Source organism: Pseudomonas baltica, assembly GCF_014235765.1.
Taxonomy (GTDB): Bacteria; Pseudomonadota; Gammaproteobacteria; order Pseudomonadales; family Pseudomonadaceae; genus Aquipseudomonas; species Aquipseudomonas baltica.
On sequence record NZ_JACMYH010000005.1, the window covers coordinates 168,992 to 223,489 of the forward strand.

Annotated in this window: 51 protein-coding genes and 1 tRNA gene (1 of these 52 running past the window's edge); 24 read left to right on the top strand and 28 right to left on the bottom strand. The window is 63.1% G+C overall.

Annotated elements, in window-relative coordinates; all coding sequences use genetic code 11:
• Together H7993_RS17040 and H7993_RS17045 are read left to right on the top strand one after the other, a co-directional pair.
• A protein-coding gene (locus H7993_RS17040) for a DUF1120 domain-containing protein (RefSeq protein ID WP_185795084.1) crosses the window boundary here: on the top strand, positions 1 to 290 show its end. Its footprint begins 361 nt before the window's first position; only the last 290 of its 651 coding nucleotides appear in the window; the start codon falls outside the window, past its left edge; its stop codon occupies positions 288 to 290.
• A 152-nt stretch (positions 291 to 442) separates the two neighbouring features.
• The gene (locus H7993_RS17045) at positions 443 to 1,099 is read left to right on the top strand and encodes a DUF1120 domain-containing protein (protein WP_185795085.1); all 657 of its coding nucleotides are present in this window, start codon (positions 443 to 445) and stop codon (positions 1,097 to 1,099) included.
• A gap of 39 nt (positions 1,100 to 1,138) precedes the next feature.
• Here H7993_RS17045 and H7993_RS17050 read toward each other — a convergent pair whose 3' ends face one another.
• From H7993_RS17050 to H7993_RS17065, 4 genes are all read right to left on the bottom strand, one after another.
• Entirely contained in the window at positions 1,139 to 2,260 is a 1,122-nt protein-coding gene (locus H7993_RS17050) for a DUF1120 domain-containing protein (RefSeq protein ID WP_185795086.1), read from the bottom strand.
• 10 nt (positions 2,261 to 2,270) lie between these two features.
• Positions 2,271 to 4,631, bottom strand: coding sequence for a fimbria/pilus outer membrane usher protein (locus H7993_RS17055; RefSeq protein ID WP_185795087.1), 2,361 nt, complete (start codon positions 4,629 to 4,631; stop codon positions 2,271 to 2,273).
• The gene (locus H7993_RS17060; RefSeq protein ID WP_185795088.1) at positions 4,631 to 5,359 is read right to left on the bottom strand and encodes a fimbria/pilus chaperone family protein; all 729 of its coding nucleotides are present in this window, start codon (positions 5,357 to 5,359) and stop codon (positions 4,631 to 4,633) included. Before H7993_RS17060 ends, H7993_RS17055 begins: the two co-directional genes overlap by 1 nt.
• A 372-nt stretch (positions 5,360 to 5,731) precedes the next feature.
• Entirely contained in the window at positions 5,732 to 6,412 is a 681-nt protein-coding gene (locus H7993_RS17065; RefSeq protein ID WP_122714304.1) for a spermidine synthase, read from the bottom strand.
• 85 nt (positions 6,413 to 6,497) lie between these two features.
• Between H7993_RS17065 and H7993_RS17070 the strand changes: the two genes are divergently transcribed.
• Positions 6,498 to 6,776 carry a hypothetical protein gene (locus tag H7993_RS17070; RefSeq protein WP_082484675.1) on the top strand — a complete coding sequence of 93 codons (279 nt, stop codon included), beginning with the start codon at positions 6,498 to 6,500 and terminating at the stop codon, positions 6,774 to 6,776.
• A 222-nt stretch (positions 6,777 to 6,998) separates the two neighbouring features.
• Here H7993_RS17070 and H7993_RS17075 read toward each other — a convergent pair whose 3' ends face one another.
• Entirely contained in the window at positions 6,999 to 9,053 is a 2,055-nt protein-coding gene (locus H7993_RS17075) for a S9 family peptidase (RefSeq protein ID WP_185795089.1), read from the bottom strand.
• A 119-nt stretch (positions 9,054 to 9,172) separates the two neighbouring features.
• On the opposite strand from H7993_RS17075, the gene H7993_RS17080 reads away from it, so the two are divergent.
• From H7993_RS17080 to H7993_RS17090, 3 genes are read left to right on the top strand one after another with little or no spacing between them, the layout of a single operon-like run.
• Complete coding sequence (locus H7993_RS17080; RefSeq protein WP_240998649.1) at positions 9,173 to 9,652, top strand: MFS transporter; 480 nt, start codon at positions 9,173 to 9,175, stop codon at positions 9,650 to 9,652.
• 30 nt (positions 9,653 to 9,682) lie between these two features.
• Positions 9,683 to 10,465 carry a class II glutamine amidotransferase gene (locus H7993_RS17085; protein ID WP_122474991.1) on the top strand — a complete coding sequence of 261 codons (783 nt, stop codon included), beginning with the start codon at positions 9,683 to 9,685 and terminating at the stop codon, positions 10,463 to 10,465.
• Positions 10,466 to 10,507: 42 nt separating this feature from the next.
• The gene (locus H7993_RS17090; RefSeq protein WP_185795090.1) at positions 10,508 to 11,047 is read left to right on the top strand and encodes a DUF2937 family protein; all 540 of its coding nucleotides are present in this window, start codon (positions 10,508 to 10,510) and stop codon (positions 11,045 to 11,047) included.
• Positions 11,048 to 11,110: 63 nt separating this feature from the next.
• Here H7993_RS17090 and H7993_RS17095 read toward each other — a convergent pair whose 3' ends face one another.
• From H7993_RS17095 to H7993_RS17105, 3 genes are all read right to left on the bottom strand, one after another.
• Positions 11,111 to 12,289 carry a vWA domain-containing protein gene (locus H7993_RS17095; RefSeq protein WP_185795091.1) on the bottom strand — a complete coding sequence of 393 codons (1,179 nt, stop codon included), beginning with the start codon at positions 12,287 to 12,289 and terminating at the stop codon, positions 11,111 to 11,113.
• 31 nt (positions 12,290 to 12,320) lie between these two features.
• Positions 12,321 to 13,166, bottom strand: a complete 846-nt coding sequence (locus tag H7993_RS17100) for an AAA family ATPase (protein WP_185795092.1) — start codon at positions 13,164 to 13,166, stop codon at positions 12,321 to 12,323.
• A gap of 237 nt (positions 13,167 to 13,403) precedes the next feature.
• Positions 13,404 to 14,480, bottom strand: a complete 1,077-nt coding sequence (locus tag H7993_RS17105) for an AsmA family protein (protein ID WP_185795093.1) — start codon at positions 14,478 to 14,480, stop codon at positions 13,404 to 13,406.
• Positions 14,481 to 14,603: 123 nt separating this feature from the next.
• Here H7993_RS17105 and cysK point away from each other — a divergent pair, with 123 nt between their 5' ends.
• The 3 genes from cysK (at position 14,604) to H7993_RS17120 (ending at position 19,215) form a co-directional block, all read left to right on the top strand.
• Positions 14,604 to 15,578, top strand: coding sequence for a cysteine synthase A (gene cysK / locus H7993_RS17110; protein WP_122474984.1), 975 nt, complete (start codon positions 14,604 to 14,606; stop codon positions 15,576 to 15,578).
• A 634-nt stretch (positions 15,579 to 16,212) separates the two neighbouring features.
• Entirely contained in the window at positions 16,213 to 17,151 is a 939-nt protein-coding gene (locus tag H7993_RS17115; RefSeq protein ID WP_122474982.1) for an aspartyl/asparaginyl beta-hydroxylase domain-containing protein, read from the top strand.
• 111 nt (positions 17,152 to 17,262) lie between these two features.
• Entirely contained in the window at positions 17,263 to 19,215 is a 1,953-nt protein-coding gene (locus H7993_RS17120) for a TonB-dependent receptor domain-containing protein (protein ID WP_185795094.1), read from the top strand.
• Positions 19,216 to 19,228: 13 nt separating this feature from the next.
• Here the strand turns inward: H7993_RS17120 and H7993_RS17125 are convergent, their stop codons facing one another.
• The 7 genes from H7993_RS17125 to glcD all read right to left on the bottom strand — a co-directional run bounded on the left by H7993_RS17125 (position 19,229) and on the right by glcD (position 27,917).
• Positions 19,229 to 20,557 carry an ATP-binding protein gene (locus H7993_RS17125; RefSeq protein ID WP_185795095.1) on the bottom strand — a complete coding sequence of 443 codons (1,329 nt, stop codon included), beginning with the start codon at positions 20,555 to 20,557 and terminating at the stop codon, positions 19,229 to 19,231.
• Between the two features lie 29 nt (positions 20,558 to 20,586).
• A complete protein-coding gene (locus H7993_RS17130) occupies positions 20,587 to 21,333 on the bottom strand; it encodes a response regulator transcription factor (protein WP_185795096.1) in 747 nt (248 codons plus the stop codon).
• Between the two features lie 112 nt (positions 21,334 to 21,445).
• Positions 21,446 to 23,626 (bottom strand): malate synthase G, encoded by a 2,181-nt coding sequence (locus H7993_RS17135; protein WP_185795097.1) that lies wholly within the window; start codon positions 23,624 to 23,626, stop codon positions 21,446 to 21,448.
• 30 nt (positions 23,627 to 23,656) lie between these two features.
• Entirely contained in the window at positions 23,657 to 24,058 is a 402-nt protein-coding gene (locus tag H7993_RS17140) for a heme-binding protein (RefSeq protein ID WP_122714292.1), read from the bottom strand.
• 59 nt (positions 24,059 to 24,117) lie between these two features.
• Positions 24,118 to 25,338, bottom strand: a complete 1,221-nt coding sequence (gene glcF, locus H7993_RS17145) for a glycolate oxidase subunit GlcF (RefSeq protein WP_185795098.1) — start codon at positions 25,336 to 25,338, stop codon at positions 24,118 to 24,120.
• 18 nt (positions 25,339 to 25,356) lie between these two features.
• A complete protein-coding gene (gene glcE / locus H7993_RS17150) occupies positions 25,357 to 26,418 on the bottom strand; it encodes a glycolate oxidase subunit GlcE (protein WP_185795099.1) in 1,062 nt (353 codons plus the stop codon).
• Positions 26,418 to 27,917 (bottom strand): glycolate oxidase subunit GlcD, encoded by a 1,500-nt coding sequence (gene glcD, locus H7993_RS17155; RefSeq protein WP_122474968.1) that lies wholly within the window; start codon positions 27,915 to 27,917, stop codon positions 26,418 to 26,420. Before glcD ends, glcE begins: the two co-directional genes overlap by 1 nt.
• A gap of 198 nt (positions 27,918 to 28,115) precedes the next feature.
• Here glcD and glcC point away from each other — a divergent pair, with 198 nt between their 5' ends.
• A complete protein-coding gene (glcC, locus tag H7993_RS17160; protein WP_122474967.1) occupies positions 28,116 to 28,868 on the top strand; it encodes a transcriptional regulator GlcC in 753 nt (250 codons plus the stop codon).
• A gap of 9 nt (positions 28,869 to 28,877) precedes the next feature.
• Here the strand turns inward: glcC and H7993_RS17165 are convergent, their stop codons facing one another.
• The 3 genes from H7993_RS17165 to H7993_RS17175 all read right to left on the bottom strand — a co-directional run bounded on the left by H7993_RS17165 (position 28,878) and on the right by H7993_RS17175 (position 30,875).
• Positions 28,878 to 29,738, bottom strand: coding sequence for a DUF6279 family lipoprotein (locus H7993_RS17165; protein WP_185795123.1), 861 nt, complete (start codon positions 29,736 to 29,738; stop codon positions 28,878 to 28,880).
• Between the two features lie 67 nt (positions 29,739 to 29,805).
• Entirely contained in the window at positions 29,806 to 30,525 is a 720-nt protein-coding gene (locus tag H7993_RS17170; protein WP_122474965.1) for a TorF family putative porin, read from the bottom strand.
• A gap of 161 nt (positions 30,526 to 30,686) precedes the next feature.
• On the bottom strand, positions 30,687 to 30,875 hold the full coding sequence (locus H7993_RS17175) for a hypothetical protein (protein ID WP_177327984.1): 189 nt from the start codon (positions 30,873 to 30,875) through the stop codon (positions 30,687 to 30,689).
• A gap of 215 nt (positions 30,876 to 31,090) precedes the next feature.
• Between H7993_RS17175 and H7993_RS17180 the strand changes: the two genes are divergently transcribed.
• A complete protein-coding gene (locus tag H7993_RS17180) occupies positions 31,091 to 31,927 on the top strand; it encodes a CvfB family protein (protein WP_185795100.1) in 837 nt (278 codons plus the stop codon).
• 21 nt (positions 31,928 to 31,948) lie between these two features.
• On the opposite strand, the gene H7993_RS17185 is transcribed toward H7993_RS17180, so the two are convergent.
• Positions 31,949 to 32,329: a hypothetical protein gene (locus H7993_RS17185; RefSeq protein WP_122474961.1), complete on the bottom strand. Its 381-nt coding sequence runs from the start codon at positions 32,327 to 32,329 to the stop codon at positions 31,949 to 31,951.
• A 217-nt stretch (positions 32,330 to 32,546) separates the two neighbouring features.
• Here H7993_RS17185 and H7993_RS17190 point away from each other — a divergent pair, with 217 nt between their 5' ends.
• Both H7993_RS17190 and H7993_RS17195 read left to right on the top strand, forming a co-directional pair.
• Entirely contained in the window at positions 32,547 to 32,738 is a 192-nt protein-coding gene (locus tag H7993_RS17190) for a CsbD family protein (RefSeq protein WP_122474959.1), read from the top strand.
• Positions 32,739 to 32,959: 221 nt separating this feature from the next.
• Positions 32,960 to 33,937 carry a YihY/virulence factor BrkB family protein gene (locus tag H7993_RS17195; RefSeq protein WP_185795101.1) on the top strand — a complete coding sequence of 326 codons (978 nt, stop codon included), beginning with the start codon at positions 32,960 to 32,962 and terminating at the stop codon, positions 33,935 to 33,937.
• A gap of 16 nt (positions 33,938 to 33,953) precedes the next feature.
• Here the strand turns inward: H7993_RS17195 and H7993_RS17200 are convergent, their stop codons facing one another.
• On the bottom strand, positions 33,954 to 34,361 hold the full coding sequence (locus H7993_RS17200) for a GNAT family N-acetyltransferase (RefSeq protein WP_342345056.1): 408 nt from the start codon (positions 34,359 to 34,361) through the stop codon (positions 33,954 to 33,956).
• Positions 34,362 to 34,479: 118 nt separating this feature from the next.
• On the opposite strand from H7993_RS17200, the gene H7993_RS17205 reads away from it, so the two are divergent.
• Complete coding sequence (locus tag H7993_RS17205; RefSeq protein ID WP_185795102.1) at positions 34,480 to 35,115, top strand: DUF998 domain-containing protein; 636 nt, start codon at positions 34,480 to 34,482, stop codon at positions 35,113 to 35,115.
• Between the two features lie 4 nt (positions 35,116 to 35,119).
• Here the strand turns inward: H7993_RS17205 and H7993_RS17210 are convergent, their stop codons facing one another.
• The 4 genes from H7993_RS17210 to H7993_RS17225 form a co-directional block, all read right to left on the bottom strand.
• Positions 35,120 to 35,449 (bottom strand): DUF202 domain-containing protein, encoded by a 330-nt coding sequence (locus H7993_RS17210; RefSeq protein WP_185795103.1) that lies wholly within the window; start codon positions 35,447 to 35,449, stop codon positions 35,120 to 35,122.
• Positions 35,446 to 35,847 carry a YidH family protein gene (locus H7993_RS17215; protein WP_122474951.1) on the bottom strand — a complete coding sequence of 134 codons (402 nt, stop codon included), beginning with the start codon at positions 35,845 to 35,847 and terminating at the stop codon, positions 35,446 to 35,448. Before H7993_RS17215 ends, H7993_RS17210 begins: the two co-directional genes overlap by 4 nt.
• Before the next feature lie 87 nt (positions 35,848 to 35,934).
• Positions 35,935 to 37,125, bottom strand: coding sequence for a GAF domain-containing sensor histidine kinase (locus tag H7993_RS17220; RefSeq protein WP_185795124.1), 1,191 nt, complete (start codon positions 37,123 to 37,125; stop codon positions 35,935 to 35,937).
• Positions 37,126 to 37,243: 118 nt separating this feature from the next.
• Complete coding sequence (locus H7993_RS17225) at positions 37,244 to 39,376, bottom strand: putative bifunctional diguanylate cyclase/phosphodiesterase (RefSeq protein WP_185795104.1); 2,133 nt, start codon at positions 39,374 to 39,376, stop codon at positions 37,244 to 37,246.
• Positions 39,377 to 39,562: 186 nt separating this feature from the next.
• Between H7993_RS17225 and H7993_RS17230 the strand changes: the two genes are divergently transcribed.
• Positions 39,563 to 40,642, top strand: coding sequence for an MBL fold metallo-hydrolase (locus tag H7993_RS17230; protein WP_185795105.1), 1,080 nt, complete (start codon positions 39,563 to 39,565; stop codon positions 40,640 to 40,642).
• A gap of 12 nt (positions 40,643 to 40,654) precedes the next feature.
• Here H7993_RS17230 and H7993_RS17235 read toward each other — a convergent pair whose 3' ends face one another.
• Both H7993_RS17235 and H7993_RS17240 read right to left on the bottom strand, forming a co-directional pair.
• The gene (locus H7993_RS17235; protein ID WP_185795106.1) at positions 40,655 to 41,566 is read right to left on the bottom strand and encodes a formate/nitrite transporter family protein; all 912 of its coding nucleotides are present in this window, start codon (positions 41,564 to 41,566) and stop codon (positions 40,655 to 40,657) included.
• 104 nt (positions 41,567 to 41,670) lie between these two features.
• A complete protein-coding gene (locus tag H7993_RS17240) occupies positions 41,671 to 42,552 on the bottom strand; it encodes an alpha/beta hydrolase (RefSeq protein ID WP_185795107.1) in 882 nt (293 codons plus the stop codon).
• A gap of 219 nt (positions 42,553 to 42,771) precedes the next feature.
• Here H7993_RS17240 and H7993_RS17245 point away from each other — a divergent pair, with 219 nt between their 5' ends.
• The 8 genes from H7993_RS17245 (at position 42,772) to H7993_RS17280 (ending at position 51,494) form a co-directional block, all read left to right on the top strand.
• Positions 42,772 to 43,755, top strand: a complete 984-nt coding sequence (locus tag H7993_RS17245; protein WP_185795108.1) for a 2-hydroxyacid dehydrogenase — start codon at positions 42,772 to 42,774, stop codon at positions 43,753 to 43,755.
• A gap of 206 nt (positions 43,756 to 43,961) precedes the next feature.
• Positions 43,962 to 45,899, top strand: coding sequence for a flavin monoamine oxidase family protein (locus H7993_RS17250; protein WP_185795109.1), 1,938 nt, complete (start codon positions 43,962 to 43,964; stop codon positions 45,897 to 45,899).
• A 129-nt stretch (positions 45,900 to 46,028) separates the two neighbouring features.
• Positions 46,029 to 46,922, top strand: a complete 894-nt coding sequence (locus H7993_RS17255; protein ID WP_185795110.1) for a nitrilase family protein — start codon at positions 46,029 to 46,031, stop codon at positions 46,920 to 46,922.
• A gap of 12 nt (positions 46,923 to 46,934) precedes the next feature.
• Positions 46,935 to 48,125: a hypothetical protein gene (locus H7993_RS17260; RefSeq protein ID WP_122474935.1), complete on the top strand. Its 1,191-nt coding sequence runs from the start codon at positions 46,935 to 46,937 to the stop codon at positions 48,123 to 48,125.
• A 13-nt stretch (positions 48,126 to 48,138) separates the two neighbouring features.
• The gene (locus tag H7993_RS17265; protein ID WP_185795111.1) at positions 48,139 to 49,125 is read left to right on the top strand and encodes an asparaginase; all 987 of its coding nucleotides are present in this window, start codon (positions 48,139 to 48,141) and stop codon (positions 49,123 to 49,125) included.
• 80 nt (positions 49,126 to 49,205) lie between these two features.
• Positions 49,206 to 49,874: a UPF0149 family protein gene (locus tag H7993_RS17270; protein WP_185795112.1), complete on the top strand. Its 669-nt coding sequence runs from the start codon at positions 49,206 to 49,208 to the stop codon at positions 49,872 to 49,874.
• 104 nt (positions 49,875 to 49,978) lie between these two features.
• Positions 49,979 to 50,055: transfer RNA gene (locus H7993_RS17275), tRNA-Val, on the top strand.
• Between the two features lie 146 nt (positions 50,056 to 50,201).
• Entirely contained in the window at positions 50,202 to 51,494 is a 1,293-nt protein-coding gene (locus H7993_RS17280) for a sensor histidine kinase (protein WP_185795113.1), read from the top strand.
• Positions 51,495 to 51,744: 250 nt separating this feature from the next.
• On the opposite strand, the gene H7993_RS17285 is transcribed toward H7993_RS17280, so the two are convergent.
• On the bottom strand, positions 51,745 to 52,305 hold the full coding sequence (locus H7993_RS17285; RefSeq protein WP_185795114.1) for a DcrB/PsbP domain-containing protein: 561 nt from the start codon (positions 52,303 to 52,305) through the stop codon (positions 51,745 to 51,747).
• A 73-nt stretch (positions 52,306 to 52,378) separates the two neighbouring features.
• Entirely contained in the window at positions 52,379 to 53,518 is a 1,140-nt protein-coding gene (ampC, locus tag H7993_RS17290) for a class C beta-lactamase (protein ID WP_425312027.1), read from the bottom strand.
• A gap of 133 nt (positions 53,519 to 53,651) precedes the next feature.
• Between ampC and H7993_RS17295 the strand changes: the two genes are divergently transcribed.
• Positions 53,652 to 54,026: a c-type cytochrome gene (locus H7993_RS17295; RefSeq protein ID WP_185795116.1), complete on the top strand. Its 375-nt coding sequence runs from the start codon at positions 53,652 to 53,654 to the stop codon at positions 54,024 to 54,026.
• Positions 54,027 to 54,498: the final 472 nt, after the last annotated feature.

Consider the following 54,498-nt stretch of genomic DNA (forward strand, 5'->3'; position numbering starts at 1 on the left):
ACATCGTGCCCGCGCGATCCACTATCGACGCTCGTCCTGTGTTTCTCACCCTGGGTGATCACAACGGCAGCCGCTGGAGCACATCCACCGCTCAGCCGCATGCCTTGCCTGCCCACGGCGCGTTGCTGGGGCTGGTGGATCGGGCAGGCGTCGACACCGGCGCGGTGGCGGTGAAAGTGGCTCAATTGGGACTTCGCGCTCACGGTATGATCGCGCCGGCGCGAGGCCTGACATTGGTCGATGCCGTGCCGCTGGACGGCCATGTCACCGTGGAAGTCGTGTACCTCTGACCCCCAAGACGGACTCCTGGCGTAATCCTACGTCCGAGGTCATTAATCCTCACGGCATGTGCGTAGAACTGCTCATTTGTTGCTTTGGTTGTCTTGGTCAGAATCCTTCGAACCCACCGGGCGCTCTTGCCCAGTGAAGAAAAGGATTTTGCATGCACTCTTTAAACCGTCTTGCCTTCGGCCTCATCATGATGAGCGTACTCACACCGGTCTTGGCCGCCTCTTCGGTGGATATCACCGTCAAGGGCTCGATCATTCCGGGCGGCTGTACGCCGACGCTGAGCAGTGCCGAGTTCGATCACGGCAAAATCAGCGCCCGCGACCTCAACGCGACCACGCCTACGTCCTTCGCCACACGCGCCAAGGACGCTACGCTGACTATCACCTGTGAAGCGGCCATGCTTTACGGCGTTCGATCCATTGACAATCGTGCAAGCTCGGCGTTGACGGACACTCATCGTACCTATCACGGTTTGGGCCACACTGCAGCGGGTGAAAAAATCGGTGCGCATCTGTTACGCATCGTGCCCGCACGGTCACGAATCGACGAAAAATCCGCTTTTCTGACCGTGGGTACAGGGGACGCGAAGCGCTGGTCGTCGTCTGAAAGCGAGCCGCGCAGCGTACGCGCCGATGGGTTGCTGGTCGGCTTCACCGACACTCAGGGAAGAACCAGCGGGCCGATCCCCATCAAGAACGCTGTGCTGGGGCTGAGCTCCTCGATTGTGATCGCGCCGACTCAGGGTCTGACCCTTACCGAGGAGGTCCCGCTGGACGGCGCCGCTACCCTGGAGCTGGTCTACCTTTGAACCCGCCAAACCCTTTGAACCCGCCCACCTTCGGCTCGGCTAGAGGTAAATGATTTCCAGCGTAGCCGAGCCATCAATGGGGGTTTCCTGACGCAGGTCCAGCAGGCGTGCAGGCGCCAGATGCAGGTCGATGGTCAGCGGTATCGACAGGCCCTGCCAGGCCCCGGGCAATGAGCCGGGGCTGTGCACCCGTTTGAACGCACTGAGTCGGCCATCATGCTGCAGCAGCATATCCGGAGCCTGGTGCCATACCTGTGCAGCGCAGTCCCCCGACAGTGCTGAGGACGTTGTACCGTCGCGCCCGGTTCCCGCGCCCAGGCGCACGGTAAACCCGCCCAGTGGCAAGCCAGTGTGGCCCCGACCGATTCCGAACAGCGCAGGCAACGGCGCAGGCAACCGTGCGGCGACCGTGCCGGCGCGGTTGTCCACCGCGCGCAGGGCAAAACGAGTCGCCGCATCGCAATCCACCTGCAACGCGGTTTGCCGACTGAACGAGGTAATGGTTTCGCGATTCAGTTGTCCCTGGCTGATGCGGCCGAAGTCGACCCGGCCGCCGTCGCTCAGGGCAGGCCTGCAGGCGGCCGGTGCGAATCCGGTTCGCAAGTGCACTTCGCGGTGCTGCCCGGCGATCTCGAAGGCTCCGTGGGCCTGCCACGTGTGTGCGTCTTTCGAGTCACGTACGGATACGTCGAGCGTGGCGCTGATTTCCACCTGTGCCGTGAGCTGCCTGCCGCGTACGACGCTGCCGGCGCGTACCGGCTGCAGGGCTCGATCATCTTTCAATACACCAACCCAAGTGCCGCTGGAAAGGCTCTGCGCAGTGTTTAGCTGCGCCCACTGCACAGGCTGGCCATCGACCGATGCCTGCAGCACGCTCAGTTGGTAGACGCCCAAGCGACCCAGCATGAAGCCCTGCGTGGAGGTCTCGGCGGCCCGGTAAACGAGCGTGAGGTTCTGTTCGGCTTCACACACCAGGTTCAGGTTCAGGTGCCTGATCGGCAATGCCAGCCGACCCGCTGCAGGCTGCAGAGTGGTGCGGTTGTACTGCCCGAAATCGACATCGCCGGGCCCAACTGACAGGTTGCAGCCTTGTGCCCACGTGTAGGTCGGTACGGTCAGGGTCATCATCAACAGAGCGGCGGACCATCGATAGCTGTTCATACTGTGGCCTTCACTGGGCTGGACACTGTGCCGTCGCCGTTTCGAAATACGCCTGGGCATCGGCGCGTGCTGCCAGCTCGAAGTCCAACTCGCATGGTTGATCATCCTCGGTGCGGCTCCATAGCCGGGGGTGGCTGTAGACATTGGGCACGAACACCGCGCCATCTTGCTGAACCAGTGTCACCAGTTGACCCTGATCGTCGGTTACCCCGGCGCCGCGTTTCAGCCGTCGACCTGAGGTATCGCGTACCTGCAAAAGCACGCGTCGTGTCACCGTCACCGGGAAACTGACCCGCGGGACCGCGCCGCGTGCGGCCTGGATCGTCGCTGCGCCCTGCTGCACGTCGACGTTGCGCGGCAGCGATGCCGTGGCCACCTGTACATTGCTGCGACCGAACGGCGCCAATTGCGGCAGGACTGCCTGCCCCTGCCGGTCGGTCCACACCGTGCCGCCGGGGGTGTCGATCTGCACGCCGGCCACATCGCCGAGCTTCAGCAGGCCGAAGGTGTCTTGCAGCGGGTAGGGCGAAAGGGTGACGCCTTGGTCGTGCAGCATGACTGCGCCCCGCGCCGCAGCGCTGTAGCCTTGGTTGCCACGGCCATAGCCGGCGTAGCCGAAGTCCAGCTGGGCCGCCCGCGTCAACGGCGAGACGCCGCCGTTGTAGGTCAGCTCGCCATCGCGACTGGCACGTTCGGCGGCCACCCGGTACTGGACGTGCTCGCTCAGGCGGCCCTGCATGCCGCTGCCCAGACGCATGCCGCGGCTATCCTGGCGCGCCGTGGACCGCCAGTTCAAGCCATCGCGCAAGGGCAGGCTGGCGCTCAGGTACAGCGCGTTGCCCAGCCCGCCGCTGTTGGTGATTTGCCATTGCCCGGTGGCGGTGAGCGACACGTGGCCCACCCGCTTGCCCCAGTCAAGCTGCGCCCGTCCGGATTGCCTGCCGTCGAAAGCGGTGCTGCTGGACCAGGTGCCGCCCAGGTTGCCCAGCCAGGGATGAGTCCATGCCAGGCCCAGGGCATACTGATGGTGTAGCCGGCGGGTCCAGTCGACGGGCTGTTTCCAGCTGCTGTCGATCAGCCCGCGGTAGCCGTCACTCTGGCGGCTGGCGCTGAGCATGGCCGACCAGTTCTGGCTGAGCTGCTGATCCAGGCTCAAGCTACCCAGCCATCCGCTACTGCTCGGCTCACGGGCCCGGGCAAGCTGCACCAGGGCCTGCAGGCGCGAGCCGTCCCAGGGTTGCAGATTCAACCCGGCGCCACCGGCGCTGTAGTCCTGGGCAAGCAGGGTGCCGCTGCTGACACTGGTCGAAGGCGCCAGTGGATAGCTGGCGCTGGCGCTCAACACCCAAGGTTGCTCGACATCGCGGCCACTGTCCCTGAGCTGGCCGATGCCCAGCGCAAACCCACGGGCAGGCAAGTCCAGGCCCAGCGTGGCGGCCAGTACGGTAAAGGTACGGCGCTCGCCGCCGGCCTCGATCACCGTGACGTCCACGTCCCTGCGTCGATCCAGTTGCGCGATGTGGGTCAGTTCGAAAGGTCCGGCGGGCACCACTGTCGAGTAGATCAGCACCCCGCCTTGCCGCACATCGACCCGTGCCTGAGTGGCGGCGATACCCTGAACACGAGCCCCGCCATTGCCTTCGCTCAAGGCCGGTTCGCTCAGCCACTGGACACCTGTGACCTGCGCGCCGGCCATCACGGCGTTGCTCAGGTTGATCTGGCCCAATTGCAGCATGGCCTGTTGGTCGCCGAAGGTACGCTGGGCGTAGGCCTCCAGGTGCTGCCAGCTGGCCGCGCCCTGCACCGAGCTGTAGAACTGGCGACTGCGCAGCACCCAGTCGCCCGCATTGATGCCCGCTTCGGTATTGGCAGACAGAAACCGGCTGCGCTGGCCATCGAATTCGTTATACAGACCTTGCGCATCGTAGTTGAGCAGGCCGGCGATGCCGCCACGGGTGAACGCCGAGAGGTCTGCCGGCGCGATGCGCAAGGCATGTGCAGGCACCAGCAGTTTCACTTCGCCGGTTTGCGGCAGCGCCTCGATCAGGGTTTCGGGAAATTGCCGGACGAAGTCGGAACAGCTTTGCGCCGTGCCGAGCAATTCGCCCGCCGCCCGCACGGGTTGGTCGATGCACAGGACGCCGGCGCCGTCGAATCGGGCGTTGACAATGCCTTTGGATTGACCGTTGACCGACAGGCGAACGGCATGCAGGCCTTCGGTGAAGCGCGCCGTCTGCCCGAGATAGATCGCCAGGCTGGGATCGATGCCGCGCAGGCGCAGGGTCTCGTCGTCGAACGTGCTCGCCACCGCCCACTCCGTGCACAAGGCCAGGCTCAAGGCCGGCCAGGCATGGCTGGGCTGCGTTGCCATCAAGGCAAGGCTCTGTGCAGGGTTGTTCGCTGGGGGGCTACGGCAAACCCGTAGACGGTGGCGGGGCTGAAAACAACCTCACTGTCTGCGGCCGCCGAGGGATGGCTCGCGAGCACCAGCCGGTCACCGGGCAACAGGTAGCTGCGCGGCAATTGCCAGGGCGTCTGGCTGGGCAGGCTGTGCAGCTCCTGGGCCATGCGCACGACATAGGGAGAGGGATTGCTGACCACCATGTGCCCATCGTGCAGGGACCAGCGCAGGCCTTTCCAGGGTTCGGCGTTTCTTGCCAGGCCTTTGGGGTGAAGGATCACCGGCAGGTTCTGCCGTACGTTCACCGACACTCGCGCCTCTCCCGGTTTGCCGGGTTGGCCGGCCTGGGCCAGGCCTTCGAAGATGACCCTTTTCAGGCGCTGGGTGGTCAGCGGCTCTGGATTCGACAGAATGAAGCGCACCAGCTGTGACTCGCCGGCTTCGACCCTCGACAGTGGAGGGGTAACGAACAGCAGCGATGCGCTGTCCTCGGGGATGTGTTCGAGCGTGACGTGCAGCAGGGCCGGACTCGGGTCGCTGTTGGTGACCTTGATGGCGGCTTCGGCTTGCCCTTCGTAGACGATGACTACCGAAGTTTCCGGGATCATGCCGTCGGCGTGAAGGCCGGGGCTGCAGGTCAGTACGGTGGTCACGCCCAGATACAGGGACAGGAGCGGGAAGGGGCGGCGGCGGTTCATTGGGTTCTCCAGGCAGGATGCGCAATGGGAGCTGCAGCCACGCCTTCCCTGGCGTTGTGGCACCGGGAAGATGTTGTGGGAATGTCGGGCTGCGACGGGGCAGCGGTATCGTAAAAGCAATTCGTCCCTTCGCAGCTCGGACCCTTCTGCAAAGGGGAGGTGAAAGGGTTGCAGGCTTCGTAGGACAGATGGGAGTGCATCTGGCGGACCGTGCTGCGCCCTTCGCGGCCACGGACCGCTCCTACGGCGGAGCGAGGGGCGGCGCATGTAATCGTAGGAGCGGTTATCAGCCGCGAAGCAGACGCCGCGGCGCATCTGGCGGACCGCGGTGCGCCCTTCGCGGCCACGGACCGCTCCTGCGGCGCAGTGGGTTCAGATTTTCTGGGCGATCCAGATGGTATGGCGGGTGCCCTTGTTACCGTGGGCGAAAACCTGCACTTCTTCGGCCTTGAAGCCGGCCTTGCGCAGTTTGTCGCTGAACTGGCGGTCGGCGCTTGCCGACCACACGGCGAGAACACCCTTGGACCTCAAGGCTTTCGCGCAGGCCGCCAGGCCACCGCTCGAATACAGCCAGCTATTGGCCTTCTGGGTCAGGCCTTCGGGGCCATTGTCCACATCCAGCATGATCGCGTCGAAACCGGCCGGCTCGGCCTGCAGCACCTTGGCCACGTCTTCCAGGCGGATGACGGTGCGCGGATCGGCCAGGGGGTTGCCGGCTTTTTCGCCCAACGGCCCGCGGTTCCATTCGACCACGCCCGGGACCAGTTCGGCGACCACCACCTCGGCGGTCTTGCCCAGGTGCTTGAGCGCCGAAGCCAGGGTGAAACCCATGCCCAACCCGCCGATCAGCACCCGCGAGTTCGGTCGCCCGGCCACCTTGCGGCAGGGGATCTCGGCCAGGGCGTCTTCGGAACCGTGCATGCGGGTGTTCATCAGTTGCCCGCCGTCACCGCCCTGGATCTTGATGACGAAGTCTTCGCCGTACTCGAACAGGCAGAGCGCACCGCCGTTGTCGGGGATCGGTGTGGTGTCGAGCAGTACGAAGCGTTTCATCGGTCAATCTCGGAAGGAGGACAAGGTAGTGCCATGGTAGTAGCCTGTGTCATCGGAACAGGCAGTCAGGCCTTGGGGGTGTTCAATGAAGTTGCGCAGTGTATCGGTCTTTGCATGTGTTGCCCTGTGTGCCGGTGTCGCATCGGCCTCGTCGCTGCCCCCGGGGTCGCCGGGTACACCCACGCCAACCCCCTATCCACAGGTTACCGTGCCGTCGACCCATGGCGGCGAGGGCATGAGCAATTCGCCGCCGCTGCTGCCGCCCATACCGTTGCCTGCGCCACCCAAGGCCGAGAACGTCCCCGAACCGGAGCGTCAGGACACGCCGCCAACCCCGGTCAAGCCTAAATCCCCCGGCGGTTGATCGCGTTTTCCCTGGCATACCGCATTCTCCGCCGACGCGGCTCGCGCCGCTGCTACAGGGGGATACAGGCCACCTGCAACGCCACGGCCCTTGTAGCAGCGGCGCAAGCCGCGTCCGCGTTCACCGCGTCCCTTCAGGCCCACCGCATCCGATGCGCCGCGAACCCTGTAGCAGCGGCGCAAGCCGCGTCCGGGCTCACCGCGTTCCTTCAGGCACGCCACATCAAGATTGTTTGGGTGTGCCCAGGGCCTTGAGCACGAACGCATATTCCAGGGCCACATCGCGCAGGCCCTGGTAACGGCCGCTCATGCCGCCGTGACCGGCACCCAGTTCGGTCTTCAGCAGCAGCAGGTTGTCGTCGGTCTTGCACGCGCGCAGGCGCGCTACCCACTTGGCGGCTTCCCAATACTGCACACGGCTGTCGTTGTAGCCGGCGACCACCAGCAGGTGCGGATACGCCTGCGCGGTGACGTTCTCGTACGGCGCGTAAGCCTTGATGCGCGCATGCACCTCGGGGTCCTGAGGGTTGCCCCACTCGTCATATTCGGTCACGGTCAGCGGCAGGTCGGGGTCCAGCATGGTGTTGAGCACATCGACGAACGGCACCTCCGCTACCGCCGCCTGGAACAGCTCCGGACGCTGGTTCAACACTGCGCCGATCAACAAACCGCCCGCGCTGCCGCCACTGATGACCAGCTGCTCGGCGCGCGTCAGCCCTTGCTCGATCAAGTATTCGGCACAGGCGATGAAATCGCTGAAGGTATTGCCTTTGTGTTCCTGCTTGCCAGCCCGATACCACGCCTCGCCCAACTCGCCGCCGCCGCGCACATGGGCGATGGCAAAGGCAATGCCGCGGTCCAGCAAACTCAACCGCGCATGGGAAAACCACGGATCCAGGCTCTCGCCGTAAGCGCCGTAGCCGTACAGGTACAGCGGCGTGGCCTGGTCGGCGAAGGCCTTCTTCACCACCCGGCTGATCGGCACCTGGGTACCGTCTGCGGCGGTGGCCCAGAGGCGCTGGCTGACATAGTCGTCGGCGTCGAACCGACCCAGCACCGGGGTCTGCTTGAGCACCACCTGGGCGCCGTCGCTCAGGTTCAGTTGGCGAACCTGGCCAGGCCGGTTCAAGGCTTCGTAGCGCAAGCGAATCTGCTCGCTGGCAAACTCCAGGCTGTCAGAGACATACAGGCTGTATGCGGCATCCGGCAGTTGCACCGGGTAGGGCGCCAGGCCCTGGGCATGGACTTCGATGATCGGCAGGCCGCGCGCGCGCAGGCTCAAGGTGAAGGCAGCGGCATTGAGGGTCACCCCTTCGAGCATCACATCGTCACGGTGTGGGATCAGCGTTCGCCACTGCTCGCGAGTCGGCGCCGCGCCCGTGTCGGCGGCCTGGTACAAGGCGAAGTTGATGCCCGACTGGTTGCTGCGGATGAACCAGGTCCAGGCACCGTCGAGTTGGCCGTGATCCGGATAGTACTCATGGTCCTCGACCCTTGGCGCCAAGCAGGTGAAATCCCCTGCAGGCTGGTCGGCATCCAGCACCCAGGCTTCGCTGGTGGTCTTGCTGTTGAGCAGCAGGATCAGCTGGCGCTCCGAACTGGAACGGTAGCAGTGCAGGAAGAAGCGCCCGTCGTTCTCCTCGAATACCTGCTCGGCGCCGTCGCTGCCCAAGGTGTGGCGGTGCAGCCGGTGAGGGCGGTGGGTTTCGTCCAGTTCACCGAAGAACAGGGTCTGGCTGTCATTGGCCCAGGTCATGCTGCCGTCGCAATCCTCGAAAGGCAGCTCGACCACCGCATCGTTGCCCAGCTCCTTGACGAACAGGCGGTAGATCTCGTCGCCACTGGTGTCCAGGCTGTAGGCCAGGCGCTGGTGGTCAGGGCTGATGTTGAACGCGCCCATCGACAGGAAGCCACCGTTGGCCAGCACGTTAGGGTCCAGCAGCAACTGCTCTGAGTGCTCCTCGACCTGGGTCGAGCCGTCGTCCGGGCGTGCGCAGCGATAGTGCCGCGGGTACTCGTCGCCGGCCGTGGTGCGGGTGTAGTACAACCACGGCCCCCACGGCGAGGCGAGGGACAGGTCGGTTTCGCGGATGCGCCCCTTTATTTCCTCGAACAATTGCTCGCGCAGCTCGGCCTGGTCGGCCAGTTGTGCATCCTGCCAGGCGTTCTCGGCCTTGAGGTAGTCGAGCACGTCGGCGCGGTCGCGCACCTGCAGCCAGGCGTAGGGGTCGTCACCGGGGGCGACATGTGCGATGGGGGCGACGATAGGCTGGGACATGAGCGGCTCTCTTGGTGCGGGTGCTGGCGGTGCATGCCCCGGGGCACGACAACAGCAGCGCCGGGCAGGCGAAAAGCCGTTATCATAAGCGCCTATTTGCCTGCCATGCCACGGACACCATGACCGAGAACGACTATTTCCTCGCCTGGGGTATCTACGCCTTCGCCGCCCTGGGCTGCATTCTGGTGTGGTTTCGTATCACCCGCTGGATGTGGCGCTACCTGCGCGAGCCCTTGCGCCTGCTCGGCGTGGTGCTGCTGCTGACGCCCACCGTGGTCGACCCGGCCCGCGACCTGCTGGCCCCGGCCGTGGCGATCAGCGCCCTGGAGCTGTTGTTCAAGATGGGCGGCAGTGCCTGGGGCGCGATTTCCGACCTGACCATGGCCGCAGTGATTGCCTTGGGCGTTTACGTGATTTTCGCTCTGGTGCGCCTGCCGTTCCTGCGCAAGGCCCAGGCCCGGCGCCTGGCGCAGGCTGAAGCAGACGCCGCACGGCACGATGGCGATGCCGCCGCGGCTGCGCGGCCCATCGAGCCGCGCGAAGAACGTCCGGTGCCCACGCCGCCACGGGACAACCTGCGGGTCGAACCGCGCATCTGAATCCACGTTCCATCGTCTCGAGTACCGTGCATGTGTGAACTTCTGGGCATGAGTGCCAACGTACCGACCGATATCGTTTTCAGCTTCACCGGCCTGATGCAGCGCGGCGGCCGCACCGGTCCGCACCGCGACGGCTGGGGCATCGCTTTCTATGAAGGCCGTGGCCTGCGCCTGTTCCAGGACCCAACCGCGAGCAGCGAGTCGGAAGTGGCGCAGCTGGTGCAGCGCTATCCGATCAAGAGCGAAGTGGTCATCGGCCACATTCGCCAGGCCAACGTCGGCAAGGTCTGCCTGGCCAATACCCATCCCTTCGTGCGTGAGCTGTGGGGACGCAACTGGTGCTTCGCCCACAATGGCCAACTGGCCGAGTTCAACCCGCGCGCCGATTTTTACCGCCCCGTGGGTGATACCGACAGCGAAGCGGCGTTCTGCGACCTGCTCAACCGCGTCCGCGAATGCTTTCCCGAGCCGGTCGAGTTCGAGCGACTGTTGCCCATCCTCGTGCAGGCCTGCGAGCAGTACCGTGGCCAGGGTGTGTTCAATTGCCTGCTCAGTGACGGCGACTGGCTGTTCTGCTTCTGCTCGACAAAGTTGGTGCACATTACCCGGCGGGCACCTTTCGGTCCGGCCCGGCTCAAAGACGTGGACGTGATCGTGGATTTCCAGGCCGAGACCACGCCCGACGATGTGGTCACGGTGATCGCCACCGAGCCGCTGACCGAGAACGAAACCTGGAACCGCTACGCGCCCGGCAACTGGGGCCTGTGGCGCCAGGGCGAATGCGTGGCCACCGGGCAGGCGCAGCCTGCCTGATACCCCACCGTGGCGCTGCCACCTTTGACTGAGAGGACGTTCATGCTGCGAAGCTACCTGCGACTTGTGCTGTTTGCCGTCGGCTTGCTGGTGGGTGTGCAAGTACCCGGCGTGATCAACGACTACAGCCAGCGGGTCGAGGCCCATCGGCTCGAAGCGCAGCAGAGCCTGCGTGGTTTCAGCGAGACCGCGCAGCGCTTCTTCAATGGCGACCTGCAGGCGCTGGTGGCGCACTACCGTGCCAGTGAAGACCCGGTGTTCCGCAGCGACGCCGCCAGCATCGGCGCGCTGCTGGCCCGCAACCAGTTGCTGGAACGCGAGTGGCAAGCGCTGCAAGGGCCCTGGTATGCGAAAGCCTGGCATGTGGTGGCCCAGGCCGATCCGCAATTGCGTCAGGAAACCTTGAATGGCTACAGCTATCAGGTGCTGCTGGCGCCTGAGGCAATTGCCTGGGGCATCGCCTGTGCCCTGGTGCTGGCCTGGGTGGTGGAATGCATCATCCTGTTCATCGGCTGGACCCTGTGGTTCGGCCGCCGCCGTGCCAAACCCGTGGCCGAGCCCCTGGTACGCCGCGAACGCTAGAGCGTGCTCCTACCTTCACCGTAGGAGCGGTCAGCGGCCGCGAACGACCTCACGCAACACCTCTCACTTGGCCAGGTAGCGCATCCCGTCTTCCAGGCCACTCAGGGTCAGCGGGTACATTCGCTGCTCCACCAGATCGCGAATGATGTGCGTCGACGCCGTGTACCCCCAGGTGTTCTCGGGGTAGGGATTGATCCAGATCAATTTGCGGTAGGTCTGCATGAAACGCTGCAACCAGACCAACCCCGCTTCTTCGTTCCAATGCTCGACGCTACCGCCCGGATGGGTGATCTCGTAGGGAGCCATGGCGGCGTCGCCGATAAACACCACCTTGTAGTCGGGGCCGTACTTGTGCAGCAGGTCGTGGGTGCTGATGCGCTCGGCGTTGCGACGCTGGTTGTCCTTCCAGACCGTCTCGTAGACACAGTTGTGGAAGTAGAAATACTCGAGGTGCTTGAGCTCGGTACGGCAGGCCGAGAACAACTCTTCGCAGACCTTGACGTGGGCGTCCATCGAACCGCCGATATCGAACAGCAGCAACAGCTTCACGTTGTTGCGCCGCTCGGGACGCAACTGGATGTTGAGCAGCCCGCCATCGCGTGCGGTGTGGTCGATGGTGCCGTCGATGTCCAGCTCTTCGGCCGCCCCTTGCCGGGCAAACTGGCGCAATCGACGCAGTGCCACCTTGATGTTGCGCGTACCCAGTTCCACGCTGTCATCCAGGTTGCGGTACTCGCGCTGATCCCAGACCTTCACCGCCTTGCCCTGGCGCTCGCCGGCATCGCCCACGCGAATGCCTTCGGGGTGATAGCCACCCGAGCCGAACGGACTGGTGCCGCCGGTGCCGATCCACTTGCTGCCGCCGGCATGCCGGCCTTTCTGTTCCTCCAGGCGCTGCTTGAAGGCCTCGATCAGCTTGTCCAGCCCGCCCAGGGACTGGATCTGCGCACGTTCCTCGGCGCTCAACGAGCGCTCGAACTCCTTGCGCAGCCATTCTTCCGGGATCAGTGCTTCGAGGTGTTGATCGAGGTGCTGCAGGCCATTGAAATAGGCTGAAAACGCCCGGTCGAATTTGTCGAAGTGACGTTCGTCCTTGACCAGTATCGCCCGCGCCAGAAAGTAGAATTCGTCCATGTCGGCGAACGTCACGCGATGTTCCAGGGCATTGATCAGGTCGAGCAGCTCACGCACCGACACCGGCACTTTGGCCGCGCGCATTTCATTGAATAGGTTGAGCAGCATGGCGCACGCCCTCGCAGTCGAAAAAGGAGGATCAGCGGTTGCCGCGTCGGCTCATGAACGCCAGGCGTTCGAGCAATTGCACGTCCTGTTCGTTCTTGACCAGTGCACCGGCCAGCGGTGGGATGGCCTTGGTCGGATCACGTTCGCGCAGCACGGCTTCGCCGATGTTGTCGGCCATCAGCAGTTTGAGCCAGTCGACCAGCTCGGAGGTGGAGGGCTTCTTTTTCAGGCCGGGCACCTTGCGCACGTCGAAGAACACGTCCAGGGCTTCGGCCACCAGGGTTTTCCTTATGTCGGGGTAGTGTACGTCGACGATGCGTTGCAGGGTCGTGCGGTCGGGAAAGGCGATGTAGTGGAAGAAGCAGCGACGCAGGAATGCGTCGGGCAGCTCCTTTTCGTTGTTGGAGGTAATGATGATGATCGGGCGGTGACGGGCCTTGATGGTTTCGTTGGTCTCATAGACATAGAACTCCATCTTGTCGAGTTCCTGCAGCAGGTCGTTGGGGAACTCGATGTCGGCCTTGTCGATTTCATCGATCAGCAGGATGACCCGCTCGTCCGCCTCGAACGCCTCCCACAGCTTGCCTTTCTTCAGGTAGTTGCGCACATCGTGGACCTTGTCCACGCCCAGTTGCGAGTCGCGCAGGCGGCTGACCGCATCGTACTCGTACAGCCCCTGGTGGGCTTTGGTGGTGGACTTGATGTGCCAGGTGATCAGGCGCGCGCCGAAGGACTCGGCCAGTTGTTCGGCCAGCATGGTTTTGCCAGTGCCTGGCTCGCCCTTGACCAGCAGGGGTCGTTGCAGGGTGATCGCGGCATTGACCGCCAGCTTGAGGTCGTCGGTGGCGACATAGGCGGGAGTGCCTTCGAACTTCATGGGGCTGTCCTCGGTGATCAAAAGTGGTGGCCGACTATATAGCGCAACGAGCTGCTTGTGGTGTGCCAGAAGGCTTGGCGCAACCCCCGTAGGAGCGGTCAGTGGCCGCGAACGGTGCCACGCGGTGCGCCAGATACACTGCAGCGCCTGGTTCGCGGCCAAAGACCGCTCCTACGAGAAAACCCAAGGAGAGCGGCTGGCCCTCTGCCCGCGAAGGGGCCAGGCCTGTCAGTCACCTCATTGCTGCTTCGGCGGCGCCTGTTCGTAGCGTGCATTGAAAGCCTGCACGAACCCGTTGCGCAAGATCTGCCAGAACGCCTGCAACGGGCTGATGTCCTGACGATGCACATTGCCGCTGAGTTCGACCCGGGTCGCGAACTGGTTCTGCGACTGGTTTTTCAATACCGTCTCGGTCCCGCCCACCACGGCCTCCCAGATGGAACGCAAGATGCCCTTGTCCTTGTTCTCGACGTCCTGTTGCCAGTTGAACACGTCGACATTGTGCAACAGCGGTTTGATGTAACCGCTCAAACGGGCGTTGTCGGCGTCGGCCTCGATCACGATGTCGCCACTGCCGGCGTTGAAATCGAACTTGCCATAGGCACCCGAGAAATCGTTGAGCCGACGCAACTCGATGCCGGTGGCGCGCAAGCGGAATTCGAAGTCTTCGAAGTTGCTGAACGGATCGAACGTGGCGGTGCTTTCAATGGGGGCCTGGCCGAACAGCTTGGCGTGGCCTTCGAAACGCGCATCGCGCTTGCCTTCGAGGTCCTCGACATTGGTCAGGTTGTACAGGCTGGCGTTGACCTGGGTGGCGCTGAGGTTGACCTGGGGTTTGGACGAGAAATTGCGGAAGCTGATCTTGCCATCGTTGACCCGCACTTCGTTCAAGGTGATCGGCAGCAGCTTGTTCATCTGGTCGCGCCAGTCGGTGCCGGCACCGGTCTGGGTGGCCTGCTTGTTGGTACCACCGTCGACGAAGTTGAGCTCGGGGTGCAGGAACTCCACATGTGCGACCACAGCATGCTTGTTCCACAGGGCGTGCCAGCTCACCGCGATATCGATCACCGGCGCATCGAGCAGCGGCACGGGCACTTTGCCGGAGGTCTTGACGATCTGCAGGCCGTTGATCTGATAGGCGCCGCGCCACCAGGCCAGGTCGACGTCGCTGACGCGGCCCTTGTAGTCACCCATGTCGGCCAGCTTGTCGTTCAAGTAGTCGCGCACCAGATAGGGCAGGGCGATGTGCAGCCCCAGCACCAATACGACCAGGCCGGTCACGGTCCATAGCGGCCAGCTGTAACGACGTTTCATGGCAGACTCTCCAGAAAGATAGTTAGCGATTGACTGTCCACAGTCTCATCCGTTCGCTGGACTCGCCCCCATCGCGGGCTTAACCTTGGATTTTTCCTGCTGCAGCACAAGGACCCTTACGCCATGAGCCGCATTTACGCCGACAACGCCCATTCCATTGGCAACACGCCGTTGGTGCAGATCAACCGCATCGGTCCGCGCGGGGTGACCCTGCTGGCCAAGATCGAGGGGCGCAACCCCGGCTACTCGGTCAAGTGCCGCATTGGCGCGAGCATGATCTGGGACGCTGAAAGCTCGGGCAAGCTCAAGCCGGGCATGACCATCGTCGAGCCGACGTCGGGCAATACCGGCATCGGCCTGGCATTCGTGGCCGCTGCGCGCGGCTACAAGCTCATGCTGACCATGCCCGCGTCCATGAGCCTGGAGCGCCGCAAGGTGCTCAAGGCGCTGGGTGCCGAACTGGTGCTGACCGAGCCGGCCAGGGGCATGAAGGGCGCCATCGAAAAGGCAGGGGAGATCGTCGCCAGTGATCCCGAGCTGTATTTCATGCCCCAGCAGTTCGACAACCCGGCCAATCCGGCCATTCATGAAAAGACCACTGGGCCGGAGATCTGGAACGACACCGACGGCGCCGTTGATGTGCTGGTGGCAGGTGTGGGTACCGGCGGTACCATTACCGGTATCTCGCGCTACATCAAGCACGTCCAGGGCAAGTCGATTCTCAGCGTCGCGGTCGAACCACTGGGTTCGCCCATCATCACCCAGGCCATGGCTGGCCAGGAAATCAGCCCGGCACCCCACAAGATTCAGGGCATCGGCGCCGGCTTCATCCCGAAGAACCTCGACCTGTCGCTGGTGGATCGGGTCGAGCTGGTCAGTGACGACGAAGCCAAGGCCATGGCGCGGCGCCTGATGCAGGAGGAGGGCATCCTCTGCGGTATTTCCTGTGGCGCAGCCATGGCGGCCGCGGCCAAGCTGGCGGAAAAGCCGGAAATGCAGGGCAAGACCATCGTGGTGATCCTGCCCGATTCGGGCGAGCGTTACCTGTCGAGCATGCTGTTCAGCGACCTGTTCACCGAAACCGAACTGCAGGCTTGATCGCTGTTGTGTGACGGCTGACGCCTTCGCGGCCGATGACCGCTCCTACGGCCATACACCACCCCCCGTAGGAGCGGCCCGCGGCCGCGAAAGCCACGCCGCGGTATATCTGACACACCGCGCTGGCCTTTTCGCGGCCAATGACCGCTCCTACGGGTATACGCCACCTCCGTAGGAGCGGCCCACAGCCGCGAAAGCCACGCCGCGGTATATCTGACACACCGCGCTGGCCTATTCGCGGCCGATGACCGCTCCTACGGGTATACACCACCTCCGTAGGAGCGGCCCGCGGCCGCGAAAGCCGCGCCGCGGTATATCTGACACACCGCGCTGGCCTTTTCGCGGCCAATGACCGCTCCTACGGGTATACGCCACCCCCGTAGGAGCGGCCCGCGGCCGCGAAAGCCTCGCCGCGGTATATCTGACACACCGCGCTGGCCTATTCGCGGCCGATGACCGCTCCTACGGGTATACGCCACCTCCGTAGGAGCGGCCCGCGGCCGCGAAAGCCGCGCCGCGGTATGCCTGGCACACCGCAAGCCCGTCCATGTGCCGACCGCTGCCCGACGCCTTTCATTTCCAGTCGGGCCACCAGGGTTTATCATGGCGCACTGCCCACTCGAGGATCCGCTCCATGACCCTTTCCTTCGCCGCCAAGGCTGCCGTGTTGCTGCTGTTCATCGGCAGTACGCTCTACGTGCACCTGCGGGGCAAGGCGCGTCTGCCGGTGTTGCGCCAGTTCGTCAACCACTCGGCCCTGTTCGCTCCCTACAACGCCTTGATGTACCTGTTCTCCAGCGTGCCGTCCAAACCCTACCTGGACCGCAGCAAATTCCCGGAGCTGGATGTGCTCAAGGACAACTGGCAGGTCATCCGCGACGAGGCCATGCACCTGTTCGACGAGGGCTATATCCGCGCCGCCGAAAAGAACAACGATGCCGGTTTCGGCTCGTTCTTCAAGAAAGGCTGGAAGCGTTTCTACCTCAAGTGGTACGACAAATCCCTGCCGTCGGCCGACGCGCTGTGCCCGCGCACCGTCGAACTGGTCAACAGCATCCCCAACGTCAAGGGCGCAATGTTCGCGCTATTGCCGGGCGGCAGCCACCTCAACCCGCATCGCGACCCGTTTGCCGGATCGCTGCGCTACCACCTGGGCCTGTCGACGCCAAACTCCGATGCCTGCCGCATTTTCGTGGACGGTGAGGAATACGCCTGGCGCGATGGCGACGACGTGATGTTCGACGAAACCTACGTGCATTGGGTGAAGAACGAGACCGAGCACACCCGGGTCATCTTGTTCTGCGACATCGAACGCCCGCTGAGCAACCGCTTCATGGCGAGCCTGAACAAGCGCGTCAGTGCCTTTCTGGGGCGTGCCACCGCACCGCAGAATCTGGACGACGAACGCGTGGGCGGCATCAACCAGGCCTATGCCTGGAGCAAGACCTTCAGCGATCGCTTCAGTGGCAAGGTCAAGCAGTTCAAGCGCGCCAATCCCAAGGCCTACCGAGTGCTGCGCCCGGTGCTGGCAGTGGTCGTGCTGACGGCGCTGGGTTACTGGCTGTTCGGCTGACCGCTCGGGCAGCCCGTACACCGCAAATCTGGACCCTGTCACACCTTGTCCAACCTTCGTGCCTGAGGATGCATACGATTCGCTTTTACAACAGAATCGTAGGGAAGTTCCATGCATCCTCCACTTTCCTTGCGGCCCTTGGCCGCAATGATCGCCCTGGCCACTGCCGGGCTGGCGCAAGCCGAACCGATCGAACTGGCCGCACCGACCGTCCTCGACGAGGTCGTGGTCACGGCGTCGGGCTTCGAGCAAAGCGTGGAGGATGCCCCGGCCTCCGTCACCATCATCACCGGCGATGAGCTGCGCAAAAAATCCTACAACGACCTCGGTGACGCCGTACGCAACATCGAGGGGGTCGTCGTCAACGGCAGCGCCAACGAAACCGATATCTCCATCCGCGGCATGCCACCGGACTACACCCTGATTCTGGTCGACGGCAAACGCCAGAGCAGCCGTGAAACCCGGGTCAACGGCAACCGTGGCTACGAGCAGAGCTTCGTCCCACCGGCCGAAGCCATCGAGCGGATCGAAGTGGTCCGCGGACCGATGTCTTCGCTGTACGGCTCGGACGCCATCGGTGGCGTGATCAACATCATCACCCGCAAGGTCTCCACCCAGTGGGGCGGCTCGGTTTCCTACGATTACGCCGCGCGTCAGCACAGCGACCAGGGCAATTCGCGGCAGACCCAGTTCTACCTAAACGGCCCATTGGTGGAGAAATACCTGGGGGTGCAGGTCTGGGGCCGTTACCTCGACCGCCAGGCCGATGACGACGTGGAACTCACCAACGGTTTCACCAAGGCCGACCACAAGGACCTCACCGCACGCCTGGCCTTCACGCCCACCGAGGATCACGACATCCTCCTGGAAGGCGGCGCCACGCGCCTGAAGAACGGCGACGGTACCAGCGTCAACTGGGCCACCCGCGAGCAGGAAAACAACCGCGATCATTATTCCATCTCGCATCAGGGTCGCTGGGGCTGGGCCACCTCGGACGTGTCCCTGGCTTACGAGAAAGCCAGCCGCGAAGGCAAGGCGGCGGCCAACCAGCCGGAGATCCTCGGACGCAAGCCGGTGGTGGAAAACACCGTGCTCGATGCCAAACTGGTCATCCCCACGGCCTACAACATCACCACGACCGGGTTGCAATGGAACCGCGCCAAGCTGACCGACTGGAACCAAGGCTTGATGGACGGCCACGACTATGAATTTTCGGTGACCCAGAAAGCGCTGTTCGCCGAGAACGAATGGTCGGTGACCGACGATTTCGCCCTGACCACCGGTGCCCGGGTGGACGAGCACGAGCAATACGGCACCCACGTCAGCCCACGGATCTACGGAGTATGGCGCGCCACCCCGGACTGGACTTTCAAGGGCGGCGTGGCGCGCGGCTTCAAGGCTCCGGAGATTCGCGCAGTAGTGCCCGGCTACGCCACCATTCGCCGCAACACCTACGTCAATCTCGGCAACCCGGACCTCAAGCCGGAAACCAGCACCAACTACGAGCTGTCGGCGCTGTGGTCCAATCGCAACGACCTTTCGGCCGGGGCCACGGTGTTCCACAACGTCTTCAAGGACAAACTGTCCACGGAAAACACCGCGCGGCGCTGGAACGGCTACATCGTCCAGGACCGCATCAACGTCGACGAAGCGACGATCACCGGTGCCGAGGTCAACGGACGCTGGGACATCACCCGCGCGGTGGCGCTGAAGGGCAACTACACCTACACCGACTCGGAGCAGAAAAGCGGCAGCAATGCCGGCGCACCGCTGTCGCTGACACCCGAGCACAAGGCCAATATCAGCGCCGACTGGACCTTGTCTGACCGCGCCCAGGCCTGGGCCTCGGTCAACTACTATGGCCAGGAATACGGCACCACCTTGAGCGGCGAACCGGCGCCGGCCTATACCACCGCCGACGTCGGCGGCTCGTACGAGCTGACCCGCGACATCACTCTCAAGGCCGCGGTGTACAACGTCGCCGACAAGCGCCTGGACGACGACACCTACGGCACGGTCAATTACGGCCGTACCTTCTGGATGGGTACCACGCTGCGCTTCTGATACCCGCCGACGTTCAGCCTGGCAGGCGCACCAGGGCTGCCAGCCCCGGTGCGCGGTTTTCCAGCAGCAGTTCGCCGCCGTGGGCCTGTACGCAGGCGCGGGCAATCGCCAGGCCCAGGCCCAACCCGCCTCCCTGGCTGGGGTCGGCCCCGCCCTTGCCCAGTTGCACGAACGGCTCGAACACCTGTTGCAACCAGCCAGCGTCGATGCCCGGGCCGTGGTCGCGGATCTCGATGCACAGCCCACCGGAATCTTCGCGGTACAGGCGCAATCGCGCATCGCCGCCATGGCGCAAGGCGTTGTCGATCAGGTTGGTCAGGGCGCGCTTGAGCGCCAGTGGTCGGCAGCGACACGTCACGGGGGGCGAGCCTGCCCACTCGACGGGCGTGCCCAGGGTCTGGTAGCGCCGCGCCAGGTCTTCCAGCAAATCACTCAGCGACACCTCGGTAGTCGCTTCCTGCACCGCATCGCCGCGCACGAAATTCAGGGTTTCGCTGACCATTGCCCGCAACTCGTCGAGGCTATCGAGCATGTCCCCGCGCAGGGTCGGGTCCTCCAGCAGCTCGACCTGCAGGCGCAACTCGGTGATGGGTGTGTTGAGGTCGTGGCTGAGGGCGGCCAGCATGCGCGTGCGGCCTTCGACATGCCGGGCGATCCGCGCCTGCATCACATTGAACGCCAGCGTCAGTTCCCGGGCTTCGCGCGGGCCGGACAGCAGCAGCGGCGCGATCCATTCGCCACGGCTGACCCGTTCGGTGGCCAGGGCCAGGCGCTTCACGGGCGCGACCACCCGGCGCATGAAGAAAGCCACGATCAACAATACCGGAATGGTGCTGACCGGCACGCTGTAGGCCAGCAGTCGGCCCCATTCATAGGCACCGGCCGGTGCCTGCTCGGCATTGAGCTGTGCACCGTTGGGCAGGCTTATCGAGCTGCGCAGGCGCAGCGCTTCCCAACCGGCGCGCTTGAACAGGTGCTCACGGGCCGGGCCGCCATTGCGTCGCTCCAGTTGCAGGACGACCACGGTGTCGTGCTGCAACCCCAGCCGCTGGCGCACGGCCGTGGCCAGGCGCTGTTCTTCGCTGTGCATGACGAACGGCTGGACTTCGGCGTCGGGGGCGATCCAGAAACGTGTATCGGCAGTGGTCATGGCCTCGAGCAGGTGCTGCGCAGCGGCCGGGGGCAGATCGCGGGCGGCATGGTAGGCGCTGGCCAGCCGCTCGACCACCAGCGTGCGCGACAGCGGGTGCACCAGCGAGCCGGTGCGTTGCAGCAGCAGCACGGCAATCAGGTTGGACGCCAGCAGTGCCAGCAGCAGCAGGACCGCCAGTTGGCGAGCCATGGTCTGGGGCCATGCTTTGCGCAGGCGCTTCATCCGGGCTGTTGGGCGACGTTGGCCGCCAGGCGATAGCCGCCACCCCACACCGTTTGCAGCAACAGGGGCTGCAGGGCGCTGTCGTCCAGCTTGCGACGCAGGCGGCTGATCTGCCGGTCGATGGCGCGATCGAACAGATCGCTGCCGGGCCGCGAGGTCAGTTCGATCAAGCGTTCGCGACCCAGCACGGTATTGGGATGATCCAGGAAGACTTCCAGCAAACGGCCTTCCACGGTGCTCAAGCGTACCTGGCTTCGATCTCGGCGGGTCAGCGTGTTACAGCCGCTGCGAAAGCTCAGGTCGGCGAACTGGTAGCAGCGCAAGGGCGCTGGCAGGGCTGGCGGCACGGCCGTCACCGTTGTGCCCAAGGTGCCACGCCGGCGCAGCACGCTGTGGATGCGCGCCACCAGTTCACGCGGCTCGAAGGGTTTGACCACGTAGTCGTCGGCTCCGGCATCCAGGCCCTGAACGCGGTCGGCGCAGGCATCGCGCGCGGTCAACAGGATGACCGCCGCCGTGGACTTGTGCGCCAGCGTGCGACACAGCTCGAACCCATCGCCGTCGGGCAGCATCACATCGAGGATCAGTACGTCGAACACGTCCTGCTTGAGCAGCGCCCACATGCCAGCTGCGTCTTCGGTGGTGCGCACGTCGAAACCGAAGCGGCGCAGGTAGATGGCCAGCGGCTCGCGGATCTTGCGGTGGTCATCGACCACCAGCAAACGAGGAGAGGGAGGATTCATGATGATTGCGTTCGCGGATGATTCTCATTCGGAACGTGATACTACAGCAAGCGGGAAACCGCCGCAGCAGTGCCGGGACAGGCTGGCGACAACCTTCCCATCCCGGCCGATGTCACGCCTGGGCGTGCTTGAATGCCAGGCGGAACCGGTGCAGCAACGGCTCGGTGTAGCCACTGGGCTGCTCGCAACCCTGGAACACCAGCGCACTGGCCGCCGTGAAGGCCACCGAGCTCTGGAAGTCGGTCGCCATGGGGCGGTACGACGGGTCTCCGGCATTCTGCTGGTCGACCACCTTTGCCATGCGCTCCAGGGTTTCGACGATCTGCTCGCGGCTGACCACGCCGTGGAGCAACCAGTTAGCCAGGTGCTGGCTGGAAATGCGCAAGGTCGCGCGGTCTTCCATCAGCCCGACGTCGTGGATGTCCGGCACCTTGGAGCAACCGATGCCCTGTTCGACCCAACGCACCACATAGCCCAGCAAGCCTTGGGCATTGTTGTCCAGTTCCTGACGGATCTCGTCCGCACTCCATTGCGCATTGGCTACCACTGGGATGGTCAGCAGGTTGTCCAGCAGGGCATCGTGCTCGCCTGCTGCGTCGATCTGCTCCAGGGTCTGCTGCACCTCACTGACGTTCACCTGGTGATAGTGCAGGGCGTGCAACGTGGCCGCAGTGGGCGAGGGCACCCAGGCGGTGTTCGCGCCGGCCTTGGGGTGGCCGATCTTCTGCACCAGCATGTCGGCCATCAGGTCGGGCATCGCCCACATGCCCTTGCCGATCTGAGCCTTGCCGCGCAAGCCGCAGGCCAGTCCGGTGAGCATGTTGTTGCGCTCGTACGCGGCAATCCAGGCACTGCCCTTCATGTCACCCTTGCGCATCATCGGCCCAGCCTGCATGGCGCTGTGGATCTCGTCGCCGGTGCGGTCGAGGAAGCCGGTGTTGATGAACGCCACGCGGGTCGAGGCTGCGCCAATGCAGGCCTTGAGGTTCACCGAGGTGCGGCGTTCCTCGTCCATGATGCCGATCTTCAGGGTATTGCGCGAAAGCTGGAGCAGGTCTTCGATGGCAGCGAACAGCTTGTCCGCGAAGGCCACCTCGGCCGGGCCGTGCATCTTCGGCTTGACGATATAAAGGCTGCCGGTGCGCGAGTTGCCCTTGCGCTCCAGGTCGTAGCGTCCGATCAGGCTGGTGATCACGCCGTCCAGGATACCCTCGGGGATCTCCCGGCCTTCATCGTCGAGAATCGCCGGATTGGTCATCAGGTGCCCGACGTTGCGGATCAACAACAGCGAACGGCCGTGCAGGGTCAACTCGCCGCCTGCCGGCGTGTGGTACTGACGGTCCGGATTGAGCCGGCGGGTGATGCGCTGGCCGCCTTTTTCCAGCTCCTCGGTCAGATCGCCGCGCATCAGGCCCAGCCAGTTGCGATAGATCGCCACCTTGTCGCTGGCATCCACCGCCGCCACCGAGTCCTCGCAGTCGATGATGGTCGAAAGGGCCGCTTCGAGCAGCAGGTCCTTCACGCCTGCCGCGTCGGTACGTCCGATCGGTGAGGTCGGGTCGATCTGGATTTCGATGTGCAGGCCATGATGCTTGAGCAGCACGGCAACCGGTTGCTGCGCATCGCCCTGGAAGCCGACGAACTGGCTCGGCTCGGCCAGCGCGCTGACGCTGCCGTCGGCCAGGCTCACCTGCAACTGGCCACCCTCGATCCGGTAGCCGTTGGCGTCGCGGTGCGATCCGTTGGCCAGCGGGGTGCTCTGGTCGAGCAAGGCGCGGGCGAAGGCAATCACGCGGTCGCCGCGAACCTGGTTGTAGCCTTGGCCTTTGCTTGCGCCATCGCTTTCCGGGATGGCGTCGGTGCCATACAGCGCGTCGTACAGCGAGCCCCAGCGGGCATTGGCCGCGTTCAGGGCGTAGCGGGCATTGGTCGACGGCACCACCAGTTGCGGGCCGGCCACCCGGGCGATCTCGTCATCGACATCGCAGGTGCTGATCTCGACGCGGTCGGGCTGTGGCAGCAGGTAGCCGATGGACTGCAGGAAGCTGCGGTAGGCAGCCGGGTCCTGGATCGGTCCGGGGTGGGCGCGGTGCCAGTTGTCCAGTTCGGTCTGCAAGCGATCGCGCTCGGCCAGCAGCAGGCGGTTCTGCGGCGCGAATTCATGGACCAAGGCGTCGAAGCCGGTCCAGAACGCTTCGGATTCCAGCCCGCTGCCAGGCAATACTTCGTTCTCGATGAAATCGTACAGGGTGGCGTCGACCTGCAGACGCTGGGCTCTCATGCGGTGCTTCATTGCAGTCTCCTCGAATACGGGGGCGGTAATTCAGACCAGGGCAGCGGCGCCGGCCTTGGCGACCTGCGCATCCTCACCGGGCTTGACCCCGGATACGCCGACCGCGCCGATGACCTGGCCTTCGTGGATCAGTGGCACGGCACCTTCGAGGCAGGTCATGAGGTTACCCGACAGGAACGCGGTACGTCCGTTATTGACCATCTCTTCGAACACCACCGATTCCTTGCGCCCCAGGGCCGAGGTGCGCGCCTTGCCCGGCGCGATGTAGGCCGTGCTGGCCGCGGCGCCGTCCAGGCGTTCGAACGCCAGCAGATGGCCACCGTCGTCGACCACGGCAATGCCCACTGCCCAGTTGTTCTTCTGCGCTTCGGCGCGTGCTGCGGCGAGGATGCGGGTGACGTCTTCGTGGCCAAGAATCGCTTTGCTTTGCATGGGCTTCTCCAGTTCTATTGTCGAGAGGTTCAAAGTGCAGTGCATTCAAAAATATGGGGTCAGTCGGCCATGGCCTGTTCGACCAGTTCGATCCAGTGCCGTACCGGGGTGCGCGCGGCCCCGTCCAGATGGTTCTGGCAACCGATGTTGGCAGTGGCGATCACCTGGGGTGCGCCGCTTTCCAGGGCATTGAGGCGATTGTCGCGCAATTGCCGCGACAACACCGGCTGAGTCACCGAGTAGGTACCCGCGGACCCGCAGCACAGGTGCCCGTCCGGTACGTCGGTCAAATGAAAACCCAGCCGACGCAGCAGATGTTCGGTCACGCCACCCAGCTTCTGCGCATGTTGCAATGTACACGGGCAGTGAAAGGCCAGGCGCAGGTCGGTATGAACGGCCAGTTGCTCCACCGGCTCGTCGCGCAACACTTCGACCAGGTCCTTGGCCAGGCGGCTGACCGTCTGGGCCTTCGCTGCGTAGGCCGGATCCTGTTCCAGCAGGTGGCCATAATCCTTGATGAAAGCACCACAGCCACTGGCTGTCTGCACGATGGCTTCGGCGCCTGCTTCGATTGCAGGCCACCAGGCGTCGATGTTGTGTCGGGCGCGCTGCAGGCCACGGGCCTGGTCGTCCAGATGGTAATCCACCGCGCCGCAGCAAGCGGCCTGGCGAACCGCCGTGACGCTGATGCCCAGGCGGTCCAGCACTCGCGCGGCGGCGGCATTGGTGTTGGGCGACAGCCCGGGCTGCACACAGCCTTCGAGCAGCAGCACCCTGCGCGCGTGCCGCGTGGCAGGCCGCGGCACGGCAGCATGCACCTGACGCGGCAGCTTGTCCTTTAGGCGTTGCGGCAGCAGTGGACGAAAGGTCTGGCCGAGCTGGATCAGCGCCTTGAAAGCGGTCGGGTGCGGGGCCAGCGCGCGCAGACCGCCGCGCAGCCAGCGTTGCTCGACCGGCCGCGGCACCGCCTGATCCACCACAGCACGGCCAATGTCCAGCAGGTTGTGGTAGTCCACCCCCGAAGGGCAGGTGGTCTCGCAGTTGCGGCAGCTCAGGCAGCGATCGAGGTGCTGCTGCGTGTGCGCCGTCACCTCGTGGCCTTCGAGCACCTGCTTGATCAGGTAGATGCGCCCGCGCGGGCCGTCCAGTTCGTCGCCCAGCAGTTGATAGGTGGGGCAAGTGGCATTGCAGAAGCCGCAGTGCACACAGCTGCGCAGAATACGCTCGGCTTCCTCGGCACGCGGCAGCAGGCGGGCCTGATCACTCAATTGGGTCTGCATGGGTTCACGGCTCCTGGTTCACAGCTGCGCGTAGAGGCGGCCGGGGTTGAAGATGCCCTGTGGGTCCAACTGCGTCTTGAGCTGGCGGTGGTAGCGCAGCAGCAGCTCGGGCAAGGGTTGAAACGGCTCGGGGGTGACGCCTGTGGTGTAGCAGGTGGCATGCCCGCCGACTGCCTCGACCACCTGGCGAATCGACGCGGCGCTGGCGTTGGATTTCAGCCAGCGCTGGGCACCGCCCCAGTCGATCAGTTGTTCGCCCGGTAGCTGCAAGGCAGCGGTGTTGTTGGGCAGCGACAATCGCCAGAGCGCTTCGGGCTGCGCGAAGAAGGGCAGCCGATGCTCATTCAAGTCATCCCAGAACGCCGAGTCGATGGGCTCGCCGCCGATGCGCTGGTGGGCTGCAGCCACCGAGCCTTCGCCGCCCTCCAGGCGCAGATAGAGAACGCCATCGCTGTGGCAGGCGGCACTGATCGGCATCGGCTGCTGGCCCCATTCGGCGAGCTTGAGCAAGGCGCGCTCGGCTTCGCAGGTCAACTTGATGCTGAAGCAGGCGCGTGGCTTGGGCAGCACCTTGAGCGACACCTCGGTCAGCACGCCCAGCGTGCCGAAACTGCCGGTCAGCAACCGGGACAGGTCGTAGCCGGCGACGTTCTTCATCACCTCGCCGCCGAAGCGCAGGTGCTTGCCCAACCCGGTGATGACCCGCGTGCCCAGTACATAATCGCGGGCGGAACCGGCCCAGGGACGACGTGGCCCCGACAGTCCGGCCGCAACCGTGCCGCCCAGGGTGGCCTGCTCGCCATAGGCCGGTGGCTCGAAAGGCAACATCTGCCCGGCCTGCTCAACGGCGGCGCGCAGGGCCTGCAAGGGCGTGCCGGCCCGTGCGGTGATCACCAGTTCCGTAGGGTCGTAGCTGACGATGCCGCAGTGCGCGCGCGTATCGAGACGCTCGCCGGCACCGATGCAGCCCAGGAAGGCCTTGCTGTTGCCGCCCTGGATGCACAAGGGGCGGTCGTCGGCCAGCGCCTGCCGAACCTGATCCAGCAGTTGCCCGCTGGCGTCCAAATCGCTGCCGGTCATCAGAAGCGCTCCAGTTCAGGGAATGGCAGTTGCCCATGGTGGATATGCATGCCGCCGAATTCGGCACAGCGCTGCAGGGTCGGAATGTTCTTGCCGGGATTGAGCAGCCGATCGGGGTCGAACGCGGCTTTTACCGCATGGAACAGCGTCAGCTCGTCACTGTTGAACTGGGCGCACATCTGATTGATCTTCTCCCGCCCCACACCGTGTTCGCCGGTGATGCTGCCGCCGACCGCCACGCACAGCTCCAGGATTTGCCCGCCGAGCGCTTCGGCGCGTTCGAGCTCACCGGCCTGGTTGGCATCGAACAGAATCAGCGGGTGCATGTTGCCGTCCCCGGCATGAAACACGTTGGCCACGCGCAGGCTGTATTGTTCGGAAAGCTCGGCGATGCCCTTGAGCACGCCCGGCAGGGCGCGACGCGGAATGGTGCCGTCCATGCAGTAGTAGTCAGGCGAGAGTCGGCCCACGGCAGGAAACGCATTCTTGCGCCCGGCCCAGAAACGCAGGCGTTCGGCCTCGTCGCGGGCCTGGCGGACCTCGGTCGCGCCGGCCTCCGTCAGCACCTGGTAGACGCGCTGGCAGTCGTCGTGCACATCGGCTTCCACACCATCGAGCTCGCACAGCAGGATCGCTTCGGCGTCCACCGGGTAGCCGGCATGGATGAAGTCTTCGGCGGCGCGAATGGCCAGGTTGTCCATCATTTCCAGGCCGCCGGGAATGATCCCTGCGGCAATGATATCGGCCACGGCGGCGCCGGCTTTTTCCACCGAGTCGAAGCTGGCCAGCAGCACCTTGGCCACCTGCGGCTTGGGCAGCAGCTTGACGGTCACCTCGGTGATGATGCCCAGCATGCCTTCGGACCCGGTGAACAGCGCCAGCAGATCGAAACCGGGCGAGTCGAGGGCATCGCTGCCCAGGGTCAGGCGTTCACCCTCGATGGTCAGCATCTGCACCTTGAGCAGGTTGTGCACGGTCAAACCGTACTTCAGGCAGTGCACGCCGCCAGCGTTTTCCGCAACGTTGCCGCCAATCGAGCACGCGATCTGTGACGAAGGGTCGGGGGCGTAGTACAGGCCGAAGGGCGCCGCCGCCTGGGAGATCGCCAGGTTGCGCACGCCAGGCTGCACGCGCGCCCAGCGCCCAGCGGGGTCGATCTCGAGAATCTGCTTGAAGCGCGCCATCACCAGCAGCACGCCCTGTTCGAGCGGCAGGGCACCCCCCGACAGTCCGGTACCTGCCCCGCGTGCGACGACGGGCACCTTTTGCGCGTGGCACAACCTGAGCAGAGCCTCAACCTGCTCGATACGCTCGGGCAACACCACCAGCAGCGGTACGGTGCGATAGGCACTGAGCCCGTCGCACTCGTAGGGGCGCAGGTCTTCGGCGCGATGCAGTACGGTAAGGTCGGGGATGCGGGAGTGCAGTGCCTGCACCAGCGCGGCCTTGTCGACCTTGGGCAGGACGCCGTCGATGCGTTCGTCGTAGAGAATGTTCATGGGCGCAGGCCACCGGCTTGTCGTTCTTATGCGCTCAACAGTGGTCGCAAACACCAGGCCTGTCTACGGGCTGAACCACTGGTAGGACCAGTTCTTTTGGTCGGGGGGCTTCTATCGAAGCCTCTACTGGCTTATTTTTGGAGGGTCGTCGAACGTTCGACGACAGTCTCGGCCGATGGTCCTACCAGCAGGCATGGCATGCACAACAAACCTCAAGTCGCCGATGTAGTGTGCGAGCGCATCGAGCGGCTCATCGTCGATGGCATTCTCAAGACCGGCCAACCGCTGCCGTCGGAACGGCGTCTGGTGGAAAAGCTCGGTGTGTCGCGCAACGCGCTGCGCGAGGGCCTCAAGCTGTTGCGCGCCCGTGGCATCATCGCCACCGAGCAGGGCCGCGGTTCGTTCGTCGCGTCGCTGTCGCCTGCCAACGATGCCACGCCCCTGATGCACCTGTTCAGTTCCCAGCCGCGCACGCTCTATGACCTGTTCGAAGTGCGTTCGCTGCTCGAAGGCGAGTCGGCACGGCTGGCCGCACTGCGCGGTACTCAGGCTGATTTCGTGTTGATCGAGCGCAGTTACCAGGCGCTGCTGGCGGCCCATGACCAGCCGCTGGACGCCACCCGGCATGCGCACCTGGACCACGCTTTTCACCTGGCCATCTGCGATGCCTCGCACAATCCGGTGCTGGTACAGACCCTGCGCTCGTTGACCGACCTGCTGCTCAACTCGGTGTTTGCCTGCGTGAACAACCTGTACCACCGCCAGCCGCAGAAACAACAGATCGACAAGCAACACGCCAGGCTTTACACCGCAGTGATCAACCGCCAGCCCGAACAGGCACGCAAGGCAGCCGTGGCGCATATCGAGAGCATCTGCGCCAACCTGCGGGAAATCGAAGGGGAAGAGCAGCGTCTGGTACGTGCCACGCTGCGTCTAGAAGGCTGGGCCTGAAGCAGCGGATCAGGCGTTCTTCAGGCACTTGAGGTTGGCGAAGTCTTCGCGCAGTTCACCCAGCTTGCGCTCGATACGCTCGCGTTGTTCAGGCGTACTGTCGGCCGCAAGGCCGCTCATCAGGTCGATGGCTGCCTGCTCGGTACGGGCATAGGCCAGCTGGTATTGCGGGGTCCACACCGCTTCGCGCTGTTGCAGCAATTGCGCGATCCGCGCAGGGAATTCCGCCGACTGGCGCTGCTGCAAGGCGGCCATGAACTGCGCCTGCCAGTGCTCGCGGTTGTCGATCCATTCACGATTCTGTTCGCCCAGGCTCTGCGACCAAGCCTGCACGCGCTGCTGCTGCGTATCGGTGAGCTTGCCGAACCAAGGTGTCAGACGCTTGCTCATGCGCTTGGCGCGTTCGTCGATCTGTGCCTGCAGTGGCGGCTCCACGTATTCTTTGCGGCGCTTGACCAGATCCTCGTTGAGCGCCTGCTGCAGGGCGCGAACCTGATTGTCGTCCAGGCCCTGCAGCAACTCGACCGCCGAGGGCGTAACCTGCACCGCAATGGCCGAGATCGCCTGTTTGGCCTCGGCGGTGCGTTCGCGCAGCGCCGGCGCAGTCACTTGCTGCTCGGCGACCATGCGCTGGACCTTGTCCAGCCACTGCAGGTTGTCGGCCAGTTGCGTGGTGCAGTGCCAGCGCAGATGCTCCTTGAGGCGTTCGTCGAACCAGTTCTTCTGTTCGCGATTCATGTCCAGGTAGTCGTTCATCGACCAGGGAATGATCACGTCCAGATTGCGATAGGCCAGGTCCACTCGCGTGCAGCCACTGAACACCAGGCACAGGCCCATGAGCAGCACACAATGCGACAAGCGACGAAACAGAGGATTCATGGCAGCGGTCCGTGCGATGGCGTTGTTGTGGTTATAGAGCCATGCCGGTGCGTGCGGTTCAGAAAAACGCGTGTTGGGCCTTGAGCATGAACATGCTGTCGCACTGGCCATTCTGGCCTGAATAGGCAGCGCAATTGGCGCCACTCAGGTCCGAGCCACTGTAGATGAAATCCAGGTCGAAGCTGCCGATCGGCCGTGACATCTGCAGCGACCAGTCGTTGAATGCCCGCACTTCCTGCCCCTCGCCAATGGTGAACGGGGTGGTGAGCTGATGGTTGCTGACCTTCATGGTAAAGCCCACATCCAACAGGGGCAGGCCGCCCAGGTCAGCGAACAGCGTGCTGTTCTGGCCGTCGGGGGTATTGTTGAACGCGGCGCCGAAGCGCCGATCCAGAACACGCAGGCCGGCGTAGAACGCATGCGTCGAAGGGGCATCCAGCTCGGGGTAGCTGTACTGGATCACGCCCACTTCATAGCCCAGCGAATTATCGAACGGATGCTTGTAGCCCATATAGGAATCCACCTCCAGATTGCTGGAGGAGGTGAGGCCCATGTTGGGCGACCATTGGCCGAAATACAGACCGCTGTCGTGGGTCAGGTCCAGCCCGCCATGGAAGGAACTGCCGGCGCTTGGCTGCACCAGGCCCACGGCCATGCTGCGCGACGGTGTAGTGCCGAGCTTGAGGTTGAAATCGCCGATGTCACGTTGAATGACCTGGGCGCATAGGGAAGGGGGGACCACGAGTCCGGCTATCAATAACCAGCTGGGTCTGAGCATACCTACCTCCAGTAAGCCTGGACGGCCCGATCTAGAAGGGTGCAAGCATACCGCTCATGGGCGGCGTCACGCTGCCATTCGTCGATTCAGGGGGGATGAGGGTGATGCGAGGAGTTACATGACGCTGAAGTTTTGCCCGGCGCCACGGCCGGGCCGCAAACTTACTTCTTGCCCAGGCTGATGTGCTTGGACGGGGTGAAGGTCTGGCCGCTCACGCCCTTGGCAATCTGCTGGATCTCGCCACCGGACTTGAGAAACGCAGCAATCTGTTCGTTGATCGACTCGCTGGTTTCTACGGCTGGAGCGGGTTTGACTTTGCTGTTGGATGCTTTAACGCGCATGGCTGCCATTAACCTGTCAAAAATTAATATGGCCAGGCATTGTACATGATTTATCCCCTCTCGGCTGGGCTATATGGACCAGCGGTGGCAGTGGGATCCCCTGTGATCAAGGTTTTGTCTAGCAAGGTTCCGGCGTACCAATACCTGTCGCGCAAGGCGCCTTGCGCAGCGAACCGAAGGGTTCTCGGGTAGAATGCCGAGCCAGGTGACGAGGAAAATTCGAAATGGCTTTAGTCGGGCGCTACAACGCATTGCAAGTGGTAAAACACACAGACTTCGGGCTGTATCTGGATGGCGGCGCAGACGGCGAGATCCTGCTGCCCAATCGCTACATCCCTAAAGATACGCCCAGCGAAGACGAAGACTGGCTGAACGTCTTCGTGTATCTGGACAGCGAAGACAAACTGCTGGCCACCACTGAAAAGCCCAAGGTTCAGGTGGGTGAGTTCGCCAGCCTCAAGGTCGTCGAGATCAACAGCATTGGCGTCTTCCTCGACTGGGGGCTGCCCAAGGACCTGCTGCTGCCGTTCTCCGAAGAAAAACGCCAGATGAAAGCGGGCGAGTACTGCGTGGTACACGTGTACCTGGACAAACGTACGCGCCGCATTACGGCCACCGCCCGCCTGGATCGCTACCTCGACAAGCTGCCGCCGGCCTATCAGGTAGGCCAGGAAGTCGATCTGCTGGTGGCCGAAGAAACCGACATGGGCTTCAAAGCCATCATCAACAACGCCCACTGGGGCTTGATCCACAAGAACGAAGTGTTCAAGTTCCTGCGCTCCGGCAAGCAGGAGAAGGGCTACATCAAGGAGCTGCGCAGCGACGGCAAGATTGCCCTGAGCCTGCAGCCCATCGGCGCGCAGCTCACCAGCAGCCTCAATGCCCAGATCCTCGACAAGCTGCGCGCCAACCAGGGCACCCTGGCGGTCAGCGACAAGAGCGATCCGCAGGTGATCAGCGACCTGTTCGGTGTCAGCAAGGGCAACTTCAAGAAAGCCATCGGCGCCCTGTACAAGGACGGCCAGATCGTCATCCACGCCGACCGCATCGAACTGGTCTGAAGCCCGTCACGCAGGCCGCTTTCAGGCCTGCAGGAACGGCGCGAAGCCGACGCCGCTGCCGGTGGGGCGCACATCCTTGAGGAACGAATCCTTGTCGGCGCTCAGCTCGAGGCTGACCGTCGACTTGCGTTTGCCGGCGTTGCGCACCACCAGCCCTTCCATGTGTTCACGTAAAAACGCCGTCGTCACTTTCAGGTGCAGTAGCTGATCACTGGAAGGGGTGTGCAGCAGCAGGTGAATCCATTCGTACTGGCCGATCTGCAGGCGTGCCACAGGGATGTCGAACCACCAGATGTTGCGTTTGGCGTCCAGCACGGTGAAATGGCAGTTGTTGACGCCGAGCACCGCGCCACCCAGTTCCTTGTTGCGACGGGCGATGGCTTGGGGTTTGTCGAGTTTCATGAAAATTCCTACAGGTATGACGCTTCGGCGCACTGGCCGAATCCGACCGGCATTCTGCGGGCAAATCGGCCGAACATAAAGCGCTGGCAAAACCCATGTGCCTGCTGCACGACCACGGCGTCTTTTGCCACGCAAAATAATTTGAAACTCTGGATGGCCGGTGCCGGTCAATTCTTGTGTCGAGACAAGACATTCCTAAATGACCAGGAGACATACCATGAGCGGCACTTCAGACAAGATCAAAGGCATGGCCAACGAAGCAGTCGGCAACGTCAAGCAAGGCGTGGGCAAAGTCACCGGTAACGAAGAACTGCAGGTCAAAGGTGCAGTGCAAGAAAAGAAAGGCGAAGCCCAGCAAGTAGAAGGCGAAGTCAAGAACACTGTGAAAGACGCTGTAAAAAAACCCTGAGGCAGCGTGTTTCCTGCCTGAGTGAAGTTCGCCAACGGTCATCAAACGATGGCCGTTGTGCTATTGGGCAGACACGGACGTACATACTCTGATTGTCGTTTTTCCTGCAGCTTTACGGTAGAAAGCGTGCCGCTACAAGCCTGCCGCGGCTGCCTGACTCAGTTGGGCTGCGCATCCACTCAGGCAGGGTATTCGAAAGTCGAGTGGCGCAAGGAGACGCTATGCTATTTCCCCACATGAACAACCTGCCTTTCATGAAGGTCATGGTTCGCACGGTCAAGGAATTCGTCGACGACGAAATGCCTACTTATGCTTCGGCATTGGCCTACCAGATGTTGTTCTCGCTATTCCCTTTTCTGCTTTTCCTGATTGCCTTGATCGGCTTCCTGCATCTGCCGGATTTCTTCTCGTGGATGCGTCTGCAATCCGAGTTGGTGCTGCCGCCACAGGCGTTGGAACAAGTCAATCCGGTGATCGACCAGTTGCAGCAGTCCAAAGGTGGTTTGCTCTCCATCGGTATCGTGGTTGCGCTGTGGACTGCCTCGGCAGGCGTGCGACTGACCATGAGTGCAATGAACGCTGCCTATGATGTAGTCGAAGAGCGTCCGGCCTGGAAGCGCATTCCCCTGTCGATTCTGTACACCATCGGCCTTGCAGGCATGCTGTTGTGCGTAGCGGCGTTGATGGTCACCGGTCCCCAGGTCATGCAGTGGCTGGCCGGGCAGATCGGCATGGAAGATTTCATCGTCACGCTGTGGACCATCCTGCGCTGGCCACTGATCGTCATCCTGCTGATGATCGCCGTTGCGGTGATCTACTACGTCATGCCTGACGTGAAGCAGGAATTCCGCTTTATCACGCCTGGCTCGATGCTCGCCGTGGTGGTGTGGATCGTCGCGTCGCTGGGCTTTGCCTACTACGTGAAGACGTTCGCCGACTACAACGCCATGTACGGCAGCATTGGCGCGATCATCGTGTTGCTGCTGTATTTCTACATCTCTTCTGCGGTGCTGTTGCTCGGTGCCGAGATGAATGCGGTGATCGAGCACATGTCGGCCGAGGGCAAGGACAAGGGTGCCAAAGACCCTGAAGATACCACCCCCGCTGTGGACCAGACCGGGACCGTGCCCACGGGCGAGAAGGACCTGCGTGCAAGTCCTGCCACGCCGTCATCGGTTGCAGCGCGCCCGCAGCCTTGAGCCGAGGCTATGCAGATCAAGCGGCAGTCGGACGCACCAGGGCCAGCAAGTTCTTGCTGGCTCGGTAGCGCTGCAGGCGCTGGGTCAGCTCGGCAGGCAGAGTGGTTGCATCCTCGAAGCCGGCGCTCAGGTAGAAACCACGCAACGGCGGTTCGCAAAACAACCATACCGGCCCGCCCAGCGTAGCCTGGGCGGTGCTGAGCAAGCGTCGGCCCAAGCCCTTGTTGCGCTGATCGACAGCCACGTGCAGGCCAGTCAACCAGTGCCCGCCGGCCACCGGCAGGAAGTTCGAACCTGCAACGATTCCGTCGCTCCGTGCTACCCACCAGCGGGCGTTGCCCACGCTGCGCATCCGACTGTTCTGCGACTTGTAGAACTTGTCCAGCAGCGGTCGCGCACAGGTCGGTAGTTCGATGAATTCCACGTAAATGTGTCCTGTTATTGCCAAAGCGCCAGGTTTGCCCAATGGCGGGAGAAATTGCTTCGTGACCGCACCGGCGCTGTAGTAAGGTCCGGGCCTCTTTTTATGACGGAGATGCGCTGTGCAGCAGCCGATTCGCAAATTACTCTATCTGGCTGGCCTGATCAGCCCGCTATGGCTGGCCGCCAGCCTCATCGTGACCGGCAGCTTGTACGCTGGGTACAGCCACATCGATCAGGCGATGGGTCTGTTGGGCGCCATCGATGCACCCACCCACGCCCTCTGGGCCTGGCTCGGTCATTACCCGCTGGGCCTGTTGTCGATAGCGTTCGGTATTGGCCTGTACGCGGGCCATGCTCATCTGCATCTTGCGCGGCTGAGCGCCTCGCTGATCATCGTGCACGGTGTGGCGAGCCTGGCCGCTGGGTATTTCACCTGCGACGCCGGCTGTTCCCTGCAATACCCTTCGACACAGCAGAACCTGCATACCATCGCCAGCGTGATCATGTCGGCAAGCCTGTTGCTCGCCAGTGCGCTGTGGATTGTCGTGGCACGCCGCGAGGGCCGCAAGGGCTTGGTCTGGTTGTCCCTGATCTGTAGCCTGTTTGCGCTGGGGTGCCTGCCGTGGATGGCAGCAGCGATGGACGTTGGCCGTGGCTTCGGCCTGTTCCAGCGGGTCAACTACTTCGCTTCACTGGTGTGGGTCGCCGGGCTGGCGTGGGCATTGCTCAAGGCCGAGCGCAACGAATACGCCTGAAGCGTCAGGTCATCAAGGTGATCCAGATCGCCGCGCCGCCGATCACGGTCACCATGCTGCCCAGGCCAAGCACGCCCGTCACGTCAGCCGGGAAGCGAGCGCGGCTGATCCCTTCCACCCTGCAGCGGTATCGGCGCCGTTGGCTCAGCCAGATCAGCAGCGCTCCCAGCAAAGTGAATGCGATCAGGCCGCCGGCGAAGCGCCCGTGGTAGGGCATCCAGCGCAGAAAGAACAGACTCGCCACCAGCATCGCCAGCAGGGTCCGCCCCCACGCCAGCAACGTCCGTTCAGGCTGCAGGCCTTCGTCCTGATGTCCCGCTTGCAGCAGGCTCATCGCAATACGACGAAGGCTATCAGCGCTGCCGTGACCAACGCACCGCCGATGGACAGCAGCGGCACCAGCAACGGAATGGGCAAAGGCTGCTTGTGACGCATCGCTCGCTCCACGTTCAGCCAGCGCAGGCTCGCACTGGCACTGAGCAGCATGCCCAGCAGCAGCAGGATGACCGCCAGGCTCTTGCGAAACTCGGGTGCGAACACGTCTGCGGTGAATGCTTCGACAGCGATGCCGCCAGCCATCAAGGCCAGGGCTGTACGAATCCAGGCGAGAAACGTGCGTTCGTTGGCCAACGTGAAACGTGGGTCGGGCTCGCTGCCGCCCGTGAGCAGCTTCAGCTGTCGCGCGCTGCGTTGGCCATGAGTGGGGGGGATCCCGGGGTCAGGTCTCGCCATGTGGGTGCCAGGCAGGGTGTGGAGGTAGGGCGATGCTACCATCGCCAGCCGTCTTGCCGGCCACTTTCCGCGTAGCAGGCCCAGGCCTCAGTCGCGGTCGGTGTTCACGGGCAGGTGGAAGCTGAACTGCGTACCATCTTCATCGCTCGACGCGACTTCCAGTCGACCGGCGTGGGCCAGGGCGATCTGATAGGCAATGTACAAACCCAGTCCAAGGCCTCCGCGGGGGCTGCGCACACTGGGCCGGGCAAAGGGTTTGAACAACTGCGAGCGCACGTTTTCAGCGATCGCCGGCCCCTGGTTATGCACCGACAGGGTGAATGCCTGATTGGACAGTCGGCCGCACACGCGCACCTCGCTGTCCGGAGCACCGTGGATGATCGCGTTGGACACCAGGTTGGAAAGCAGTTGGCCAATACGCTCCTTGTCGCACAGCACGCCTTGCAGATCATCGACATCCATCGTGATGACCCGGTCGGGGTGAATGCGCTGCAGCTCGGAGACCACGTGCTCCAGGCTCCGCGTCAGGTCGGCGTCGGGCTGCAGGTCCACCACGATGCCGGCACCGAGTCGTCCACGGGCAAAATCCAGCACATCTTCGATCAGCTGCGAGGCGCGACGTGCACTGGTCTGGATATGCTTGACGATACCCAGGCTGCGCTCATCGGTGACGCGTCGCTGCAACAGCTCCGAGCCGGCGTTGATGGCAAACAGCGGATTGCGCAAGTCATGGCCGAGCACCGCAATGAACTGATCACGCAGATCGGCCATTTCACGCTCTTCCAGCAACGCGGTAGCCGTGCGCTGGTGCTGTTCTTCATTCTCCATCTGCAGCGACAGCAAACGCGAGAACGATTCCATCATGGGTTCGATGGTGCTGCCTTTGAGGCAGGTAGGCCGTGGATCGAGCGCACAGATGGTGCCGAAAAAGCTGCCATCGGCGCGGAATATAGGCGTCGATATATAGCTTTCGAACTTGTAGATGCGCGGAGCGTGATGGTTGCAGTACACCTCGTCTTCGCTGACCTTGTCGATAATGACGGTCTGCTGACTGACGCGTATCTCGTGACACAGGGTAGTGGTCACGTCCAGTTCGTCGCCGACACCCAAGCCAAAGCCGATGCTGTCGAGCACCGCGCACGTGGTCCACGAATCTTCGGTAACTCTGGCTACCGCTGCAAAACGCATCCCGGTGGTTTCGCAGATGACCTGCAGGATTGCCGGGACCGCGTCGATACGCGCGAGGGTGGCTATGTCGGCTGCTGCAGTCGTGCCCATGGAGTGTCCACTGTGGTTGCGCATGCCGGAACCATTGGCTGGTCGTGTCCGGACGGTGCACCGATTCTAGCGATGCCGCTCGAGCCTGTAAAAAAATCTTGAGTCCGCACGGCTTATATCAGTTGTAATCACGTGCCTGCGGTACCTCACGAACCCTGCGCGAGGCGCTCTGCTGCTTGAGCAATGGCTCCAGCGCCAGGTGATCCAGAGCGGTGCTCAAATGATCGCCTTGTACCTCTGCGCATCCTTCTTGCTGCAGGCAGAGTAGCCGTTGCGCGGTATCGACACCGGCGCCGATCACACGAACACCCATGGCTTTGCCCAGGTCGATCATGCCGCGCACCATGGCGCGGTCATTCGGGTTGTCGCTCATGCCGGCCACGAAACGTCGTTCGATCTTCAACCCATCGAAGGGATACAGACGCAGGTATCCCAGGGAGCAGTAGCCACTGCCGAACTCATCGAGAATCAGCCCGGTACCCAGTTCCTTCAGTGCGGTCAGTGCACCTACGGCACCGTCGGCACAGCCCAGCATGGCCTGCTCGGCAACCTGCACCTGCAGACGGCTGGCAGGCAAGCGGGCTTCTGCCAGCGCGTCCCGAACATCGCGAGAAACATCGCCGCGGCTGAAATGCGCCGGTGCCAGGCTCAGCGACACGGCAATCGACTGTGGCCAATGGCGCGCTGCCTTGCAGGCCTCGCCCAACATCCAGCGGCCGATCGCTACGATCAAGTCGCTGCGCTCGGCCAAAGGCAGGAAAACGTCCGAGGTGAGCAAGCCTTCGACCGGGTGCTGCCAGCGCAGCAGTGCCTCGACGGCGACCACTCGGTCGGCCTCGGCGCTATACCTGGGCTGAAACTGCAGCAGCAGTTGTTCATGGCGTATGGCTGATGCCAGATCGTTTTCCAGTTGCCTGAGCTGGTTCTGCCGATCCAGGGCGGGCGCAAAATGCTGCCAGCTTCCGACGCCCCGAGCCTTGGCCTGACGCAAGGCAACGTCCGCGCAGCGAATCCACTCGTTGGCATCGCCACGTGCGGGCTGGTCATGGACCACACCGATGTTCACACCCACCTGTAGCTGTTTGATGCCATGCACGATCGGACGCTGGATGTTGTTGATCAGGCGCTGGCAGAAATGCTCGATCTCGATCATCTCGTCGATGCTGGCCAGTACCAGCATGAACTGTCCGGCGTGCAGCCGTGTCACCAGATCATTGCTGCGCGTGCTGTCGCGCAGGCGGCTGGCAACCGTGCGCAGAACACATTCGCGCGCGAGCTGGTCCAGGGCCTCTTGCAGTTCGTCGAATCCTTCCAGATCCAGCAACAGCAAGGTCAATGGCAACGGACGCAGGCGGTCGGCCAGGGTCTGGTCGAGGAACCGTGTCAGGGCATGCTCATCCCCCAGGCCTGTCACGGCATCGTGGGTCGAGCGGTGGGCCAACTGAGCCTGGGCGCTGACCTGGTCAGTGATGTCGACCAGCGTGCCGCGATAACCGACCACGCGCGATTCAAGCACGATGGGCCGCGCGGCGATGCGGCTGTGGCGCATCTGCCCGGCGCTGTCGCGGTAGCTGCAACGCAACTGACCAGCCCCTGCTGCCGTGGTGGTGTTTCCCAACTGTTGCAGCCATTGGCCCGGAGGGAGGGTATCGCACTGCAGCAGCAGTTCAATGGGCTGGCCCAGCCAGGCATCATCAGCAAACCCGGTGGAGTCGGTGAATTCCGAGGACAGATAACTGACCCGCAGGAACTCGTCGGTCTCCCATATCCAGTCCGAACTGGCGCTGGTCAGGTCACGCAGGCGCTCTTCGCTCGATTGCAGGGCCCGATGCTCGTTCTGCAACCGCGCATGGTCCTGGTCGATGTCGCGCAAGCTGCGCAACGTCCTCAGCAACAGCACGCCGGAGACGCCCAATACGACCAGTAGCAGTACGGCAATCGTCGGCAGCGACATGCTCCAGAGCGGTTCGCCACCCGGTGGTGGCGTCTGCACGGGGAGTCCCGCGCCGGCATCTTCGAGGGAGATCAGCGGCCGGCCACTGTTATCAGCCAGATCGCGTTCGCCGCTCACGCTGTCCGCAGCGACCGTTTCTGCCGATGGGTTGCCGGCGCGATCCACCGAGCCGGGAACGCCGAGCACGGCGCCGCCGGCAATCACCACGCTGGCAAGGATGGGCAGCACGAACGCCAGCACCAGAAGCCGTGCGCGGCGTGAATAGCGGGAAGGGTTGGCGGCATCAACAACATTCATGAGCAGCGGTCCTTGCGAACAGACGTTTCTTGAGCTCATCTGGACGGTTGCGGCCGCGACATGGTTCCCGATGGGCGACCAAGCGCCGGATGCAGGCACTGTCCCGGCGCTCCGGGCCGAGCACGGGCTTCTCACGCCAGGCCGAAAGCGTATGCTGTAACACGCATCTTCCAGCCAGAGGGCTGCATGAATATTCCACTGCTTTTCGGAGTGCTTGCGCTTATGACGTCGTTTTCACCTAACGCCGAAGAACTGCCAACCTCGTTGCGCGAGGACGGCCAGTATCGCAATCAGGTGGTCCTGCCCAAGGACGGCTTCATGAAGAAGCTGCGCATCGGCATCAAGTACCTGCTGTTGAGCAAGCCGCCAGGCACCCGTCCGCAGGCCGCATTGCCGGTCGAACGCCTGTCTCGCCAGCAACTGCTGGCGGCGCCGGACCACAGCCTGTGGCGGTTGGGGCACTCGACCGTGCTGCTGAAGATGAATGGCCAGTTCCTGGTGACCGACCCGGTCTTTTCCGAGCGCGCCTCGCCTGTGCAGTGGGCAGGCCCATTGCGCTTCCATCAGCCACCGATCAGCATCGCCGACCTGCCGCCGATCAAGGCCGTCATCCTCTCCCACGACCACTACGACCATCTGGACGAGCAGGCGATCAAGGCGCTGGCAGACAAGACCGAATACTTCCTGACCACCCTGGGCGTGGGCGACCGCCTGCTCGACTGGGGCGTGCCCGCCAGCAAGGTGCGTCAGCTGGACTGGTGGCAGGAAACCGAAGTGGGCGGGTTGCGTCTGGTGGCGACCCCATCGCAGCATTTCTCCGGGCGCAGCCTGTTCGACAGCAACAGCACGCTATGGGCATCGTGGGTGATCATCGACAAGGACTTCCGGCTGTTCTTCAGCGGCGATACCGGTTACTTCCCGGGCTTCAAGCAGATCGGCGAACGGTTCGGGCCCTTCGACCTTACCCTGATGGAAACCGGTGCCTACAACGTCGCCTGGCCGAACGTGCACATGCAGCCCGAAGAATCCCTGCAGGCGCACCTGGACCTGCGCGGCAAGACGCTGCTGCCGATCCACAATGGGACCTTCGACCTTTCCATACACGATTGGCACGAACCTTTCGATCGCATCAGCGCACTTGCGCAGGCCAAGAGCGTGCCGTTGAGCACGCCGCGCATGGGGGAGCGGGTCGACATGCGCAATCCCCAGGCCGGTGTGCACTGGTGGGAGCAGGTCGATTCACCGGCCCCCGTGGCTACACCGTGATTCAGCCCGGGCTCAGGCGTCGGCGTTGGGTTCCTTGCGCGCCTTGCCCTGCCCATCGTCCTTGGGCGGCAGGCTACTTTCGCTTCTGATCTGGGCATGGCTGATCAAGGCGAAAATGAAGCTGCCGCCAATGATGTTGCCGGCCAGCGTCGGTGCGGCAAAGTCGAGCCAGAAGGCTTTCCAGTCCAGCTCGCCGGCCCATACCAGGTAGGAAACCTCCGCCGAACCCACGACGATGTGGGTGAAATCGCCCAATGCCATCAGGTAGGTAACCAGGATGATGATCCACATCTTGGCGCTTTCCTGCGAAGGAATCATCCAGACCATGGTGGCGATCATCCAGCCCGAAATGATGCCTTTGGAAAACATCTGCGACAGGTCGTTTTCCATCACCTTGCGGCCGATGTCGAGAAAGGCGACATCGGTCTTGGCATCGAAGATCGGTAAATGAAGCATGACGTAGGACACCAGCAAGGTCCCCGCCAGGTTACCCGCCAGGACCACGCCCCATAGTTTGAACAGCCGGCCGAAGTTGCTCAGGCTCGGCTTGCTCATGATCGGCAATACGGCCGTCAGGGTGTTTTCGGTGAACAGTTGCTGGCGCGCCAGGATCACTGCAAGAAAACCGGCCGAGTAGCCCAGGCTGGCAATGACCTTGCTGGTTTCGCCATCGGGCAGGCGTGAATTGAACAGACCCATGGCCATCAGCGACAGGCCCATGGTCAGTCCGGCGGCCAGGGCCGACCACCACAGGGCGGCTACCGTACGTTCGAGTTCGTGGTCGCCCTGTATACGAATGGTTTCATGCAGCACCGCCGCACGGGGCGGTTGATTCTCATGGACCTCGGCTTTTTCGTCGGCCGACAGGCCAGGGGTCTTGCCGTCTTCTTCAGAGGCATCAAGGCTGGGTTCGTGCTTTTCCATGGAGGTTCCTGCGAATGCGCTGGCGCGCGTGCCCGGTGCACGGCTGCCACAGCACAGACCTTCAGGGCGCTGAATAAGTTGCGTCACCCCACGCTTTGCGTCCACTACAGACCGAACACCTCACGCAGCGCCTCGGCGTAGGCCTGGCTACCCAACGTCATGCTGTTGTTGTGCGTGCCACCTGGTACCAGCAGCAAGCGTTTGGGTTGGGCAGCGGCATCGAACAGTTCCCGGCTGAAACGCGGCGGTACATAGCGGTCGTCCAGGCCATGAACGATAAGCACCGGAATCCCGATGTCACCGATCTTGTCGATGGAGTCGAATTTCTCCGACATGATCCAGCGCACGGGCAGCGACGTATTGGCCACGGCCGCTGCGGCAGCGGCCAGATCGGTGAAGGTGGACTCCACGATCAGCCCGGCCGCCTTGGGCTCGTCACCCTCGGCCAGATGCTCGGCCAGATCCACGGCGATCGCACCGCCCAGCGAATGACCATAGATGAATCGGCGCTCGGCGTTGGGCTGAAACTGCACCAGCCGTGCCCAGGCAGCCTGGGCGTCCTGGTACACGGTGCGCTCCGACGGCAACTCGCCGGGGCTTTCGCCGAAACCGCGGTAGTCGATGGCCAGCACCGAGAAGCCCAGCTCGCGCAGCTGACTGATGCGCCGCACTTGTGCCGTCAGGTTCCAGCGGGTGCCATGCAGATACAGCACCGCCGGCGCATCGGCGCGCGGCGCCGGCCACCACCAGGCGTGCAGGTACTGGGTGCTGCTCAAGGCTTTCTCGACCGGAATCTGCAGCTCGGTCACCCCGGACGGCAGTCCCGAGTACCAGCTCGCCGTGCCTGGTTCGATGTTGAACAGCAATTGCCGCTCCTTATAGGCCAGTTGCGAGCAGCCATACGGCAAGCCGACACCTATCGCCAGAGCTAGCAACAGAAAGGGAAGCCAGCGCCGACGACGGGGCGCGGTGGTAGGTGTTGCCATGCATGCACACTCCAGACGGGTCTCTTCACTGGACCGGAACGCACTGCAGGCTGTTCATTGCAAATTGATTTCAAGCGGTGTCAAGTACCGTTCGGGGCGGTTGTCCGGTGCGCATTGCGCATGCTCTATTGCCATCGCCGAGCCGATATTCTACTGTCCGCCGACTACCGATGTTTGCGCTACCATTGCGGGCAGCGTTTCGACACAAGAGGGCGACACATGAAAATCGTGATGGTGGGAGAGGCCGCGACACACCGCGAGATGCTTGCCGCAGGCCTGGACTGCCCGGCGCAGTTCGTTGCGCTGCCCCGTGAGGCCCATGAATCGGCTGCTTGGGACGCGCAGATCGAAGGCGCCGACGTGCTGGTCTCGATGCGCTTCCAGCGCAGTGGCGCCGCACCGGCGTTCCGCCTGTTGCAGGTACCCGGCGCCGGCCTGGATGGCATCGACTTCGCAGCGCTGCCGGTCGGTGCCACTGTCTGCAATGTGTTCGAACATGAAATCCCCATGGCTGAATACGCCCTGGCTTGCATGCTCGAACACCAGATCGAGCTGGCGGATCTTCGTGCGCGCTTCAGTACCGAACACTGGACGGGTGCCTACCTGAAGCGTCAGCCGCGCGGCGAGCTGTTCGGCAAGACGGTCGTCATCGTCGGCTTCGGCCGGATCGGCCAGGCTGTTGCCACCCGTGCCCAAGCTTTCGGCCTGCGCATCATCGCCATTTCCGCTCGCGCCGAAGGCGGACGGGTCGACGGCCCTATGGATGAGGCGTACACACCCGGCGAACTCGACCAGGCGCTCTCGCGTGCCGATTTCGTCATCCTCACCTGCCCGTTGAACGAGCGCACCCGCGGCTCGTTCGGCGCTACGCAGTTTGCCGCAATGCGCCAGGATGCCGTCCTGATCAACATCGCCCGCGCCGCCGTGGTCGACCCCCACGCGCTCTACCATGCCCTGCGCGACAACCTCATCGCCAAGGCCTACCTGGACGTGTGGTACCGCTACCCCCGCGGCGACACCGACCCGGTCGCGCCAGCCGAATACCGCTTCGAAGACCTCCCCAACGCCTACTGCACCCCCCACGCTTCAGGCTGGACCCACGGCCTGTTCGAACGCCGCTACGCCTTCATAGCCGCCAACATCAATCGCCTGCACCAGGGCTTACCCCTCCAGAACGTCGTTACAAACCCCCGTCCCGTCTAACACCCGACGCGGCGACACACCCGGCCCCCTGTAGCAGCGGCGCGAGCCGCGTCCGGCCACACCGCAACTTCCCTGAACCACCGCACCTGCTTCCCACATACGCCCCAAATCCTTCCTACACCGCAGCCCCCCAATCCCTCTGCCTGGACGCACCACGGCTTCGCACACTGACGCCTCTTCAATCCGACCGACAAGGACTGTCATTCATGACCATCGGCTCATCCCACAACCATCCCGCCGACATCGCAGCCGCCGTGCAAAACCCCGCCAGCCTGCCGTGGGCCGCCCGCTTTCCCAACCCTCCGGATCTATGCTTCGACTACCGCCGCCTGCTCGAACAAACCGGGGGCATCGCTCACGCAGGTAACGCACAACACCGCATCTGCATCATTGGCGCGGGCGTCGCAGGGTTGGTGGCAGCTCGCGAACTGCTGCGCTGTGGCTTCGAACGCATCACCTTGATCGAGCAGTCGCGCCGCCTCGGCGGACGTCACCTCACCGTGCAGGTCGACAGCCCTCAATCCACGCCCTCAACGCCTTTCGAAATGGGCGCCATGCGCATGCCCTTTTTCAATCGCACCGGCGAGGCGCCTGTAGACGGCCGCTCATTGATGGCCTACTACGCAGGCCTGTACGATCTCAAGACCTCAGACTTCCCGAATCCCGGCACGCCCTTCGTACACTCCACCGGCATCTATCTGCGCGAAGGTCGCCTGGCAGGGGGAACCGAACCCCAACTGCTGATCTGGAACAATCCCGACGGCAGCACACCGCCACCTACCGCCGTGCTGCAAGCCGTCCACCAGAAATGGAAGCTGTTCGCCGAGCGAATGGCGATGCAGGTCGCCGCCGTGTTCGGCAGTCAACAGTGGCCCGCCTTGTGGTCTGCGATTGTCACGCGCTACCAACATGTAGCGTTCCGCGAGCTGGTTCGCGCTCCTTGCGTACCCACTTGGGATCCCAGCCGGCCGGGCGACTTCGGTGGTCTGGGCATGTCGGCCGCAGAATCGTCGATCTTCTACGCCATCGGCATAGGCGATGGCAGTTGGGGCGCTTTCTACGACGTGTGCAGCCTTTATCCACTGCGCACCGCGATATTCGGCTTCAGCAGCCATTTGCAATTGGTACACGGCCGTGTCGATGGCCAAGGTATGCCGCTACCTGCCCCGTTCCTCACCGAGCACGCCGTGACTGACTCCAAAGGTGTGGCGTTCGCCACACCTCGCTACCTGGGTCTGGCTGCATTGGATGAGTGTCTGATGTTCATGCCGCTGGGGGAGGGGGCTCGCTCGCCTTACGAACGATTGCGCGAGCAGCCTGCTGGCCTGATCACCGACAGCCCGGTGAACAGCCTCACGCGACTGGCCGACGGCAGCATAGAAGTGGGTTACCGCTGGCACCAAAGCGACGCGCTGGCCAGCCGGCAGGTGAAACAGAGCTTCGACTCGGTGATCGTCACGGTGCCCTCCTGGATCCTCGAAACGCGAATCCAGGTGGCTGGTTTCACCTCGGCCATGCTGCCTCAGGCCACCATCGATGCCTACAAGACCGCGCACTGGGAAACCAGCTGCAAAGTCTACGCGCCGCTGAAGAAAACCTTTCTCTCGGCCAGGCGTGACATACCGCAGATACTCGTCACCGACAGTTTCGTGCACGACGTCTATGCCTACCGCTACAACGACAACTATGCCTATGACTGCATCCTGCTCAGCTACACCTGGGAGGACGATGCGACCAAGCTGGCGGCGTTCAGCGACGCCGAGCTGGTCGACAACTGTGTGCGCGAGCTGGACCGCATCTTGATGCGCTGCAGCAACGTCGGCACGCGCATTTCCCCATTCATCGACACGGCCAACGCACGCGTGCAGCGCTGGGTCACGGACCGCAATGCGCTGGGCTGCGCCAAGCTTTACCGGGCAGGCGCGTATCAGGATGCGGTCGGGCTCATGAGCTACAACCGCGATTACAGCCGCCTATCCGGGCTGTACCTCGCAGGTGAATCGTTTTCCGTCGACGCCGGCTGGACCGAACCGGCCATGCGCGGCGCCGTGGACGCGGTGATCAACCTCTGCGCCAACCAGGGCGCAGTGTTCAACGGCGGGTTCGACCTGTCTCATTACCCTCGGTATGGCACCGAGTCCTGAACGACTTTGTACCCTCTTGTCCTACCTGCCGGATTAATCCTACAGATGCTTGGGAAGCGTCCGGTTCTATGATCTTAACGAATGCGTTTCTATGCGGAGGCAATCCAAAAACAACAAGAAGGTGCCTCCATGTCCTCTGTTTCCGCTATCAGCCCCGTGCGGGTCGCTGTCGTTCAGTTCGATCCACAATGCGGTCTCGAGCATCGCTCGTTCAACCTCTCCCATAGCCTTCACCTGGCCCAGCGCGCGGTCGCGGGAGGCGCCCAACTGATCGTGCTGCCGGAGCTGGCCAACACCGGCTACGCCTACCGCAACCGCGAAGAAGCGTTCGCGTTGGCCGAGGCCGTGCCCGACGGCCCCAGCGCGCAGGCCTGGATCGAGTTCGCGCGCGAACATAAGGTCTATCTCGCCGCCGGCCTGGCGGAGCGCGACGGGCACAAGCTTTACGACTGCGCAATGCTGGTGGGGCCCGACGGCTTCATAGGCAAGTACCGCAAGGCTCATCTGTGGAATCTCGAAAAGCTCTGGTTCAGTCCCGGCGACCTCGGTTTTCCAGTGTTCGAAACGCCCATCGGGCGCATCGGGCTGATGATCTGCTGGGACGTCTGGTTTCCGGAAGTGCCACGCCTGCTGAGCCTGCAGGGTGCCGACATCATCTGCAGCCTGAACAACTGGGTCTGGACGCCGCCGCCGCTGTTCGACGAAACCGGCAAATGCATGGCGTCTTACCTGACCATCACTGCAGCGCACGTCAACAACACGTTCATCGCTGCAGCCAATCGCATCGGTACCGATCGCGGCGATCGCTTCCTGGGCTGCTCATTGATCGCCGGTACCAACGGTTGGCCGCTCAGCGAGGTGGCCGGAGCCGAAGAGGAAACCATCCTCTATGCCGACGTCGACCTTGTGTCGGCACGTAGCGCGCCGATCTGGAACAGCCTCAACGATCTGCCGCGCGACCGTCGGGTCGACCTCTATGGCTCGATGCTGGGCTATGACCGTCACGCCGCGCTGCCGCGCTGAGGAGGGCTGGCCATGCAATCCTCTCTGCAAGACACACCAACCCGCGCATCCAGCGGGACTTTAACTGGCCTGTTGATGCTGTCGCTGGCCATTACCCTGACCGTCATCAGCGGCAAGCTGCTGGCCATCGACGCACTGTGGCCCAGCTATGGCGACATGATGGCTAACTTGCACCACCCAGCAGCCTGGTGGCGCTGGGTGGTGGGTGATATCAGCGAAGTCGCGTTCTACAAGCATGAGTTTGCCTCCATCGGCCTGCTGGCAGGTGCGGGACTGGGCTGGTGGGCCAATCACACCGGCAAGCGCTGGCAAGGCTTCGCGATCTGCTACGGCACCGGGCTCTGGCCATGGGTGGTGACCAGCTCGCTGCTCGGCCTGGGTCTGGGCAATCTGCTCTGGGGATGGACACTTTCGGCCGATACCTGGCAGCCGACTTTCGTCGCGTTCGTGTCCATGCCGGCGGCCACGGTGCTGCTGTTCGGGCGTGGCTGGCGCGTGGCGCTTACCGGGGCCGTGATGGGCGCCGTGCTGATCACCCCGGCCTGCCTGCTGATCGTCAAGTACGTGTGTACCCCGCTGGCATTGCCAGTGGTGATCGGCAATGTTACCGGCATGGCAGTGGGCAGCGTAATCGGCTTCCTGCTGTGCAAGCGCTTCCCGGTTCTGGTCAGGCCTGACGCGGCGCCTGCGCAAGCGCCACCGGTGGTGGCTTCTCCGGCCAACTACGGCCTGCGCTGGACCTTGCGCCGTATCCTTGCGGATTTCTCCGAGGCCCCGTTCTTCGGCAACGAATGGGCCAGCCTGGGGTTGGTGCTGGGGGCGCTGCTGGCGCTGATGCTCAATCCGGCCAGTCCGTTCTACGGTTCCGGTTGGCTGTTGCAGCTGTTGGCGGCGCAAACCCTGGCCTCGGCGCTGGGTGTGCTGATCTGGCGCCGTCAATGGATTGCTCGCGGCTGGTATCCGACCTACATTCCCGTCGTCTCGGTAGCCCCCGCCGCGATTCTGGTCCATGGTGGCAGCCTGCCGGTGATCATCCTCAGTGCCGCATTGGGCGCACTGCTGGCGCCGCCCCTGGCCGTCGCCATCAGCCAGCGGCTGCCGTCCTATATGCATGGCTACATCGGCAACGTGCTGTCCATGGCAATCAGCACCGTGCTCATCCTTCCGCTGATCGGTCTGATCATCGGCAGCCCAAACCTCTGACGGAGTACCGCCCATGGCTCTACCCAGACTATCCGTAGGTGCCCTGGGCGGCACCATCAGCATGCAGGCCCAGGCCACTGGGGCAGGTGTTCAACCCAGTTTGAGCGGGCAGGGCATGGTGGACCTGCTGCCCGAGTTGACGTCGCTGGCCGAGGTTCAGGTGCACACACTGAATCTGCTGCCCAGCGCCTCCTTGAGTTTCCAGGCCTTGCTCGAGGCCCTGGAGTGGGCCCGTAGCTGCATCGCGGCTGGAGCCGTCGGGGTGGTCTTGAGCCAAGGCACCGATACCCTGGAAGAAGCCGCTTTTTTCCTCGACCTGCTGTGGGATCTCGATGAGCCTCTGGTGCTGACAGGCGCCATGCGTGCGGCATCGCATTGCGGTGCCGATGGCCCGGCTAACCTGCTGGCTGCAAGTCAGGTGGCGCTGGCCGAACATAGTCGCAGGCGTGGCGTGTTGGTAGTGATCAACGATCAGGTGCACGCGGCGTCCCGGGTGCGCAAGGTCGCGGCATTGGCCATGGATGCCTTCGCCTCGGCACCCTACGGGCCGATCGGCCTGATGATCGAAGGTCGGGTGCACTACGCCGCTGCGCCTGCGGCGCGCTGCTGCCTGCCGAATCCCGCCCGAACCGATCACACCGTGTTGCTGCTGGAGGCCACCCTGGATGCAGACACCCTGCTGCTCGACAGGGTCGTCGACGCCGGGTATCGGGGCGTGGTCATTGCCGGTTTCGGCGCCGGGCATGTATCGCAGCGCTGGGCCGCCAGCCTGCACGTCATTGCCCGGCATATGCCGGTCATAGTGGCCACTCGCACGGGCAGTGGGCCAACGGCCAGCGGTAGTTACGGCTTCGCGGGAGGCGAGCTGGACCTGCAGGCGAAGGGCGCCGTGATGGGTAGATTTCTCTGCCCGCGCAAGTGTCGGATCCTGCTCTGGATGCTGGTCGGTAGCGGCCAAGAGCACGACATCAAGCGTTACCTGAGCCAATTGGACAACTGATCGGCAGCAGATCCGGGGACATCGTCCACGCTGGCGGCTACAATGCGGGCATTCTTTTTGATGACCCGACCGAGCAGACCATGGCCTACAACATCAGCAATGACGCGCTGACCGACGCACAACTGGATTACGTGGAAGACGTACTGGGGCAATACGCCAGCGAGAAATCGGTCGGCAGCATCTCCGAGCTCGATGGCTTTTTCACAGCCATCGTTTCGTGCCCTCAGGCAATCGCTTTCGACGACTGGTACGCGGCGCTGTGGGGTGGGCCTGATCACTTGCCGGTCTTCAAGGACGACAAGCAGTTCGAGAAATTCTTCGACCTCCTCATCCAGCACATGAATCAGTTGGCCATGTTGCTGGAGGAAGACTTCGAAAACTTCGCGCCAATCTTCAATCTGTTCGACGACGAAGACGTCGTCAGTGTCGAGGACTGGTGCTATGGCTATGAGCGTGGGGTCGTGGTGGGTGGCAGCTGGCTCGACATGCCTGATCAGGAACAGGACCTGCTGGCGTTGATCACGCTGCACACCCAAGGTGTCGACCTCTTGAAACATGACGCATCAGGCGAGCAACTGGACGCCGAGGAGGCCATGGAGATGATCCAGATGGCCGCCATTCGTCTGCACCAGTACTGGTTCGAGCGTCGTCCGGGCAAGACGCCCATCACCGGCGAAACCAAGACGGGCCGCAACGATCCCTGCCCCTGCGGCAGCGGCAAGAAATTCAAGCAATGCTGTCTGCATTGACCTGCGCATCGAGTGCGTCCGTTGCAAGTGAGTGATTTTTTTACGATTGGCGGCAAATTGCCGTTGACAGTGGCGCCTCAATCCGTAAAATTGCGCGCCACAGCAGGCACGTAGCTCAGTTGGTTAGAGCACCACCTTGACATGGTGGGGGTCGTTGGTTCGAGTCCAATCGCGCCTACCAAACAAAATCCGCTCTGCTGGGCGGTGCAGAAGGGCGATCCGGAAGGGTCGCCCTTTTTCGTTCATGCGCAATATGCTTGCACATGCTTGCCGCCTTGGCTCGCCGCGCGCATTATCGCCAATCAATTCCTCAACCTGGCCCTTTGCATGTCCCACAGCCCGGCCCCATCGCCTATCGACGAGTCCGAACGCCTGGCTGCGCTCGAACATCTGGGTGTGCTCGACAGTGTCCCGGAGCCGGGCTTCGACGATATCGTCCAGTTGGCAACTCAGCTCTGCGGGACACCCATCGGCCTGGTTTCTCTGGTGGACCGCGAGCGTCAATGGTTCAAGGCGTGTGTCGGGCTCGACGTTTCCGAGACCCATCGCGACCTGGCGTTCTGCGCCCATGCCATCCTCGCGCCCGATACCGTGATGATCGTCCAGGACACTCATCTTGACCTGCGCTTCAAGGGCAGTCCGCTCGTGTTGGGCCCTCCCTATATTCGCTTCTATGCGGGCGCGCCGATCATCTCGCGCCAGGGCTTGGCACTGGGCACGGTGTGCGTCATCGACACCGTGCCGCGCACGCTGGATGCGGCGCAGTGCAGCGCTCTGCAGGCTCTGGCACGGCAAACGGCTGCGCAATTGGAGTTGCGCCTGCTCAACGCCGAGCGCGAGCAACAGACCCTTGCCTTGTCCCGGCAGCTCGACAACGTGCTGGGCGAGCACCAGCAAACCCTACAGACCCTGCGCCACGCCCAACGGGTTTCCTCGCTGGGCCAACTGACCGCGGGTATCGCCCACGATTTCAACAACCTGTTGCAGGCCGTCAGTGCCAGCTTGCAGATGACTCGCCTCAAGGCACGCAAGCCCCTGGAAGTCGAACGCCTCACCGAAATCGGCCTGCAGGCGGTACGGCAGGGCGCGCAATTGATTCATCACCTGCTCGCCTTCGCCCGTCGCGAGGAGCCCAGCGTGCAGGCGGTCGTACTCGACGAGCGGATCGAGCACAACAGTGACCTGTTCGGTCGCGCGCTCGGTACGGCGACGAAGGTGCAGCTGGATCTGCAAGCGCCAGCGCAGGCGGTGATGTGCGACGCCCATCAATTGGATGCTGCGTTGCTCAACCTGCTGGTCAATGCGCGCGATGCGCTGCGCGGTGCCGGGCAGATCCGCGTGGCCACCTGTGAACGTGTCGTCTGCGGCGACGCCCAACTGGCCGACGGCACCTACCTTTGCCTGAGCGTTGCCGACGATGGGCCGGGCATCCCGGAAGACGTACTGGTACAGGTCTTCGAACCGTTCTATACCACCAAGACTGCCGGGCAGGGCACCGGGTTGGGGTTGTCGCAGGTGTACGGTTTCGCGTCGAGCGCAGAGGGTATCGCACGTATCGAGAGCCGGCTGGGCGAGGGCACAACCGTTACCCTCTGGCTACGACGCGTAGCAGCGGTATAGCGAATCACTTACACGCTGTGGCTCCAATCGCCTCTATTGCGATCACCTTCATCCCAGTAATCTAGCCTCACTAACTGAGACGAAGGATGCGACTCAGGGTCAGGGACGACCGGCCATTGCAAGGAAGCTGCTGACAGGATGTTGGAATGGCTAGACAAAAAACCCGCTTCGGCGGGTTTTTTGTTGGACGCTGTTTTGTCCTGCGCACAGCAAACCCCCTGCCACAGCCGGGCAGGGTGGGCCGATTCCGTTACTTGCCAGTCACGATACGCTTGACCATGGCCGCATGACCCGTCTGGTCGCTGGCGCGCGAAATGACTTGGACAACCGACATGGTCGGTCCCGAGCCGGCCACGAAGGTGGTCGTCATGGTTGCGCCGCCGCCCATGGTCGCGGTGCTGTCGATTTGCTCCACGCCCAGCTTTCGCAAGGTGATACGTTTTTCCGCAGTCTTCTTGAAGTCAGGCAACGCAGTCGCCTGTTGCTTGATGAAACCTGCCGTCGCGCCCGTCAGGAACTCATCATCGTTGTCGGCGGCATGCCCACCCTTGGGAATGGGCAGTTCAGTGGTCACCACCACGCGTCTTTCGCTTTCATTCATGTACATCATGCCCTTGGCACCTGCAGCTTCGCTTTTCGGATCGGCAGGTGGCAGCGGGTTGGCGGTGTACCCCGCAGGCAGGGTGAACATCAACTTGCCGTCGAGCGTCTTGACGGTCTGCGCTTTCGGGGCGCTCGGTGCTGGCTTGGCAGCCCAGGCCACGTTGACCAGGCCCAGCGTGAAAGCGAGAAACAGGCAAGTGCGGCGCATCGACGAAACTCCAATAAGGTCAGGACTCGGATCCTACTCCAGACCCATGGGCTTGAGAACGTGCGTGAACCCCCTACTTATCCAGTCTCTGGTCCAGTGCCTGGACCAGCTCATGGGCGAACCTGACCCGCGCTTCGTTCGGATAGTTCTTGTTCGCCAGCACCACAACGCCGATCCCTCGTGATGGGACAAACGCCACATACCCGCCAAATCCATTGGTCGACCCGGTTTTGTTGACCCATACCTTGTCCAGATGCCGCAGCGGGCTTGTGGGTTGGGTAGTCAGGGCTACTGCATTGGAGTTGCCTTGCACCAGGGTGTCGAGCGCTACGGGATAGGCGTATTGCTCCCAGATTAGGGCTTGCGTCATGCCACCTACCCTGAAGTAGCCCCGTTGCGTGGCATCCAATGCCTCACGCAGCTTCGCAGGCAAGGCCACCGCGCCCATCTGTGCCTGAACATAATGAAGCATGTCCCGCGCACTGGACTTGAAGCCATAGGCTTCCTCGGCCAGTACCGCCGGGTTCAGCCGCACCAGCTTGTCGTTCTTGTCGTAGCCCTGCGCATACAACGGCAACTGCGCAGTCGGGACATCCAGGTAAGTGTGGGCAAGGCCCAGGCCTGGGAGCAGCCTGTCGTGCATGGCCTGGCCGAACGACATTTTCATGCTCGTGGCCGCGATCATCCCGAGCAACCCAATGCTGGGGTTCGCATAGCTGCGCTGGGTGCCTGGTGCATAGGTGGGCTGCCAGTCGCGAAAGTACGTCATCAGTTGTGCAGCGTTCTGGATGTCGTCCGGCAACTGCAGAGGAAATCCGCCGGCGCTGTGGGTGCCCAGGTCGGCGAGTGACGCCTGGTCCAGCGGTGTGCCGCGCAATGTGGGCAGATACTGGCCGGGATGATCGCTCAGAGACAGCTGCCTATTGGCTTGCGCATAGGTAGCGAGGGTGGCGGTGAAGGTCTTGCTGATCGAGCCAAGCTCGAACAGTGTGTCTGCGGTAACAGGTGCCTTCGTTTCGCGCGACGCCAGCCCATAGGTGAAGAACAGCTGCTGGCGACCGTCAGTGATAGCGATCGCCATGCCTGGAATGTTGTATTGCGCCATCAACGATGCGGCCCGGGCCTTCACGAGGCTTTCGACTGCAGGCTCCTCGGCATGGGCGCTATCGCCCGCCCATACGGTAGTGAATGCCAGAAAACCCGCAATGACCATGGCTGTGCCGGACCTGCGCATGAGTGACTCCTCTTCCATTTTTATTGGCAGTGATCACTCTGCATTATCCCGGCATCTCTCTTTGTTGTGTCAGCCGTTATGATGAGCATCTGTAACAACACTCCGAGGAAACATGAAATCAGTAACCTGCGCGCTTTTCACGCTACTGGTCGCGGTGCACGCCAACGCCATGGCCGCGGGAGACGCCGTAGCCGGCCAGGCGACATTCGACAAGAATTGCGGTGGTTGCCACAAGGTAGGCCGCGGTGCCCAGGCCGCATTCGGCCCGCAGCTCAATGGCGTGATCGGCCGTGCGGCGGGAAGCACCAGTGACTACAGCTATTCAGCAGAGATGAAGAACTCGGGCATCGTCTGGACCACCGAGAAGATCGCCGCCTTCGTCGAGGCACCCAGCGATGTGGTGCCTGGTACCAAGATGCGCCTGTGGTGGTTCGGCAACGATCAAAAGATGGCCGACCTTCTCGAGTACCTCAAAAGCAACCCTTAAGGCAGGTACGATACGGTGGAGGCGGCGCGGCCCAGGTCACAAGGCAGCATCCTACAACAGCGTCGGAAACGACCTCTTTGATTGGCGGATGTGGCTTCGTATTCTCCAAACCCTTTGATGAGGGCATTGGATGTCGAAGGTGATACTGGCAGTAGCGATGTGTCTGGCGGGTTGCGCATCGAGCGGGGTCTATCTGGCCGACCCCATGAACCCACCCGATCCCTGGCGAAAGGGACCAGCTTCGCACCGTGAACTGCCCATCGGCGATCCCAAGCGGCAGCACGTATGCCAAGTCGAACCGAATCGGTTTGAATGCGCGCCCCTTGGTTCCTGACGTCAAACGAACGATGTCGTGAAAAGTTTTGCGAACAGGTGTTGACTCACCGGCAAAATCTAGTAATATTCGCCTCCCGCTGACGAGCAATCGAAAGCGCAAGCGGTTGAAGTTGTTAGAGATTAACTAAATACTTCA

Coding starts and splice junctions, on each gene's coding strand:
- H7993_RS17210 (WP_185795103.1), bottom strand. CDS start 35,449: ATGAGCCTGCTGCAAGCGGGACATCAGGACGAAGGCCTGCAGCCTGAA.
- H7993_RS17225 (WP_185795104.1), bottom strand. CDS start 39,376: ATGAATGTTGTTGATGCCGCCAACCCTTCCCGCTATTCACGCCGCGCA.
- H7993_RS17120 (WP_185795094.1), top strand. CDS start 17,263: ATGCATCCTCCACTTTCCTTGCGGCCCTTGGCCGCAATGATCGCCCTG.
- glcF (WP_185795098.1), bottom strand. CDS start 25,338: ATGCAGACCCAATTGAGTGATCAGGCCCGCCTGCTGCCGCGTGCCGAG.
- H7993_RS17080 (WP_240998649.1), top strand. CDS start 9,173: ATGACCGAGAACGACTATTTCCTCGCCTGGGGTATCTACGCCTTCGCC.
- H7993_RS17280 (WP_185795113.1), top strand. CDS start 50,202: ATGTCCCACAGCCCGGCCCCATCGCCTATCGACGAGTCCGAACGCCTG.
- H7993_RS17255 (WP_185795110.1), top strand. CDS start 46,029: ATGTCCTCTGTTTCCGCTATCAGCCCCGTGCGGGTCGCTGTCGTTCAG.
- H7993_RS17085 (WP_122474991.1), top strand. CDS start 9,683: ATGTGTGAACTTCTGGGCATGAGTGCCAACGTACCGACCGATATCGTT.
- H7993_RS17220 (WP_185795124.1), bottom strand. CDS start 37,125: ATGGGCACGACTGCAGCAGCCGACATAGCCACCCTCGCGCGTATCGAC.
- H7993_RS17250 (WP_185795109.1), top strand. CDS start 43,962: ATGACCATCGGCTCATCCCACAACCATCCCGCCGACATCGCAGCCGCC.
- H7993_RS17075 (WP_185795089.1), bottom strand. CDS start 9,053: ATGTCCCAGCCTATCGTCGCCCCCATCGCACATGTCGCCCCCGGTGAC.
- H7993_RS17245 (WP_185795108.1), top strand. CDS start 42,772: ATGAAAATCGTGATGGTGGGAGAGGCCGCGACACACCGCGAGATGCTT.
- H7993_RS17125 (WP_185795095.1), bottom strand. CDS start 20,557: ATGGCTCGCCAACTGGCGGTCCTGCTGCTGCTGGCACTGCTGGCGTCC.
- H7993_RS17195 (WP_185795101.1), top strand. CDS start 32,960: ATGCTATTTCCCCACATGAACAACCTGCCTTTCATGAAGGTCATGGTT.
- glcC (WP_122474967.1), top strand. CDS start 28,116: ATGCACAACAAACCTCAAGTCGCCGATGTAGTGTGCGAGCGCATCGAG.
- H7993_RS17105 (WP_185795093.1), bottom strand. CDS start 14,480: ATGAAACGTCGTTACAGCTGGCCGCTATGGACCGTGACCGGCCTGGTC.
- H7993_RS17285 (WP_185795114.1), bottom strand. CDS start 52,305: ATGCGCCGCACTTGCCTGTTTCTCGCTTTCACGCTGGGCCTGGTCAAC.
- H7993_RS17115 (WP_122474982.1), top strand. CDS start 16,213: ATGACCCTTTCCTTCGCCGCCAAGGCTGCCGTGTTGCTGCTGTTCATC.
- H7993_RS17140 (WP_122714292.1), bottom strand. CDS start 24,058: ATGCAAAGCAAAGCGATTCTTGGCCACGAAGACGTCACCCGCATCCTC.
- H7993_RS17240 (WP_185795107.1), bottom strand. CDS start 42,552: ATGGCAACACCTACCACCGCGCCCCGTCGTCGGCGCTGGCTTCCCTTT.
- H7993_RS17230 (WP_185795105.1), top strand. CDS start 39,563: ATGAATATTCCACTGCTTTTCGGAGTGCTTGCGCTTATGACGTCGTTT.
- H7993_RS17130 (WP_185795096.1), bottom strand. CDS start 21,333: ATGAATCCTCCCTCTCCTCGTTTGCTGGTGGTCGATGACCACCGCAAG.
- H7993_RS17180 (WP_185795100.1), top strand. CDS start 31,091: ATGGCTTTAGTCGGGCGCTACAACGCATTGCAAGTGGTAAAACACACA.
- H7993_RS17070 (WP_082484675.1), top strand. CDS start 6,498: ATGAAGTTGCGCAGTGTATCGGTCTTTGCATGTGTTGCCCTGTGTGCC.
- H7993_RS17295 (WP_185795116.1), top strand. CDS start 53,652: ATGAAATCAGTAACCTGCGCGCTTTTCACGCTACTGGTCGCGGTGCAC.
- H7993_RS17235 (WP_185795106.1), bottom strand. CDS start 41,566: ATGGAAAAGCACGAACCCAGCCTTGATGCCTCTGAAGAAGACGGCAAG.
- H7993_RS17060 (WP_185795088.1), bottom strand. CDS start 5,359: ATGAACCGCCGCCGCCCCTTCCCGCTCCTGTCCCTGTATCTGGGCGTG.
- H7993_RS17260 (WP_122474935.1), top strand. CDS start 46,935: ATGCAATCCTCTCTGCAAGACACACCAACCCGCGCATCCAGCGGGACT.
- H7993_RS17190 (WP_122474959.1), top strand. CDS start 32,547: ATGAGCGGCACTTCAGACAAGATCAAAGGCATGGCCAACGAAGCAGTC.
- H7993_RS17100 (WP_185795092.1), bottom strand. CDS start 13,166: ATGAAGTTCGAAGGCACTCCCGCCTATGTCGCCACCGACGACCTCAAG.
- H7993_RS17270 (WP_185795112.1), top strand. CDS start 49,206: ATGGCCTACAACATCAGCAATGACGCGCTGACCGACGCACAACTGGAT.
- H7993_RS17045 (WP_185795085.1), top strand. CDS start 443: ATGCACTCTTTAAACCGTCTTGCCTTCGGCCTCATCATGATGAGCGTA.
- glcE (WP_185795099.1), bottom strand. CDS start 26,418: ATGACCGGCAGCGATTTGGACGCCAGCGGGCAACTGCTGGATCAGGTT.
- H7993_RS17175 (WP_177327984.1), bottom strand. CDS start 30,875: ATGGCAGCCATGCGCGTTAAAGCATCCAACAGCAAAGTCAAACCCGCT.
- H7993_RS17135 (WP_185795097.1), bottom strand. CDS start 23,626: ATGAAGCACCGCATGAGAGCCCAGCGTCTGCAGGTCGACGCCACCCTG.
- glcD (WP_122474968.1), bottom strand. CDS start 27,917: ATGAACATTCTCTACGACGAACGCATCGACGGCGTCCTGCCCAAGGTC.
- H7993_RS17050 (WP_185795086.1), bottom strand. CDS start 2,260: ATGAACAGCTATCGATGGTCCGCCGCTCTGTTGATGATGACCCTGACC.
- H7993_RS17170 (WP_122474965.1), bottom strand. CDS start 30,525: ATGCTCAGACCCAGCTGGTTATTGATAGCCGGACTCGTGGTCCCCCCT.
- H7993_RS17215 (WP_122474951.1), bottom strand. CDS start 35,847: ATGGCGAGACCTGACCCCGGGATCCCCCCCACTCATGGCCAACGCAGC.
- H7993_RS17185 (WP_122474961.1), bottom strand. CDS start 32,329: ATGAAACTCGACAAACCCCAAGCCATCGCCCGTCGCAACAAGGAACTG.
- H7993_RS17265 (WP_185795111.1), top strand. CDS start 48,139: ATGGCTCTACCCAGACTATCCGTAGGTGCCCTGGGCGGCACCATCAGC.
- H7993_RS17065 (WP_122714304.1), bottom strand. CDS start 6,412: ATGAAACGCTTCGTACTGCTCGACACCACACCGATCCCCGACAACGGC.
- cysK (WP_122474984.1), top strand. CDS start 14,604: ATGAGCCGCATTTACGCCGACAACGCCCATTCCATTGGCAACACGCCG.
- H7993_RS17095 (WP_185795091.1), bottom strand. CDS start 12,289: ATGCTGCTCAACCTATTCAATGAAATGCGCGCGGCCAAAGTGCCGGTG.
- H7993_RS17055 (WP_185795087.1), bottom strand. CDS start 4,631: ATGGCAACGCAGCCCAGCCATGCCTGGCCGGCCTTGAGCCTGGCCTTG.
- ampC (WP_425312027.1), bottom strand. CDS start 53,518: ATGGTCATTGCGGGTTTTCTGGCATTCACTACCGTATGGGCGGGCGAT.
- H7993_RS17090 (WP_185795090.1), top strand. CDS start 10,508: ATGCTGCGAAGCTACCTGCGACTTGTGCTGTTTGCCGTCGGCTTGCTG.